Genomic DNA, 57,551 nt, shown 5'->3' with positions numbered 1-57,551 from the left:
GACGGCCATGCGGTCGGACGTGACCCCGCGGTCGGCGAGCATGCCGAAGGCGGCGTCGGAGTCGGCGAGCACCGACTCGCCCGAGACGACGGCCGCGGCACGGCCGACCACCTCGTCCTCGGCGGTCTGCTCGTCGATGTCCGGGTCGTCGCGGTGGTAGAGGTGTGGGGCGATCGCGAGCCAGCCCTCGCCCGCGAGGGCCTCGACGATGGCCTGCGTGCGCGAGGTGACCCCCCGCGACTCGTGGAGGACCACCACACCGCCGCGGACCGCGTTCTCCGGTTCGCCGATCGTCACCCGCAGCTGGGTCTCGTCGACCAGCGGGATGGTCTCGGTGTGCGTCCCCGTCATGGTCCTCAGCCTTCCACGTCGCCGGTCGGCCGTCCTGTGGGCCCGGGCGATCCCGGCCAGGGACCGGGCTGGGGTTTCGGTGCGTTTACCGTGGTGACCGTGCCCGTCCGACTGCGTGACGACCTCGCCGGCCTCCCCACCTACGTCGCCGGTCGCACGGTGCCGGGCGCGGTGAAGCTCGCGAGCAACGAGATGCCGCTGCCGCCCCTGCCCGCCGTCCTCACCGCGGTCGCGCGGGCCGCGGAGGTCGGCAACCGCTACCCCGACATCGCGGTCACCACCCTGACCGCCCGGCTCGCCGAGCACCACGGTGTGGCCACGGCGCGGATCGCGGTCGGGTGCGGCTCGGTGGCGCTGTGCGGGCAGCTCGTGCAGGCGGTGTGCGCCCCCGGCGACGAGGTCGTCTACGCCTGGCGCTCGTTCGAGGCCTACCCGATCGTCACGCTCACCGGCCACGCGACGGCCGTGCCCGTGCCGCTCACGCCCGAGCACGTCCACGACCTCGACGCCATGGCCGCGGCGATCACCCCGCGCACGAGGATGGTGATCGTCTGCAACCCGAACAACCCGACCGGGACGGCGGTCGGCGAGGACGCGCTGCGTGCGTTCATCGCCCGCGTCCCCGAGGACGTGCTCGTGGTGCTCGACGAGGCCTACCGCGAGTTCGTCACCGACCCCGACGTCCCGGACGGCCTCGGGCTCGCCGCCGAGTTCGACAACGTCTGCGTGCTGCGGACCTTCTCGAAGGCCCACCGGCTCGCGGGGCTGCGCGTGGGCTACGCCGTCGGTCCCGCGGAGCTGGCCGCCGCGCTGCGCGGGGTGTCGGTGCCGTTCTCGGTGTCGGCGCCGGCCCAGGCCGCGGCGCTGGCCGCGCTCGACCACCTCGACGAGCTGCTCGCCGACTGCGCGGGGGCGGTCACCGAGGTCGACCGGATGACCTCGGCGCTGCGCACGCTCGGGTACGAGGTGCCGCCGTCGCAGGCCAACTTCGTCTGGCTGCCGCTGGGCACGCGCGCGGTCGGGTTCGCCGAGCACGCACTGGAGAACAAGGTCGTCGTGCGGGCCTTCGACGGCTCCGGGGTGCGGGTGAGCGCCGGCACGCCCGAGGAGGTCGACCTGTTCCTCGCGGCGGCGGGCTCCTTCGCGCGCTGAGGGGGCTGGGCGGGCTGCGCGGGCTGCGCGGGCTGGGGCGGTGTCGTCGTCCGCTGCGACGGCCGCCGGACCAGCCAGCGGTGCGCGGGGCGCTCGACGACCACCGTCAGTACCCAGCCGAGCAGCACCGCCACCGCCGTGACGAGCGCGAGGCGCCACCAGGGGTGGTGGCCGACGGTCGCCTCGAACGCCCAGGCGACGAAGTAGCCGATCTGCTGGTTCATCAGGTAGATGCCGTAGGAGATCCCGGCGAGCCAGCTGATCACCCGCGGGAGCGGGCCGACGCGCAGCACGCCCCAGTCCTGGCCGGCCGCGGCCGCGGCGATCCCGACGACGGCCACGGCGAGCACCAGCACCGACGGCAGGTCCGGGGTGTGGAGGTCCTCGGCGACCAGCCCGGCCAGCACCAGCGCGAGCAGGTGCACGGCGTGGAGGCGCCCGCGCGACCACAGCCAGACGGCGAGCCCGATGCCGAAGCACTGCCACCGGAACATGACCAGGCCGTAGAAGACCTCGCCCAGCGGGCCGTCCGGCGCGCCCACCTCCATCATCAGGACGGGCACGACGATCACGCCCCAGGCCATGAGCGGCAGCGTCCAGCGCCGCCGCCAGAACCCGCGTCCCACCGCGGCGGCGGCCACGGCGGCGAGGGTGAACATGCCCAGCTGGGCGGGCAGCGTCCAGTAGGAGTGGTCGAGGTAGACCACCGCCGGATCCCAGGTCTGCAGCAGCAGGAGGTTGCCGATGAGGTCGCGCCCGGACGGCGTCCAGTAGCCGAACTGCGCGGCGCCGAGCGTGGCCAGGTAGGTGACGGCCACGGCGACGACGTACGCCGGGAGCAAGCGGGCCAGGCGATCGACCCACCATCGTCCCGGTGGACGGGTCGACAGCGTGCGGCACACGAAGTACGCCGACATCACCATCAGGGTGTTGGCCCCGGCCTCGATGAACCACTGGAACGGCATGTGCGGGAGGAAGGGCATCACGCCGATGACCGAGTAGGTGGCGTGCTGGACGACCACGCTGGCGACCGCGACGACGCGTACGACGTCCCAGCTCAACTGCCGGGTTCCGCTCACAGCGCGCGGACGCTAGGAACGCTTCCTGAGAGGACGCTGAGATGACACCACGGCGGACCTAAGCGCTTCGGCCGTCCAGCTCACACGCCGGTACTCGCCGCGTGATCTCGCGCACCGCGCCCTCCCGGCGCGCTCCGAGGAGCCGGACCACACCGAGACAACACTGGATCCACAGTCCCGCCTGGATCTCGCGCCCGACGCCGAGGCGACGGTAGACGATCTCCGCGGCGCGGTCACCCGCACGGGACCACACCTCGATCGTGAAGTCCACGGTCCCGGGCCCGGCGTCGGCCGCGCGGAACTCGATCACGCCGGCCTCGAGGTGGCCGTCGAGCGTGCCGAAACGGAACGACGTGTCGGTGCGGGCGAGCGCCCGCACCGGCCCGTCCCACGGCGCCGGCATGGACACCCGGTACTCGTCGCCGACGAGCATCCGCCCCGGCTCGCCGCGCTGGCGCGCGAACGTCACGACGTATGGCGGGGCGGCGCGGTCGAGGTCGCGGGCGAGCACCGCGACCACGTCGCGGGCGAGGCCCGCGGCGCCGACCGCCCGGACGCTGAAGCGCCGGTGGAACAACGGCCCGAAGCCGTCCGCGACCGTCTTGGTCCGCCCGTCGAGGAGGGCGACCGGCCACGGGGCCGGCAGGTCGGTGCCGTCGCCCGGCTCGTGGCGCCGCTCGGTGGCCGGCAGCGTCCGCAAGTGCCGGCCGAGCATGATCAGCGCACCCCACCCGCGGCGGAGGCGTCCGAGCGGCGGGCGGAACGAGATCAGGCGGCGCGGTGACACGGTGCAGCGGGTAGCCGCCCGGCGGTGACACCATGCGCCGGTCCGTCCGGCGCTCGACGACTCCCAGGGGGAAGCACCGCGTGAGGATCACGGCCCACCCCGATCCCGCGGGCGCCCTCCGCGAGATCGCCGGCTACCGGCTCAACTACGACCCCGCCGACACCGAGGGCCGGGGCTGGCACCACGACCGGGTGCGCCACCTGCTCGGCGACGAGGAGCCCGGCGAGCCCGCGCCGGGCGGGCCCTTCGAGATCGCCCGTGGTCTCGTGCACGACTACGAGTTCGCCGAGCCCGCGATCATGCGGGCCTACTTCCACCGCGACGCCCCGCTGGTCGGGCGGGACATGCTCCTCGAGGGCCGCTTCGCGGTCCTGCGCTTCCCGATGGGCGTGCGCGTCGACGCCGAGGTCGACGAGGTGCGCGACCGCGCCGACGGGACCCGCGAGCGGTCGTGGGGCTGGAGCTATCGCACCCTCGAGCACCACCTCGAGCGCGGTCGGCTCCTCTACGAGGTGGTCAAGAACCTGGACACCGGCCGCGTCGAGTTCGTCATCACCGGCGTCTCGAGCCGGGCGGCGATCCCCAACCCGGTCATCGCGCTGGGCTTCGGGGTGTTCGGACGCTGGACCCAGACCCGGTTCTACCGCGCGGCGGGCCGCCGGCTCGCCCGCGTCGTCGCCGACGTCGCCGCGGGCGCCGACCGTCCCGTCCCCCGCGGGATCGGCCCGGACGATCTCGTGGTCGCGCCCACGGACTGACCGGATTGCCCCGCCCTGGGGCGTCGGCCAGGCTGACCCCCGCCGATCTCGACGAGTCTGGGGGAGCCATGAGCGAGACGAGCTCGCCGGTCGCGCGCCGGCCGTGGCACCGGCTGATGGGCGCCCGGGACCCGGAGCAGCAGCACCGCGCCGCGACCCCGCTCGAGCTGCTGTTCGACCTGGCCTTCGTCGTCGCCATCGCGCGCGCCGCGGCCGAGATGCACCACACGATCGCCGAGAACCACGCGGCGCAGGGCATCCTGACCTACCTCGTGGTCTTCTTCGCCATCTGGTGGGCGTGGATGAACTTCACGTGGTTCGCCTCGGCGTACGACTGCGACGACGTGCTCTACCGGGTGCTGACCATCCTGCAGATGGCGGGCGTACTGGTGCTCGCCGTCGGCATCCCGGCGGTCTTCCGGAGCTTCGACATCACGATCGTCGTCGCCGGCTATGTGATCATGCGAGTGCCGCTGATCATCCAGTGGCTCCGCGCGGCGCGGGAGGACCCCGAGCGGGCGTCCACCTGCCGCACCTACGCGCTGGGCCTCACGGTCGTCCAGGTGCTCTGGATCGCCCTCGTGTTCGTGCCGATGCCGTGGGCGGCCATCGGGCTGGTCGTGCTGATCGCCGCCGAGCTCGCCATCCCTGCGTACGCGGAGGCCCGCGGCGGACGCCCGACGACGTGGCACCGCGAGCACATCGCCGAGCGCTACGGCCTGCTGACGCTGATCGTGCTCGGCGAGGTGATCCTCGGCGTGACGAACGCGATCGCCGGCGCGTTCGAGGAGGGCTTCTCGCTGTCCCTGCTCGCGCTCGCGATCGGCGGGCTGCTGCTGGTCTTCGGCCTCTGGTGGACGTACTTCCTCGGCGGCGACGACGCCGGCCTCGGCAACCTGCGCGTGGCGCTGACCTGGGGCTACGGCCACTACTTCGTCTTCGGAGCGATCGCGGCGCTCGGGGCCGGCCTCGAGGTCGCCGTGGACGCCGAGGAGCACATCGCGCACATCGGCGCGGCCGGCGCGGCGTTCTCGGTGGCGATCCCGGTCGCGATCGTGCTCGTCACGCTCGCCTCGCTGCGGGCGCTGGTGTGGGCGCGCGAGACGCGCAACCCGGTGCTCATCGGCCTGCTCGTGGTCCTGCTGCTCGCGTGCGCGGCGCTGGCGGGGGTCGTCGGGGTGGGGCTGGCGGTCCTGCTCATGGGCCTCGTCCTCGGCGCGGGCGTCACGACGTTCCTCGCGATCGCGGCCCGGCGGACCGAACGGACCGGCGCCGGATAACGGTGGTACGCAACCCGCCGCAGCGGGCACCCTCGTCCCACCCGCGAGAGCGCCGAGGTGACGCAATGGCTGCTGACGAGGACGAGACGAGCGAACCGGAGCCGGACCCCCAGCTGGCGGGAGCCGTGGACGACGCGATGAAGCGGGAGGTGTGGCGCGCCCTGGCGCCGCAGTTCCAGCACCTGGCCTTCGAGAGCCGGCGGGTCCAGCCGCCGCGCGACCGCACCGAGATCGACGAGATCCTCGACAAGATCCGGGACGAGACTCCGGACGACGAGCGTCCCGACTGACACACTGCCGGCATGCGGGACCTCGCCCCCGACATCACGCGGCGGCGCCTGCTCGTCGAGGGCTTCTACACGACGCCGGTCGACGCCGACGACGTGCGCCGCTTCCTGCTCGACCTGCCCGCGGCGCTCGACCTGCGCAGCTACGGCGAGGTGACGGTGCACGCCCCGGGCGGGCAGGGCAGGGACGACAACGAGGGCTTCGACGCCTTCGTCCCGCTCATCGACTCGGGCATCTCGCTCTACGTCTGGACCGTGCGCCGCTTCCTGGCGCTCGTGGTGTTCACCTGCAAGAGTTTCGACGCCGACGCCGCGGTGTCCTTCACGCGCGACCGGTGGGGCATGACCGACGTCGAGCACCGGGCGTTCTAGGGCGAGCGGCGGTCAGTGGATGTCGTCGAGCAGCTCGGCGGGGTCCCGCCCGCTCATCATCGAACCGGCCCAGGTGCTAGGCAAAGTCCGATAAGGCTTCTGAGCTGCGGAAGTTCTCCTGCGGAGACCTCCGCAGACGTCATCGGTGACAGCGTCGCTGCTGTCGCCCGTCGCTGTCAGATCAACTCACGACCAGCCGCGGGCGACAGCCCACAAGCTGTGTCCGCGGCCCTCGCGACGGAAGGCGAGCCACGTCCTGATCGTCCGCATGCGCCGGAACGTTGCCCGGCGCGCGCCCGACTGTCTATCGAACGCGTGTGCGAGGGTAGCGCCAAGGTACTTCAACAGGATCTTGGGCGATCCCTAACAGCGACGAACGCCTGGCTGAGCTTGAGCGATGTGTCGCCCGTAGCCCTATGCCTTCACCTCGGCCTTCCGGGCGAGAGTCCACCGTCCAGCGTTGACCTTGTGGGTCCCGTCGTAGCCCACCCACATTCCCGTGGCCTTTTCTCCAGCCGCAGACAGACTGAACTGGACGACGCCGTGGTAGCTGCGGCCGTCCGCCGTCTGCTCCGCCCAAGTCCCCGAGATCGTCCCTCGGCTGTCAAGCAGACATTTCAACCGAAGACCCCCAGGCTTGGCTTTCTTGTTCTCCATTATTCCTGTAACCCAAACTCGCCTTCCCATCTTTCTGATGCGAACAGTATCGCGTGCCCAGAGAGTCTCGTCGCCAGTGGAGGGGTATTCGTACTCACTAATCCAAATCCCTTTCAAGGTTTGCGCCGTGTCGCCTGCCCGAAAGAGAGCGAGCACCACCCTGTCGATTCTATCGCCAAACAGAGCAGAAACGGCCTGTTGGATAATGCCTCCCGCGACAGCACCCGAGAGCCAGAGCAATGCGCTTGTAGCGGTCAATCTCAGTTCCCCCAGAGTCATCCCGGCCGAGCATCCGAGTTTCGACTGTCAATCCTGGCGGTTGTAGCTTCGCTCCTGCTAGATGCAGACGGGCCCAGCTTCGGGGTCTCTCCCTCGGCGGCGCGGGCTCTGCCCTGCCGGGCCGCTCGTGCCGGTGCAAGCGCCCCGATTCGCGTGAGGCTGCGGCGGACTGGTTGGTGGGCGCTTGCGGCTGTGCGGGCGGTCTGGCAGCCCTCGGGCGCGTCGTCGTGGGTGAGGCCTCGCCCCGACCACCACCAGGCCCCTGCCGCCGGCTCGGTTGCTGGTGGGGGCTCTCCTGAGGTCGGTGTCCTGGTCCAGGGCGGAGCGCCTGGCCGCCGGAGGCCCAGACCGCTCCCGCTCCCGGTGGCCGCCGTGGTCCTGGTCGTCGCTGTCGTCGTCGTGGTGGGCGGCCCGGGGGCCGGCCGCGCGGCACGGGACGAAGTCAGGAGTGAGAGCGTGGCCGGCCCGGAAGGGCCGGCCACCGCCGGCGCGCCAGCGCCGGCTCTGGCCGCTGGTGGTGCCGGGTGAGCGGGCGAGTTCTCGGTAAAGGGGTAACAGGTCTTCGACCTGGACGGCGCCGCCGTGAGGATCACGTTCCGAACCGACGCGGCCCGGGGCGTGCTGGTGGTGCGGGCAAGGGTGGCGAGTCCGTCGAGACGAAGCGCCAGGAGCGTGCCCAGTCCCGTCGCCGGGACCGCTGGGCCCGTCGCCGCCAGCTACGGCCGATCTCGTCGTTGAAGCGGGTGCAGCAGTGCGGCCACAAGATCGGCGGCCCGGACGCCGGCCCGACCCTCGGGGTGATCACCAACAAGGACGGCACCCGCTCGGCGGCCTACGGGGGGCTCAAGCACTGCGGGTCGGTGTGGACCTGCCCGGTGTGCGCGGTCAAGGTCGCCACGAGGAGGGCCGACGACCTCGCCGCGGTGATGCGCGCGGTCCACGAGCGAGGCGGGAGCGCGTTCATGCTCACCCTGACAATGCGGCACGCCCGCGGTGACCGCCTCGGCCTGTCGACCATCGAGCGCCGCCGCCGGGACTTGCTCGAGGAGCGCCGCGCCGACCGGGAGGTGGCCGAGGCCAACGGGTGGGACGTCGACGAGCGCGCCGCCGAGGCCGAGGAGATCGAACTCGGTGGGATCAAGGCCCGCGAGGGCTGCTGGGACGTGCTCGGCTACGCCTGGGCCGCGGTCACCTCCGGCTCGACCTGGGTCAAGGACTCCACCCTGTTCGGCGGCCTGCTCGGCTGGGCGCGGGTCGTGGAGGTCACCGACGGCGCCAACGGCTGGCATGTCCACGTCCACGCGCTGCTGTGCTTCGCCGACGACGTCGCCGCCGAGCTCGTCGCTGCGGGCGTTGGGGCGCGCATGTTCGGTCGTTGGCGCCGGGCGCTGGAGCGCAGGGGTTTTGACGCCTCCGATGAGCACGGTTGGGACCTCCGCAAAGCGCAACTCGGCGAGGGCGACCTGGCCGACTACTTCACGAAGGTGGCCCACGAAGTCACTGGCGCCACCGGTAAGCAAGGGCGCTCTCGTGGCGGCCGCACACCGATGCAACTCCTCGCCGATGCCGTCGACACCCACCGCGCCGAGGACATCGCCCGCTGGTGGGAGTGGGAGGAAGCCTCTGACGGTCGACGCCAACTTACCTGGTCGGGCAGCTCTCGTGATCTCAGGACATTGAGCGGGCTCGGTCACGAGGCCACTGACGAGGAGATCGCCGATGAGGACCAGGAAGCAGATGTGCGGCTTAGCCTGACGTCTGATACCTGGGGCTGGCTCGGCGCAGCAGACCGAGAGGTAGAGCTCTTAGAAGTCGCGGAGAGATGCGGGCTTGCTGGTGCCAGTCAGTGGCTCGAAGAGCGCGGTCTCCGGCACGCCACGGCGCAAGCCGGGCGGATACCCGCACCCAGCTAACGGCATGTGAGGACTTTCTTCACGACTGACAACGTCTTCAAGCCGGCCCTGACGGGCGGGACCGAGGCGGCGCCGCTGCCGGCACGCCTCTACCTTCGGCCGACGGCCGGCGCGGGCACGCCCGGCCATTCCAGTAGGCCAGCAGTAGACGAGCGCGAGACGAGCGAGACGAGCGAGACGAGCGAGACGAGCCTCCCCGAGGCGAGGGAGCTCAAGGCCGCGCGGCCAGGATCAAGATCGGCGGAGCCGCGTGCGGCGGAATGGTCTGTCGGCCACGGAGCGTCACACAGGCGCCCTCACGATCAAGGGTGCTACGCATCGCTACGCGACGGCCGGACCACCGCACATCAGCGCACGATCAACATGTGTGTGCACGGGGCGGTGGCCCGTACGCTCTTGATCGTGAGTCTCCGCGCCTGCGCTCAGGCGCTCCTAGCGTGGCGGGGCAGCACCCCGACCGGGCCGGCAGCCCTTGACACCCTAGAGGCCACCGTGCTGCGGGAGCGGTTCACCACTTGCAAGTAGTGCAACCTCCGATACCTCCGGGTCGTGGGAGGTCGGCCGGGAGTAGGGGGAGATACGCGCGGCCCAACGCAGTGCACTTCGCTCTGCGTGTAACACTTCGTACGGTGGCGCGATGTCCTAAAGACAATCACCACGACCTGAACCTGCGAGACCTCATATGGCCAGACGTTCATGCTTTGTTATATCGCCGATCCGGAAACCCGGTACACCAGAATTCGACCACTACCGAGCGCTCTACGAAACCGTCTTACGGCCCACGCTGGCCGAGAAGGGCTTTGAAGTTCAACGCGCTGACGACATCACCAAGAGTGGGGCGATCACTTCAGATATCGTAACACTCTTGGCCAGTTCGGACCTTGTCGTGGCAGATATCTCGGAGTTGAATCCTAACGTCTTTTACGAGCTCGGTGTTCGTCATTCGCTCCGCGGATCAGGCACGATCATGATCGTCGACAGCACCAAGACTGAGGTGCCATTTGATTTAAAGCCCTATCGGATGATCGAATTCTCGTCGGACCTTCGAGGAATCGAGAAACTTCGTGAGGGGTTGGTTCGCTTTATAAGCACATCGACCAATTCCGATGCTGCGGGAGATCGCGATAATCCGGTCCACGACACTCTGTCGTCGCTGCCAGACAATATTTATGCGCATGCTGAGGGGTCGGCCGAGGGCGAACTGCGCGAAGAAGTTGCTCAGCTGAAGCGGCGACTGCAACGATATACGGAAGTTTACGGGATCGAAGATGGAGAGTCGATTAAGACGAGCGCGATCGAAGTTGTGTCGACCGTGCTCTTGCAGGCTCAACGTGGCGAGCTGCCAATCAATCTCTTCTATGCTGCACGAAGTGCCGCTCGCGAAAGTAAGCACGAGGAATTCCTGACAAGCGTTCGGCAAATCCTAGAATCGAAGAGTAGCTCTCTTTCTAGCTCGCAGCTGAGTGCGCTTGCACGCGATGCGTCAACCCTCGAGCTACCAGAAGAAATCCAGCTGGTGCTGATCGAGAAGGCGATCCAGCAGAATCCAAACGATCCCCTCCTGAAGAACTCCTACTTCGGCGTTCTTGCTCGTTCCGAGGATCCGAAGAGTCGCGAGCGTGCTCGTCGAGAACTACGGGATGCAACAGGAATCACGATAGGGGAAGATGGGTCCGTAACGGTAGATGGCGTCCTTGAGGAGAACATCGGAACCATAGGTGTTATGCTCGACGCGTACCACCAGGACCAATTGCACAGCGCGGCACTCCAATTGACGAACGCTCTCGTCGAGAAGTTCCCAAATAATTCCAGCGCGCTTCGGAATCATGCGCGCACCCAATCGTCGCTTGGGGAGAAGTCGGCAGCTATCGCAACGTACGAGCTTGCAATGGCGGCGCCGGACGTTGCGGACATAACTGCAAACTGGTACGGCGGCGAGCTTTGCAGGCAGGGCGATGGTGCCGCTGCACTTAGCCCGTTCCTGCGTGCTTGCGAGCTAGATCCTGACGATGCCGTCAACTATGTACGCATCGCTGAAGCTCAATCTGCCATAGTTCGCGGTATATATCGCGAGAATTCGCGTCCGACAGACCATCTCGACGTAGATTCCGTCAAAGTTGCGCTGACTTGTGCGTTCTCTTGTTCAGCTATGCCATCGGGCGCGTTTAACCGAGCGAAGGCCGTCGTTGAAGACTTGTCGCTCGGCAACTCTTATCTGCACTCGCTCGTAGCATTACGGAATAGCCGCAACCCATCGGAGCAGACTGAACTGATGACGCGTAAGGATCGAGTCAACGCGGTGAGAGACTCCATACTGAACACGTAGACGCACAAGAGAGCGGGATGCTGACTGTTCTGCAGCGATGAGGGAGTGAGTCCTGCGCTACGTCGCCACCTCTGTGTTCGAATGCCGGACGAGCGCAAGATCGTCTTACTCGTATCCCCCCACGGACTGATGGAGGGCAGAGCACGCTGTGCCGGTAACGCTCGGGACTGGTGACCCCACCTACGCCCAGCTCAGGAGAATGAGTCGCAGGGAAAACGACAGGAACAGTGAACGAAGACTTCTTGATCAGGGAATCGTCGGCTAGAGCCGCGCGGGCCGAGCTGCCTCTTCATGACGTCAAGGCGGGCGCTCGGCTGTCGAACTGCCCTCAAGTCTCAAGTGAGCCATGACCTCCCCACTATGGCGCCACAGCCGACGGCCGTGCTGTTCCCGGCCCTGAGCGCACCCCGTGGGACGCCCCGTGCCGAGCAAGTAGAGCACGTTAGTATCTCTAGTCATGACAGACGAGGTAGCGAAACTCGCTTACCCCGGCTCCTACGACGCTGCGGGCGAAGCTTCACTCCGAGGACAGAAGCGCTACATGGGGCTTGTCGGAGTTCGCTCGGTCGCGCTGGTCATCGCAGCTCTTGGCGGTGCCGTCAGCTGGTCGCTCGGCGGTATTGATGTCTTTGCCTGGGCAGCTCTCATTGCGTTCCTCTTGGCGCTAGCCGTCGAGGTCCTAACTTACGCTCTCGCTCCGGAACAGGTTTGGTATGAGGGTCGCGCCGCGGCTGAGTCTGTCAAGACTCTGACGTGGCGGTACTGCGTAGGCGGAGACCCTTTCCCAAGTCATCTCTCCGAGCAGGATGCTTCCGCCCTCTTCCTTGCACAGTTGTCTGAGCTTACTACCGACTTGAATTATATCCCGCCGCCCATCGTCGACCCGACTCGCGAAGTTACCGATTCAATGAAGCGTGCACGCGCCTCTTCATTTGATACCCGAAAGTCCCTTTACCTTGCTGGGCGAATCCTCGATCAGGTCTCTTGGTATAGCAAGAACGCCCAGGCGAATGATCGATGGAGGCAGGTATTCCTGCTTCTCACCATCTTGATAGAGTTCGCGGGAGTCCTAGCTGCGACTTTCAGGACTGCAGGGGCTATCAACTTCGATATGTTAGGGATACTTGCCGCCATGGCGGCCGGCCTCGCCACCTGGGCGCAGACTAGGCAATACGGGCTGCTCGCTCGATCCTATTCGATCGCCGCTCATGAATTGAATGTTATCCGCTCTGAAGTCGAAAGCAAGAACGGCAAGTCGTGGGCACGGTTTGTGGACGAAGCGGAGGAGGCGGTGTCTCGTGAGCACACGTTGTGGAGGGCGTCCCGTGGAGTGCTCACTCGCCCGGGGAGGTCGCCCTGGGTGAAATAGGCCAGGACGTCGTCGCGCATCGGTGCAGCATCCACCCAAGCGTGGCGAGTTCCTTCGAGTCCTGCGGGCGGCCCAGCCCCGGAGTCGGTCGATCCCGCGCAGTTAGTGACGCCCGGCCGCGTTCATTAGGTTCGTCGGCGTAGGCCGCGATAATCCGTTGATAGGCTCACCACAGTCACCTCGACTGCGATGTACTCAGTGGCGACCACCGCCTCAAGGTCGGGAAACTCCCCAACTCGCGCCGGACACCCGAAGCGCCTCCTTCATGGTGGAACTTCGCAATGGCAATGGGTGACCATAGCTGTGCGGCGCTTGATGCTTGAACCCGTGGCGAGGACCTGCCCTATTCGGTTGCCGCTACGGACGGCTGGGAGTTCTGGTCTGCGCGCGACGCGGTCGTCGGCGACACGGTCAAACTCAAGGAGATACGTCGGCCGGGCGGCGCTCGGCGACTAGGTAAGGTCGGGACGACGAGCACCACAACGCGCTGGTGATGGAGTTTTCAGGGATCGTTCGTCCACGTAGGCAGCTGGCGCTGCGGACAATAGTGGCAGCATCCGGGTCGTCGGCCACGGGCAGTGTGAACACGTCACTGCTCAAACGGAACAAGCGGTCGGCTCGGTGTAGGACGTTGGAAGAGGGAGCCTGACGGGCGCCATGGTGCGTCGACAGTGCGGACGTGGGACCAGCCGTGTGCCTTGTAGTAGCGGTGCAGTCCCGTATTGGAGCGGTAGCAGTCGAGGCGCACGTAGTCGTAGCCGAGTGCGCCAGCAAACTGCTCGATCCACCGTGTGAGTTCCTCGCCAATGCCTTCGCCGGCGTGGTCGCGGGACACGATCATGCGGTGGATGTAGAGGGCGCTACCCGGGACGTCCTCGGGGCACCAGAAGTCGGGGTCAGCGAAGGTGTCAACAGTGACGGTAGCGATGACCCGACCGGTGTCGTCCTCACCGACGAAGACGTTGCCGTGCTCAATGTCGCCCCGGACCTGCTCGACGCGCGGCTCCCACTGCCACTGATCCACACCCTTGCTAGCGAGCCACGCAGTCGCTTCACGGAAGAGGTCGAGGACGGCGTCGAGGTCGTCGGGGCCGGCGCTGCAGACGATCACTGCTCGCTGTCCTTTTCTGCCTTGGCGGGGCGGGTGCGCTCGAAGGCAATGAGATGGCGATCGCCTGGGAGCACGTTGCGCACGACCCGGACGGGTCGACCGTCGTCGGTGTAGCCGGTGACCCGGTGCAGGGCCACCGGCACGCCCAGCCCGATCTCGAGGCGGCTGGCTTCGTCCGGGGTGGGCATGCGGACTTCGATCTCGTCCACAGCGTGGGTCTGCTCGGCGCCGAGTTCGGCGAGCACGACGTTGGCGCCGCGGCCGATGTCGGCGGGGTGCATGATCTCGCTGCCCTGCACCAGCTCGAGCGGGAAGTACGAGTCGTTGGTGTTGAACGGGGTGCCGTCGAGGTAGCGCACCCGCTTCCGAATGACCACGGTGTCGGTCTCCGTGAGTCCGAGGCGGGCGGCGACGTCGGCCGGTGGGGTGGCCAGCTCGACGGCGATGGTCTGTGAGGGCTTGCGACCCAGCTCGACCTGCTCGTCCATGAACTGGTCCAGCTCGCGGTGCAGGGGCCGTTCGCGCCACTCCTTCTGCGGGCGGTAGGTCAGGCGCTCGATCTGTCGCACGAAGTGCCCGCGCGGGCGCTCGGAGACCACCAGGCCCTCGTTGACCAGCACCTGCATGGCCTGGCGCACGGTGGCGCGGGTGACGCCGTAGTCCGTCGTCAGGGACTGCTCGGTGGGCAGCTTGGCGCCGGCGCCCAGCTCGCCGCTTTGGATGCGGGCGCGCAGGTCGTCGGCGATCCGCTGGTAGATCGGGCCGGCGCCTCTGCTGGTCATGCCAACAGCTTGGCCCTGTTATCGAACATTGTCTAGGCAATCTGCTCCGTCTACTTGACGTGAAGCGGAGTGGCGCACCAGGCTCCCTAACGTCTACATTGTCTAGTCAATGAGGCCGACATGGAGCCCTGGACCGACCGAGCGGCGTGCCGAGACGCCGACCCGGACCTGTTCTTCCCGGTCACCGAGGACCGGACCCGCCGCGCCATCGCCGCCCAGGTGGCCCGCGCCAAGACCGTCTGCGCCCGGTGCCCGGTCTGGAGCACCTGCCTGTCCTACGCGGTCGAGACCCGCCAGGACCACGGCATCTGGGGCGGCCTGACCGCCACCGAACGCCGCCGCCTCGCCCGCGGCGGCACCGAGACCCGCACCCGCCAACAGCCGCCCGACGCGGCCTGACCACCCGAAGGAGCACCACCGATGTACGAACTGAACGCCCCCATCCACGCCACCCGGATGAAGGCCGTCGCCACCGGCTACTGCCAGCAGCTCGAGCGCTGGGAGGACGGCCCCACCGGCCGGCGCAACACCGGCCTCCCGCTGCTCGACGACGCCACCAACGCGCCGATCACCATCCACGACGTCATGCTCCCGACCGGCCGCGACGGCCGCCTCGAGCTCCACGGCGTCCGCGTCATCGGCCACGAGGTCCCCGACCTCGAGCCCTACACCGAAGTCGAACTCGAAGACCTCAACGCCCGGGTCCGCCCGGCGCGCAACGGCGCCAAGGGCATCGAGGTGTCGTTCTCCGCCACCGCCATCCGCCCCGCCGTCACTGGCGGTGTCCGCCCGGCCCGCAAGACCGGCGGCGACGAGACGGCGGCCGCGTGATGGCCGCCCCCGCCCGACCTGCTCGCTCGCGGGTGCAGGTCCGGACCGCGGCGCTGCTCGACGAGCTCGTCCTGACCTGCCGCGGCGCGGCCTGCGTCGAGCAGTGGACCCCCGCCCCGATCGGCGACGACTCCGGCGACGGGGTCGTGCAGCTCTCCCAGGAGCGCTGCCCCGCCTGCGGCTCCTCGGTCTGGGAGGTCACCCAGGTCCAGGTCGCCGCGTCCCCCTCCCGCGCCCGCCGCCGACGGGCCCGCACCCACCGGAGCAGCCGGTCATGACCCCCAGGACGTTGGACCGCACCCGCCCACCCGCCGCCGGGCACCGCCGCCCGCCCGGATTCGTCGCACGCTGGCGCGCCCGCCGCGCCGAACGCGACGCGTGGGCCGCGCACCATCTGTTCGCCCAGGGCATCACCGCCGAGTTCCGCGAAGCCTGCACCGCGCTGCGCCTGTGCCAGTACGTCTCCGTCGCCGCCGGGCTCACCGTGCGCACCCCACGCGTGAGCGCGGTCCACGGCGGCCCGCCCATCACGCTCACCGTCGAGCTGATGGCCGGCCAGGAGCCCGGCGACTTCACCAGCCGCCAGAACGGCCCTCGGCTCGCGCACTCCCTCGGCGGGCACGGCCTGCGGGTCGAACCTCTCGCCGGGCGGTGGGTCCGACTGATCGTGCTCAACCACGACCCGCTGCGCGAGGGCTTCGGCCTCCCCTCGCTTGCCGTCGCGTCCGGATCGGAGCCGGTGATCCTCGGGCGCACCGAGGACGGCATCACTCTCGGGCACGCCTTCACCGACGCCGGGCACCTTGGAGCGCAGGGTCAGAACGGATCGGGCAAGTCGGCGCTGTTCTACGGCCTGCTCTCCCAGGTCGCCGCCGCCCCGGACGTGCTCGTGGCCGGCTCGGACATCACCGGCCTGCTGCTCGGCCGAGCCTGGGACGGCACGATCCACCGCGCCCACCAGGTCACCGGCACCGGTGACATCGCCGCGCATGCGCTGCTACTCGAGGACCTGGTGGCCGAGATGGACCGCCGGCTCGCCACCATCCCGCCGCGCCGCGACAAGATCGAGCCGTCGGCGCAGACGCCCACGGTGCTGGTGGTGCTCGAGGAGTTCCCCGGGCTGCTGCGCGCGGCGGACGCGCGGCCGAAGCCCAAGCGCGGCGAGGGCGTCCCGGCCGGCGACCGCATCCGCTCCGCGGTGCTGCGCCTGCTCTCCGAAGGGCGGAAGGCCGCCTTCCGGGTCCTGATGCTGGCCCAGCGGTTCGAGGCCACCGCCGTCGGCGGCGGCTACGCCCGCGACCAGTTCGCCCTGAGGCTGAGCTTCAGGGTTCCGGCCGACTCGCTCGAGATGCTCCACGGCACCGACGCCCGCCCCCTGGGCGCTGATCACGCCAACGCCGCGCCTGGCATCGCCTACCTGTCAGGACTTGGCAGGGACTGCGAACGCATCCGCGTCCCGTACCTCGGTGACTACGGCGAGTACGTCGACCGCGTCCAACGCTTCGGACGGCGGGCCGCCGCATGAACCTCATCGCCATCGTGATCATCGCCGGCCTCGTCACCGCCCTACTGGTCAAGAGCCACAAGGCCGCGCCCGCGCTGGTGTCCGGCGTCGTGACCCTCGTGCTGCTCTTCGCGGCCTTCCCGACCCTCGGCCCGGCCGTGTCGAGCAGCGCCGGCGAGTTCGCCCACCAGCTCGGCGCCGCCACTGACCGCGCCGCCGACATCCCACAGAACGGAGAGCGGCCGTGACTGACCTCGCCCGCCACCTCGACGGCGCGTCGACCAGCGTGGCGCTGGCCAACCACGCCACCCACGGGGCGCCGCTCGCCGTCACCGACGCCTACGACGTCGTCGGCGCCCTCGACGAGCTGCTGCGCCGGCTCCCGCAGCTCGTCGGGTTCCTGGTCCGCAGCACCAAGCGCGCCGACCCCACCGACTACTTCGACGACCTCGGCCGCCACCCCGCCGGCGCCATCGCCGACGCCGGCCACGCCCTGGCGCTCGTCGTCGCCGATCTCGACGCCGCCGGCGCCCACGCCACCACTGCCCACAACCACCTCGGCCACCTCGGCCGGCTGACGACGGAGGACTGATCCATGGAACGGGTGTTCCTCACCCCCGAGGAGGTCGCCGAGGCCCTGCACGTCGGTCGGGCCAAGGTCTACGACCTCATCCGCGACGGCGAGCTCATCTCGGTCAAGATCGGTCGGCTGCGCCGCGTCCACGCCGAGGCCGTGCGGGAGTACGCCCGCCGGCTGATCGAGGAGGCCGCAGCGTGACCCGCAACAGCAACGGCGACGGGAGCGCCTGGCAGCGCAAGGACGGCCGCTGGTCGGGCGCCGCCTACGTCCGCACCCACACCGGCAAGATCGAGCGCCGCTACGTCTACGGCAAGGACGAGAAGGACGTCGTGCGGAAGATCGGCAAGCTGCAGGAGGCCAATGACCAGGGCGTTCCCGCCGGCCCGACCCGGCTGACCGTCGCGACGTTCCTCGGCGAGTGGCTCGAGCACGCCCGGCACCACATCCGGCCGCACACGTGGGCGAGCTACGAAGCCAACGTCCGGCTCCACCTCGTGCCGCTGATCGGCTCGAAGCAGCTCACGGCGTTGTCGGTGCGCGATGTCCGGCTGATGGTCGAGAAGCTCCGGAGGGCCGGCGTCACCCCGCGCACCGTGCAGTGGATTCACTCGACGCTGCGCGCGGCACTCCAGCACGCGTTCCGCGAGGAGCTGGTGACCCGCAACGTCGCTCGCGGCGTGAAGATCGCGACACCGGGCACGGGAACGACACCGCCGCCGTTCAGCCCGGACGAGGCGCGCCGCTTCCTGTCCGCGGTCGCCGATCACCGGCTCTACTCCCTGTGGGTCGTGCTGATCGTGCTGGGGCTGCGCCGGTCGGAGGCGATCGGGCTGCACTGGTCGGACATCGACCTCGACGCGGGCACCCTCAAGATCACGCGTGGACTGCAGCGCGTGGAGGGCGAGTTGCGGGAGCTACCGACCAAGACACGTCGCTCGACGCGCACCGTGCCGCTGCCGCCGATCTGCGTCCACGTGCTGCGCACCCACGGCGACCGGCAGGCCAAGGAGCGGGCGAACGCGGGCCGGCTGCGCTGGCAGGACACGGAGTACGTGTTCACGACCGGGGTCGGGACGCCGCTGGAGCCGTCGTACGTCTCCCGGCTGTTCGTGGAGCTGTGCGCCAAGCACGGCTTCCGTCGGGTCCGTCTCCACGACATGCGCCACACCTGCGTGACGCTGCTGCTCTCGCTCGGGGTGAATCCCCGGATCGTCATGGAGATCGTCGGCCACTCGGCCATCGAGATGACCATGAACGTCTACGGCCACGTCAGCCTCGACAGCCAGCGCGAGGCCCTCGGCCTGCTCGACGACCAGCTCGGCAAGCCCACCGACGACCAGCCCGAGGAGTGACCCGTTGCTGTCATCAACCGCTGTCACCGGATCATGGAGCGACCGTGAAGATCGTCCGCACCGTCTCTCACCTGCGGAAGCGGGGGGATTCGAACCCCCGGCACCTTTCGGTGCGTCCGCTTTCAAGGCGGATGCAATCGGCCGCTCTGCCACGCTTCCGCGGGCCAGGGTAGGGCCGGTCAGGAGTCGGCGCGCAGCTTGGTCGCCACGCGCTCGAACACGTCGCCGATGACCTTGCGCTCGTGGTCGTCGAGGAGGTCGACGAAGTGGGCGCGGACGCCCTCGAGGTGGTCGGGCGCCGCGCGCTGGAGCACGTCGAAGCCGTGGGCGGTGAGCACGGCGAACACGCCGCGACCGTCGGAGGGGCAGAGTTCGCGGCGCACGAGGTCGTCGTTCTCGAGGCGCGACACCTGGTGCGACAGGCGCGACTTCGAGGCCACGACCTCCTCGGCGAGCAGGCTCATCCGCATCCGGTGGTCCGGCTGCTCGGAGAGCCGCACGAGGATCTCGTAGTCGGCCAGCGAGAGGCCGTGCCGGTCGGACAGCTCCCGGTTGAGGCGCCCGGCCAGCAGCGCCTGGCCCGCGATGTAGTTGCGCCACGCGTGCCACTCGCCGGAGTCGAGCCAGCGCGGCTCCTGCTCCCCCATCCCCCCACCGTACTGCCATCCCGTACCGGGGGTACGGGACGCGGCGGCGCGCCGTGTTCGCCGATAGCGTCACGGCCCGTGTACGCCATTCACATCCGCGAGTCCGGCGGCCCCGAGGTCCTGCAGTGGGTCGAGCACCCCGATCCCGAGCCGGGGCCCGGCGAGGTCGTCGTCGACGTCGTCGCGACGGCGGTGAACCGCGCCGACGTGATGCAGCGCCAGGGCAACTACCCGCCGCCCCCCGGCGCCCCGGAGATCCCCGGCCTCGAGTGCTCGGGGCGGATCGCGGCGCTCGGGTCCGGTGTCAGCGGCTGGAGCGTCGGCGACACGGTGTGCGCGCTGCTGGCCGGCGGCGGCTACGCGGAGAAGGTCGCCGTGCCCGCGGCCCAGCTCCTGCCGATCCCGCCGGGCCTGTCGATGACCGACGCGGGCGGGTTCCCCGAGGTCGCCTGCACGGTCTGGTCGAACCTCGCCATGACGGGGCACCTGGGCTCCGGCGAGACGCTGCTCGTGCACGGCGGCTCGGGCGGGATCGGGACCCACGCGATCCAGGTCGGTAAGGCGCTGGGCGCCCGCGTCCTCGCCACCGCCGGGTCGCCGGAGCGCCTCCAGACCTGCCTCGACCTGGGCGCGGACGTTGCGATCGACTACCACGACGACCTGCCCACCGAGGTCAGGAGCGCCACCGACGACCGCGGCGTCGACGTCATCCTCGACAACATGGGCGCCTCGATGCTCAAGGCGAACATCGCCAGCCTCGCCGTCGGCGGGCGCCTGGTGATCATCGGGCTGATGGGCGGTGCCAAGGCCGAGATCAACCTCGCCTCCCTGCTCCCCCGGCGGCTCTCGGTGGGGGCGACGACGCTGCGGGCCCGCGAGGTCGAGGGCCCCGACGGCAAGGGCGCCATCGTCAGCGCGGTCCGCGAGGGCCTCTGGCCGCTGGTCGGCGAGGGCCTCGTGAAGCCGATCGTGCACGACTACCTGCCCGTCGCCGAGGCCTCGCGCGCCCACGAGCTGCTCGACGCCGGCGGCGTCGTCGGCAAGCTCGTGCTCGTCGTGCGGGACGAGGACGGGGTGCTCGGCGGGTCGTAGATCAGGAGCGCGGCATCCACATTCGGAGGCCGACCGAGGTGGACATCGCGCTCCTGATCTCCGGCGCGGTCCGGGCGTCGCGCGCCCCCGGCGTGTCGCGACGGCGAGCGTGTGGCGATCCTGGCGTCAGACGCCAGGAAAGCCGCATTGCTCGAACACACGCCGACCCCGGGCCCCCGGGCCCCCGGGCCCAGCGCTGCACCCGGCGCTCCAGCGGCGGCGGCGCTACAGGCGGGCGAGGGCGCTGACGAGCGTGTCGATCTCGTTGCGTGTCGAGTAGTGCGCCAGGCCCACGCGCACGACGCCGCCGACCTCGGCGCCGCCGAGGACCTCGAGCGCGCCCGAGTCGCCGGTGTCGGTGACCACGCAGACCCCGTGCTCGGCGACGCGTTCGGCGACCTCGCGGGCCGTGCGCCCCGCGACCGTGAACGCGACGACCGGGATCCGCCGGGGCGGTTCGCCGATCACCATCACCCCGGGCAGGAAGCGGAGCTCGGAGACGAGGTAGTCGGTGAGCTCGTCCTGGTGGCTGCGCACCGAGCTCATGGAGGTGAGCACGCGGTCGCGGCGCGGGCCGTCGGCGGTGTCGTCGAGGTCGGCGAGGTAGTCGACCGACGCGACGAGCCCGGCGAGCAGGGCCCACGGCGCGTCCCCGACCTCGAGGCGCTCGGGACCGCGCGCCGAGGGGTCCAGCGAGGCGGCGGGGAGGCGGTCGAGGAGGTCCGGGGTGCGGAAGACGAGCGCGCCGACCGGCGGCCCGCCCCACGCCGACGCCGAGAGCACCAGGACGTCGGCGCCCATCGTGTCGAGGTCGAGCGGCAGGTAGGGCGCGGCGGCGGTGGCGTCGACGACGAGCAGCGGGTCGATCGCGGACGGGCGCGAGGGCAGGGCGTGGACCTTGCGGGCGATGGCCGCGACCTCGGTGCGCACACCGATGGCGGGGCAGGCGGCGGTGACGGCGACGGCGCGCGTGCGGTCACCGAGCAGCTCGTCGAACTGCCAGCTCGGCAGCTCGCAGGTCTCGACGTCGATCTCGGCGGTGCGCAGCCGTCCGCCGGCGCGCTGCGCGGCCCGCTCCCAGGGAGCGACGTTGGCGGCGTCGTCGAGCCGGGAGACGACGACCTCGTCGCCGAGGTCCCAGTCGGCGCCGAGGGCGTCGGCGAGGCGCTCGAGCAGCGCGGCGGGGCCGGGACCGAGGACGACACCCTTGGGGTCGGCGCCCACGAGGTCGGCGACCGCGCGGCGCGCGGCCTCGACGATGGCACCGCCGCGCTGGGAGGCCGGGAAGACCCCGCCGGGCCGGGAGACCGGCGCCCGCAGGGCCGACGACACCGCCGTGGCCACCTGCTCGGGGATCTGCATCCCCGTCGGACCGTCGAGGTGCGCCCACCCGTCACCCAGGGCCGGCACCAGGCCGCGGACCCGAGCGACGTCGAACGTCATGCCTTCGGAGGGTACGGAGCGCCCCACGCAGCAGCGACGCCGGTCAGCCCAGCAGACACCGACGGGCGCCGGGCGGGCCCCACGTGCCGCCGGGTGGAGGATGGACGGCATGAGTGAGGAATCGCCGAACACGTCCTCGTCGCCCGGCCCCGGCGACCAGGTCATGGTGGTCGGGCCCGACGGCCAGCCGGTCGGCACCGTTCGCGTGCCGGGCGGGGAGGACTCCTCCGGCGAGGGCGCCGAGGACCGCGGCGAGGACCTCTCCGGGGCCGTCGAGGAGCCCGCGAAGGTCATGCGGATCGGCATGATGATCAAGCAGCTGCTCGAGGAGGTGCGGGGCACCGATCTCGACGACGCCAGCCGCGGGCGCCTGCGGGAGATCCACGCCTCCTCCCTGCGCGAGCTCGAGACGGCGCTCGCCCCGGAGCTGCGCGACGAGCTGAACCGGCTCATCGAGCCGTTCACCGCCGACGAGCCCCCGTCCACGGGCGAGCTGCGGATCGCGCAGGCGCAGCTCGTCGGCTGGCTGGAGGGCCTCTTCCACGGCATCCAGACCGCGCTCGTCGCCCAGCAGATGGCCGCACGCGTCCAGCTCGAACAGATGCGCCGGGGCCTGCCCTCGGGCTCGTCCGGGCAGTCGAGCGGTGTCGGGGCGACGGGTCAGTACCTCTGAGGACCCCGGCGGGGACCGGCGAGCCGGGGCACGGGGACCCACCCCCCGCGCAGGTACGCTCACCGGTCGTGGCTGTCCCCGCACTCGCGCGCCAGGACGCCGATGATTCGGCGCCCGACGAGTTCGCGCCCTCCCCGCGCAGCTGGGGACGCGCGTTCGGCGACATCCGCGCCGCGCTGGCCCAGCGCGAGCTCTGGGGCCACCTCGGCTGGCAGGACATCAAGCAGCGCTACCGCCGCTCGGTGATCGGCCCGCTGTGGATCACGATCAGCATGGCCGTGACCGCGGCGGCCCTCGGTGGCCTCTACTCGCAGCTGTTCGGTCAGCCCATCGGCACGTTCATGCCGTACGTGACCGTCGGCTTCATGATCTGGTACTTCATCAGCGCCTGCGTGCTGGAGGGCACCGAGACCTTCATCGCCAACGAGGGCCTCATCCGGTTCCTGCCGGCCCCGCTGATGATCTACGTCTTCCGCACGGTCTGGCGCCAGGTCCTCTTCTTCGCGCACAACGTCGTGGTCTACGTCGTCGTTCTGGCGATCTTCTTCCAGCAGCTCGAGGGCCCCTACACGATGGTCAACAAGGCCACGAACCCGGACGCGATCGTGCACCCCGGCCTGAGCTGGTGGGCGCTGCTGGCGATCCCGGCGTTCGTGCTGATCGTGGTCAACGGCCTCTGGGTGACGCTGCTGTTCGGGATCATCTCGGCGCGGTTCCGCGACATCCCGCCGGTGGTCGGCAGCTTCATGCAGCTGTTCTTCACGATGACGCCGATCATCTGGACCACCGACCTGCTCACCGGCGGCGCGCCCGGCAGCCCGAAGGCGATCATCTCGTTCCTCGCGAAGCTGAACCCCTTCTACCACTTCATCGAGATCTTCCGGGCGCCGCTCGTGGGCCAGGTCCAGAGCTGGACGCACTGGGCGGTCTGCGGTGCCATCACCGTCATCGGCTGGTCGCTCGCGCTCCTGGCGCTGCGCAACTACCGCTCCCGCGTCGCCTACTGGGTGTGAACGACATGGTCAGCATCGACGTCCGCGGGGCCTGCGTCGAGTTCCCGATCTTCGACGCCAAGAACAGGTCGCTCAAGAAGTCGGTCCTCGGACGGGCCGGCGGGCGGATCAGCGAGCAGAAGGTCCCCGTCGTCGAGGCGCTGCGCGACGTCGACCTCTCGCTGCACCAGGGCGACCGGGTCGGGCTCGTCGGGCACAACGGCGCGGGCAAGTCGACGCTGCTGCGCCTGCTCGCCGGCATCTACGAGCCGACGCGCGGCCGGGCGAGCATCCGGGGCCGGGTGGCCCCCGTCTTCGACCTCGCCGTCGGCATGGACCCCGAGATCTCGGGCTACGAGAACATCCTCATCCGCGGCCTGTTCCTCGGCATGAGCCGCCGCGAGATGGAGCGCCGGGTCGACGAGATCGCCGACTTCACCGAGCTCGGCGACTACCTCAACATGCCGCTGCGCACCTACTCCACCGGCATGCGCGTGCGCCTCGCGCTGGGCGTCGTCACCTCGATCGACCCCGAGATCCTCATCCTCGACGAAGGGATCGGGGCCGTCGACGCCGCCTTCCTCGAGAAGGCCCGCGACCGCCTGCGCGACCTCGTCGGCCGCTCCGGGATGCTCGTGTTCGCCTCGCACTCCGACGAGTTCCTCGTCGAGCTGTGCGACACCGCGATCTGGATGGACGGCGGCATCATCCGCGAGCAGGGCCCGCTGCGCGACGTCGTGAGCCACTACAAGGGCCGCGACGTGTTCGAGAACCTCAGCCAGGAGACGCTCGAGCGCCTCGAGCGGGCGAACGCGGGATGACCGACACCGGCCCCGACACCGAGTCCGTCACCGCCGTCGTCGTCACCCGGCAGCGGGCCGACCTGCTGGTCGACGGGCTCGCGGTGATCGCCAAGCAGACCCGCAGGCCGGACCACCTCGTCGTCGTCGACAACGGCCCCGACGACGCGACGCGGGAGGTCGTCGAGAACTGCGGGCTGCCCGTGACCTACCTGCCGTCGCACCACAACCTCGGCGGCGCCGGGGGCTACGCGCTGGGCATGCTCACCGCCCTCTCCCGCGGGACCGACTGGCTCTGGCTCGCCGACGACGACGGGCGGCCGGTCGACGAGCACGTCCTCGCGACCCTGCTCGACGTCGCCCGCCGGCGCGGCCTCGCCGAGGTCTCCCCCGTCATCGCCGACATCGACGATCCGGACCGGCTGGCGTTCCCGCTGCGCCAGGGCCTGCACTGGATGCGGCGGCGCAGCGAGCTGGACGCCTACGGGGACGGTGACGACGGGGACCTGATGCCCGGGATCGCGCACCTGTTCAACGGGGCGCTCTTCCGCGCGTCGACCCTCGACGTCATCGGTGTCCCCGACCTGCGGCTCTTCGTCCGCGGCGACGAGGTCGAGCTGCACCGCAGGCTCGCCCGCTCCGGGCTGCCCTACGGCATCTGCCTGACCACCGCGTACCTGCACCCCGACGGGTCCGCCGAGTTCAAGCCGATGCTCGGCGGCCGACTCCACGCCCAGGACCCGGGCGACGCCACCAAGCGCTACTACACCTACCGCAACCGGGGCTACCTGCTCGCCCAGCCGGGGCTGCGCAAGTTCGGCGCCATCGAGCACCTGCGCTTCGCCTGGTACTTCCTCGTCTCGCGCCGCGACCCCGCGGGTCTGCGCGAGTGGCTGTCCCTGGTCCGCCTCGGCCGCCGCGAGCGTTTCCTGCGCCGCTGAGGCCCTCCCGTCATGACGAGATCCCCGAGCCACCTCACGGCGCCCTCCGGCGCCCGGACTAGCCTCGCCGCGTGCTGACGTCGGAACAGACGGTGGGCCCGGCGGACCCGGGTCACGACGTCTCCGAGACCCCCGACGGGGGTCGACCGACGCGCGCACCGCGATGGTTGCGCCTGCTCGCGGTGGGTCTCGGGCTGCTCGGCACGGCGCTGGCGCTGCTGTTCCCGTTCCTGCCGGTCGTCCAGGACACCGCGACGATCAGGTGGCCGAGCGCGACCACCGGCACCCGTCCGGTGGACGCCCCACTGGTGGCCTACCGGCCCGAGACGATGTCGGTGACGGTGCCGTGCCGCGCGATCCAGGATCTCGACGCGCGCACCGGACCGGCTGCGACGGTCTTCTCCAGCTACCCGCCGCTGTCGCCCGACGGCCCGCAGGTCGGGATGCGCCTGACGGTGCAGAACGGCCAGCTGGTGCTCAACGACCGCGGCCAGCAGTTCGCCAACGCGACCGTGCCGCCGGGCGACTGCACGGTGCGGATCGTCTCCGACGCCGGCTCGACGCTCATCGACCTCGGGATCGGCCAGGAGATCCGAGTCCCGTTCGACGCCCGCCCGCAGGTCGTGGGCATCTACTCCGACCTCGACCAGGGGCGCGACGACGTCAGTGGCGTCTCCGTGTCCATCACCCCGGACACGCGGTTCCAGACGACGCCGACCACGTTGAAGGTCCTCGCCGGGATCCTCGCGGTGCTCGCGGTGATCGGCGGGGTGTGGGCCCTGCACGCCCTCGACGTGCGCGCCGGACGCCGCGCGCCACGGCTGGCGCCGAAGGGCTGGTGGTGGCCGACGGGCCGGGACGCCGTCGTCACGGCGGTGCTCGCCGTGTGGGCGGTGATCGGCAGCCAGACCTCCGACGACGGCTACATCCTCGGCATCGCGCGGGCCCGCGAGTCGCTGGGCTACATCGGCAACTACTACCGGTGGTTCAGCGTCCCCGAGGCGCCGTTCGGCTGGTTCTACGAGCTCTACGCCCAATGGATCCGCATCGACGACTCGGTGCTCTGGCTGCGCGTGCCCTCGGTCGCCATGGGTGTCGTGTCGTGGCTGCTCATCAGCCGCGAGCTGCTGCCGCGCCTCGGCCAGCAGGTCCGGCGGTCGAAGGCGGCCGCGTGGGCCGCGGCCATGGTGTTCCTCGCGTTCTGGCTGCCCTACAACAACGGCCTGCGCCCCGAGCCCGTCGTCGTGATCTCGGCGCTCCTGGCGTTCTGCGCCGTGGAGCGCGGGGTCGCCACGCGGCGGCTGGCCCCGGTGGCGCTCGGCCTGCTCACCGCGGCGTTCGCGGTCGCGGCCACCCCGACCGGCTTCATCGCCGTCGCGCCGTTCCTCGCCGCCGCCCGACCGCTGTGGCGCCTGGTGGTCGAGCGGGTCCGCTTCAGCGGGTGGCTCGCCGTGCTCGCACCCGTCACCGCGGCCGGCCTGCTCGTGCTCGTCGCGATCTACGCCGACCAGACATGGGCCGCCATCTGGGAGGCGACCCGCCTGCGCACGCTGCTCGGCCCGAACTGGAGCTGGTTCCAGGAGGTCGTGCGCTACCAGTCGCTGTTCGGCACCGCGGCCGACGGCTCGCTGGAACGCCGGTTCCCGGTCCTGCTGCTGATGCTGGGCATCGCGGTGTGCATCGTCGTGCTCCTGCGCCGCGACAAGATCGCCGGCGCCGCCCTCGGACCGGCGCAGCGGCTCATCGGGTCCTCGGTCCTCGCGTTCGTGGTGCTCGCGCTGACCCCGACCAAGTGGACCCACCACTTCGGTGCCTTCGCCGCGCTCGGCGCCGGGATGGCCGCACTGACGGCCCTCGCGACGTCCTCGGACGTCCTGCGCTCGCGCCGCAACCGGCTGCTCTTCCTCGCCGCGCTGTTCGGCGTCCTCGCGCTGGCGTTCACGGGCCCGAACACCTGGTGGTACACGAACAACTGGGGCGTGCCGTTCAACAGCAGCCCGCCGTTCTGGGACGGCTGGCCGTTCGTCGGGCTGCTCTCCGAACCGCTGCCGGTGTACTCGCTGAGCCTCGGCGTCTCGGTGATCCTGCTGATCCTCGCCGGGATCGAGCACGTCCGCGGCGTGCCCCGCGGCCCGCAGCCCGAGAAGCCGGCGAAGCCCTCGGCCGCCTCGGCTGCGGTCGGGGCCGTGCTCGCCCCGCCGAAGGAGGCGATCGGCAAGCTCCGGCGCACCCGCGGCGGGTCGAGCGTGGAACGCCGCGCCCGGGCGCTGCGGGTCGGCTCGGCCCCGATCGCGCTGGTGTGCGCCGCGCTCCTGGTCTTCGAGATGGTCTCGATGACCGACGGCATCGAGGCCCAGGCCGGCAGCTTCTCCCTCGGCGGCGACGTCCTCGAGCACCCCTTCGGCGGCTCCTGCGGCCTGGCCGACGCGGTCCGGGTGGAGGGCTCCACCCAGGCCGGCGTCCTGCCGGTCGCCCCCGCCGCGAGCGGGCAGGCCCCCTCGGCACCCGGCGTGCTGCCCACCGTCGCCTCGGCCACACCGACGACCACCCCGGCGACGGGCACCGGCGCCGCCGGCGGGTCGGGCACCACCGGCTCCGACGGTGGCGGGACGACGACCACCACCCCGCCGACCACCACCTCCGGCGCACCCGGGGCGACGACGTCACCGAGCCCCGCCCCGCTGCCCCCGAACACGATCCCGGCCTCGGCGCCGGACGCCCAGCTCGTCGACCTGACGCCGGGCAACACCGGCTTCTCCCTGGCCGGCGCCAGCCCGCCGGTCGGCGGCGGCACCGGGGTGTCGGGCTTCGAGTACTCACTGCGCAACGGCCTCGCCGACCAGGCGCTCGGGTCCTACGACCCCTCCGGCACCAACACCGGCGTCCTGCGCACCGACTGGTACTCGCTCAACGACGACCTGCGCCGCGGCACCACGCCGCTCGTGCTCTCCGTCGCCGGGCGCCTCAACGGCGGCAACTTCCTGCAGATCCAGTACGCCGACCGCCTCCCCGACGGCCGCCTGCGGGTCCTCGGCCAGCAGCCCGTCGACGACGGCCGCGCCGGCGAGCCGGGCTGGCGCGAGATCCGGCTCAACCTCGCCGGGGGCGTCGGAGCCCAGGCCGACGAGGTGCGGCTCATCGCGCAGGACCGGGCGCCCGTCCCCGACGGCTGGCTCGCGGTCGCTCCCATGCGCGGGCCCCAGCTCGTGCCGCTGACGCAGATCCTCGGACCGGAGAACCCGGGCTACCTCGAGTGGCCCGTGCAGTTCGCGAGCCCGTGCCTGCGCCCCTTCGACGCCCGCGACGGCATCGCCGAGGTCGCTCGCTACCGCCTCATCGCCGACGCGAGCCAGCTGCGTCCCGGCGGCGTGAACTGGTCGTCGGCCAACGCGGGCGGGCCGCTCGGGTGGATCGAGACCCTGGAACGGCGCACCGAACTGCCCACCTACCTCGCGGGCCAGCCCTGGCGGGACTGGGGCATCGTCGAGCGCCTCGACCCCTACACCCCCGACGCCGCCGCCCCGACCGTGCAGCACGGGCAGCGGACGGTGTGGGGGAACTACACGCCGGGCCCCATCGGCGACCCGCCCCCGGGCACGCCGTCGCCCTCGCGGTAGCTGAGGTTCGGGGGTTTGTTGCAGCGAACGCGCTATCGGTGTGCTCAGCTGGATGTTCGCTGCTTCTAGGCGCGCGAAGTCCCCGTTGATCAAGGGGCGCGGAGCGGGGGCGGGGCGGGGCGCGCACCGGGTCGGTGGCGGCTGCGCGAGTCGGCGCGGGTCGGCGCAACGTTGATCAGGAGCACCTCATCGCCCGTGCGGGGCGGCGCGAGTCGGCGCGCCGTTGATCAGGAGCACCTCATCACCCACGGCGGGCGGCGCGAGGTGCACAGCGCTCTCGTGATCTCCGCAGACCCGGGCGCGGCAGGAGCCGCGAGTGGAGCGAAGGCGTCCTTCGCTGCGTCCGACGCAGCGAGGGCGTCCCTCGCTCCCCTCGCCCGAGCGCCCCTCGCCCGAGCGCCCGCTCGCCCGAGCGCCCGAGCGCCGGGCCGCGCCCGGCGAGCGGGGAGCTCAGTCGCGGAAGATCACGGTGCGCATGACGACGAAGTTGATCGTCGTGGCGCAGGCCTGCGCGATGAACCAGGACAGGAAGCCCGCGAGGACACCCGGGTTGATCGTCGGCGCGTCCATGACGTGCAGCACCAGGGCCGCGACACCGACGTTGACCGCGAACGTCGAGCCGTAGAGCACGACGAAGCCCAGGAACTTCCCGGCGCCGCCCGTCGAGGACGCGAAGGTGAAGCGGCGGTTGAGCAGGTAGGCCGTCGTGGTGCCGAGGATGAACGCGATCCCCTTGGCCGCCGGCGCCCAGAGGCTCAGGGCCAGCAGGCCCGAGTACACACCGAGGTCGACACAGGCGGCGACCGCCCCGATCGCCACGAAACGCACGATCTGGGCCTTGAGGCCCAGCGGCGCGGGGCGCTCGTCGGTGTCGGACCCGGTGACGGTCATGGGACGAGGGTACGAGTCCGCGGAGGTCGACCTCGTCGGGGTGCGCCACGGGCGCGTCGATATCGTCGACACCCATGGCCGTGGTGGCAGCGCAGGAGGGCCGGGCCGACCCGGCTCCCGACGCGGAGCCCCGCGACGAGACGGTCGGCCCGCAGCGGGGTGGTTCGCGCGCCGCCGGGTGGTGGCTCGCGGCGCTCGGCGCGGTCACGGTGCTGCTGGGCCTCGCGATCCCGCTGGCGCCGGTGACCGCCGACGACCCCGTCGTCACCTGGCCGAAGGCCGGTGCACCGGCCGCGTCGACGTCGTTGCCGCTGACGCCCTACCGCCCCCTGTCGCTGCAGGCCGACGTCCCGTGCGCCGCGCTGCGCGGGGGTGGGGACGCGCTGCGCACCGAGCCCGAGTCCGCCGGGGCGCCGGGCCGCGGGCTCACGGCGACCACCAGCGGCGGCCGCGTCGTCGTCACCAGCTCGGGCGCCACCGTGCTGGACGAGCTGCTCCCGCTGGGCGACTGCACCTACCGGATCACCGCCGACCAGGCGGGCACGCGGGTGTCCCGGGACGGGCAGGTCCTCACCGACCAGCCGGGGGCGCTGGTCCCGCAGGTCGCCGAGCTCGCGACGGATGCGCCCGGCACGCCGGGCCTGTCGGCGACCGTGCACACCGACGACCGGTACTCCTCGGTGCCGAGCGGGCTGAAGACCACGCTGCTCGTGCTCCACGCCCTCGCGCTCGTCGCCACGATCTGGATGGCCACCCGGCGATGGCGCGGCCGGGGCCCCGGCCTGCAGCGGCCGCGCTTCCACCCGGCCGACGTGGTCGTCCTGCTCGTCTCGGCGGCGTGGGTCGTGCTCGGACCGCTGCAGAACGACGACTCGTGGTACCTGCTGATGGCCCGCAACGCGACGCCGACCGGCTACATCGGCAACCAGATCTACATGTTCAACACGACGGAGAACCCGTTCGTGCTGTCGCAGTACCTCATGGCGCTCTGGGGCCATCTCGGCGAGGCGATCGGCCTACCGGGCTGGGGCCTGCTCTGGATGCGCCTGCTCCCCCTGGTGCTCGGGCTGGTCACGTGGTGGCTGCTGCGGATCCTGCTGACGTCGCTGCTGGGACGGGCCGGCCGCCTGCGCGGCGTCGCGTGGGCGCTGCTGGTCGCGCACCTCGTGTGGTGGCTGAACTACGGCATGGCGCTGCGGCCCGAGATCGTCATCGTGCCGCTCTCGGCCGCGGTGCTGGTGCTCGCCGAGCTCGCCCGCCGCCGGGAGGCGATCGGCCCGCTGATCCCGGCGACGGCGCTCGCGGCGCTCGCGGTCACCGTGTCGCCGTCGGGTCTGGTCGCCGCCGCGCCCGTGGTCGTCGCGCTGCCGTGGCTGTGGCGCTGGCTCGCCGCCCGCGGCTGGCGGTCGCGGCTCGGCGCGGCCGGCGCCGTCCTCGCCGCCGGCACCGTCGCGATCCCGATCGGCTTCGGCGACGCCACCCTCGGCGACGTCCTCGAGGCCACCGACGTTCACAGCTGGTACTACCTGACCTTCCCCTGGTACGAGGAGTGGGCCCACTACCGGACGCTCATCGAGACCGGGACCTGGGGACGGCGGCTGCCGGTGCTCCTGACCGTCGTGCTGCTCGTCGTCGTCTCGATCGGCAGCGGGCGCGGCGGTCGCAGCGGCCCGGCCGGCGGGCGGCTGCGCGACGCGACGCTCGCCGCGGCCGTCACCACCGCCGTCGGGCTGGGCCTGCTCGCTCTCGGGCCGACGAAGTGGGTCAACCACTTCGGCGCGATCGCCGCGCCCGCCACCGTGCTGCTGGCCCTCACGCTGCTGCACTCGCCGCTGCCGCGCCGGCCCGGCGCGCTGGTGACCGGCGCGTCGGTCGCGCTCATCACCGGCGCGACCGTGCTCGGCTTCGCGGGGCCCAACACCTGGAAGCCCTACAGCGACCGCGGGCAGCCGTTCGGGGACCACCTCGACACCGACATCTCGATGCTCGACCTCGAGAGCTTCGCGCCGCACTGGCACGACTTCTACCTGCGCGACGTGTGGTGGTGGCTGCTGGTCGCCCTCGGTGCGGCGCTGTGGGTGTGGTGGCGCCGACGTCACCGGCGTCGCACGTTCGGCGTGACCCCGGATCGCGCGGTGCTGATCACCGCCTCGGTGGCGCTGGTCGGGCTCATGGTCGTCGTGATGATCGTGGCCCCGCTGACCCAGGGCCGCGGCTGGACCGTCGCCGGCAGCCAGGTGCAGGCCCTCGCCGGACGGGGCTGCGGGCTCGGCGAGGCCGCGACGGTGATGGGACGGACCGCGCAGGACGTCGGCGCGCCGACCACCCCGGACACCCGCACCGGGGACTTCGCGCTCGCGGCGGACGATCCGTCCCCGGTGCCGGCGCCCGGACCGGGCCCTGTCTGGCACGACGAGGTCGAGCTGCCGCCCGGCGCGGACCCGACGACCGCGCCCGCCGGCGTCACGGGGCTCGGCACGGTGACCACCGGCTGGTACCCCCTGCCGGCGGTCGACCCCACCGCCCCGCAGGCCCCCACCCACGTCGTCGTGCCGATCGCGGGCAACGAGCCCGACCGCCAGCGCGTCGTCGTCCAGTTCGCCTCGGGGGACCCGCGGGCACCGGTCGAGGCCGAGTCGGTGGCCGCGACGCCGGCGGGCGGGTTCACCGCGCGGCAGTGGCAGGAGATCCCCGTCCAGCTGCCGGGGAGCCGCCCGACCGCGGTGCGGCTCGTCGTCGAGGACCGGGTCGCGGGCCCGGACAGCTCCGTCGCCGTCGGGCAGCCCCACCTGGCGCGGATGCAGCCCGTCATGCCCCAGGCGACGGCGGCGGACCGGCCGTCGGAGACCATCGCCGGCGGCGCGTTCGCCGACCAGCTCTCGGCGGTGCTCTGGCCGTGCGTCGACCAGGTCGCCGTCAAGCACGGCATCGCCCCGACCCCGACCCTGCGCTTGATCGCCGCCGAGAACACCCCGGAGTTCATCCTGACGAACCCGACCTACGAGTCGTGGGGCGGCACGATGGTCCAGTCGGAACGGACGTGGGCCCCGGTCCGCCAGTTCTCGGCCGTGCCCGACGGCGGTGTCCCCGCGCTGCCGTGGGGCAACGTCGACCGGATCGTCTACGACCACCCCACCGACGGCTACGACCTGCGCGTCGACCAGGTGACCCGCGGCGGGCTCACCCGCTTCGCGACCCTGGCCTCCGAGGCCTACTCCGGCCGTGAGTACCTCGGCTGAGGCGCGGACGGACGCGCGGGACGACCCTGCCCCGGCTCCCCCGCGCCCGTCCCGCCGCCCCTCGCTGCTGCTGGCGTCGGCCGTCGTCACACTGCTGTGCGCGCTCGCCTTCCCGCTCGCCCCGGTCCACCAGCCGGCGGTGACGTTCAGCTGGCCCCAGGCGCCGGACCAGACCGCCGTCGCGCTGCCGCTGATGCCCTACCAGCCGGTGACCCTCGACGCCGCGGTGAGCTGCGACGCGCTGGCCGCGACCCCACCGGGCGCGGCGACCCTGGCCACCACCCCGCCGGGCACCCCGCCCGCCCCGGTCGGCGGGCTCGCGATCCGGCCGGTCGCGGGCGGGGCGGTCGTGAGCAGCAACGGCGAGACCCTCGCCGCCGTCGGCCTGCCGCGCGGGCCGTGCACCCTCGCGGTCGCGTCGACGCCGTCGAGCACGGTGGTGACGGTGGACGGGCGCGCGGTCGCCTCCCGCGAGGGCGACGTGCGCCCGGCCGTCGCGGCCGTCGTCACCGCGGCGCCGGGCACCGACGGGCTGTCGCTGACACTGCGCACCGACACCCGGTTCCAGACGACGCCGACCGTGCTGAAGATGCTGCTCGGCTTCGGCGTCCTGCTGGGGCTGGCCGGGATGGTCGTGGCGGCCTGGCGCCGGGACGGGCGTCGCTTCGGGGGTTTCCGGCGACTCCGGCCGCGGCCCGTCGACGCCGTCGTCGCGCTCGGTCTCGCGGGCTGGGCGGTGGTTGGCCCGGCGACGGTGGACGACGGCTACATCGCCGGCATCCTGCGCAGCCGCGGCACGAGCGGGTTCACCGGCAACGTCTACCGCTGGCTGAACGCGCCCGAGGCACCGTTCAGCTGGTTCTACGAGGTGACCCGCGCCTGGGCCGCGCTCGCGCCCGGTCCAGCGGCCTCGGTGCTGTGGCTGCGGGTGCCCGCGACCGTCCTCGGCCTGCTGCTGTGGATCCTGCTGCGCCGCCACGCCCTCCCGCGGCTCGGCCCGGCGCTACGGCGACCCGGTGCGCTGTGGGTGGCCGCCGCCGCCTTCTTCGCGTGGTGGGGGCCCTTCGGGCTCTCGCTGCGTCCCGAGCCGTGGCTCGCGCTCGGGGTGCTGGCGGTGTGGGTGTGCACGGAGCGGGCGGTCGCGACGCGCGCGCTCGTCCCGCTGCTCGCCGCCGCCGTCCTCGCCGGGTTCACCGTGGCGCTGACCCCCGGGGCGCTCCTGGGCCTCGCGCCGCTGCTCGTCGCGCTGCCGGCGCTGGCCCGCGCGGGGCTCGGGGCCCGCGAGGGGTGGACGCGGACGCTGGTCGTCGTCGCCGGCCTCGCCGTCGCCGTGCTGCCCATGGCGGCCGACCAGTCCCTGGCCGGGCTGCTCGAGGCCACACGGGTCCGGCAGCTGATCGGCGGTGGCCAGCCGTGGTGGCAGGAGCTGTCGCGGTACACCGAGCTGATCACGCCCGGCTCGGTGCAGGGCGGGATCGCCGCGCGCCTCGCCGTGCTGCTGACGCTGCTCGGGCTCGCGGCGACGGCGTGGGCGCTGTTCGTCGCCCGGGTACGCGCCGGTGTCGCGGTCGGCCCGACGCGCCGGCTGCTGGCGGTCGTGGCCCTGGCCCCGGTGCTACTGATCGTCAGCCCGACGAAGTGGACGCTGCACTTCGGCGAGCTCGTGGGCCTCGGGACGCTCGTGCTGACCCTGCTCGTGCTGCTGTGGTCGCCGCGGCTGGTGACCTCGCTCGTGCGGTTGCGGGGACCGGCGCTCGTCGTCGTCCTGGCCGGGTTCGGGCTGGTCACGACCCTCGTGCTCATCGGGGACAACCAGTGGGCGTACGCCTCGGCGTGGGGCGTGTTCTGGAACGACATCCCGCCCCAGATCGCGCGCGTGGCGCTCGGCGACGTCGCGCTGCCGGTGACGATCGTGGGTGCGCTGGTGCTCGCCGTGGTCGTCGCGGTGCGGGGCACGGTGCCCCGGCGCGTGGCGCGGGTGCTGGCACCCGGGGCGCTGGCACTCGTGCTCGTCGTCTGCGTGGTCGCCCTCGTCGGCGGGTCGTTCCTCAAGGTCACCGCCGACCGGCGCGGCACGTACAGCTACGGCTCGGACTCGCTGCACGCGCTCGCCGGGAACCCCTGCGGCCTCGCGCCCGACCTCGCCGTCGAGACCGACCCGGGCTCCGGCCTCCTGCCGGCGGGCCCCCGTTCGGCCGATCCCGGGGTTGTCAGCGAAGCGCCGTCACGGACACTGAGCGTCAGTGACGGCACTTCGCTGGCACCGCAGTTCGGCCGGACGGAGCAGACGCCGGCCGTGGTGCCGCTGCGGGTCGGGGGGCAGGAGCTGCCGGGATGGGCCGCGGCGCCGACACGCGCCGGGCAGCCCCCGGCCGAGCTGCGCTCGGACTGGTTCGTGCTCCCCGACGAGGCCCGCGAGCGGCGGGCGCCGGTGGTCGTCACGGCCAGCGGGTCGCTGGAGCGCGGGAGCGTGTCGCTCGAGTTCGCCGCGTCACCCACCGACGAGCCGGTCACCGAGGGCCCCGCGGGGTCCCGGTCGGGCACCGCGCCGCGCGACCTGCGGGCCCTCGCGCCCGAGGGGACGACGCTGGTGCGGGTCCGGGCCACGAGCGGAGCGCGGGACGCCGCGGCGGCGCAGGTCGCGAGCCCCGCCGGCCAGGAGCCGGAGCTGCCGCTCGCCGTGAGCGCGCCGCGGGTGCCGCACACCGTCCCGTTCGACGACGTCGTCCCGCCGGGCAGCACGGCGCTCGTCGACTGGCCGGTCGCGTTCGTCTTCCCGTGCCTGCGCCCGCCGCCGCTGACCGGCGGCACCGCGGGTATCCCGCCGTGGCGCGTGACCCCGCCCGACATCGCGGACACCGGCGAGATCGCCGTCGCCCCGACCACCGGCGGGCCGTTCCTCACCCCGCGCCTGCTCGTGGAGGAGGTCCGGCTGCCGGTGTACCTCGACGGCGACCCGACCCGCGACGCGGTCGGTCTCGCACAGTGGGTCCCGCGGGCACCCTGGGGGAGGTTGTCACCGCAGGTCACCGACGAGACGGTGGCCGGGTGGGCCCGGCAGGGACGCGCGAGCGTCCCCGTCCTGGACACCCCCTAGACTCGCCCGGGATGTCCCGCTCCCAGAAGACGCTCGCCGGGTGGGCCCGCACGGCCCCCAGCCGGGCCACCGTGGTCTCCGGCGACGAGGTCGCCTCCACCGAGGCGCTGGCCACGGCGATCGCCGGGGCCGGGGACCGGGGCGTCGTCGCCCGGGGGCTCGGGCGGTCCTACGGCGACACCGCCCAGAACGCCGGCGGGCTCGTCCTCGACATGACGGCCCGCGACCGGGTCCACGCCGTGGACGCCGAGACCGCGCTGGTCGACCTCGACGCCGGCGTCTCGCTCGACCGCCTCATGCGGGTCGCCCTGCCCTTCGGGCTGTGGGTGCCGGTGCTGCCGGGCACGCGCCAGGTCACCATCGGCGGGGCCATCGCCAACGACATCCACGGCAAGAACCACCACTCCGCGGGCAGCTTCGGCGACCACGTGGTGTCGATGGACCTGCTGCTCGCCTCCGGCGAGGTCCGCCGCCTCGAGCCCGACGGGCCCGAGGCCGAGCTGTTCTGGGCGACGGTCGGCGGCGTCGGGCTCACCGGGGTGATCCTGCGGGCGACGATCCGGATGACGAAGACCGAGACCGCGTACTTCGTCGCCGACACCGAGCGCACCGCCGACCTCGACGAGACCATCGAGCGCTTCTCCGACGGGTCCGACGAGGCCTACGACTACTCGTCGGCGTGGTTCGACTCGATCTCCACCGGGTCGAAGCTCGGCCGGGCCGCGCTCGGCCGTGGCTCGCTGGCCCGCCTCGACGAGCTGCCCGCGAAGCTCCGTCAGGACCCGCTGAAGTTCGACGCACCGACCCTGGCGAACCTGCCCGACGTCTTCCCGAACGGCCTGGCCAACAAGCTGACGTTCACGGCGATCGGCGAGCTGTACTACCGCAAGACCAAGAACAAGCGGGGTCAGATCCAGAACCTGACCGCCTTCTACCACCCGCTCGACCTGTTCGGAGACTGGAACCGGGCCTACGGCTCGAAGGGCTTCCTGCAGTACCAGTTCATCGTCCCGCTCGACGCCGAGGCCGAGTTCCGGGCGATCATCCGGGACATCGCCGAGTCCGGGCACGTCTCGTTCCTCAACGTCTTCAAGAAGTTCGGCGAGGGCAACCGCGCGCCGCTGTCCTTCCCGATGCCGGGCTGGAACATCTGCGTCGACTTCCCGATCGTCGACGGGCTCGGGGCGTTCTGCCGCTCGCTCGACGAGCGCGTGCTGGCCATGGGCGGGCGTCTCTACACCGCCAAGGACTCGCGCACCGACCCCGACACGTTCGCCGCCATGTACCCGCGGCTGGACGAGTGGCGCAAGGTCCGCGACGCCGCCGACCCCGGCGGTGTGTTCGCCTCGGACATGTCGCGCCGCCTCCGGCTCACCCCCTGAGGAGTTCCATGATCGACGCCGTCGGCCACCCGTCGTCCCTGCTGCTGCTGGGCGGCACCTCGGAGATCGGTCTCGCGACCGCCGAGAAGTACCTGGAAGGCGGCCCGGTGCGGGTCGTCCTGGCCGGGCGCCAGTCGCCGCGTCTGGCCGACGCCGCGGCCCGGCTCACCCGCGCCGGCGCCGCCGTCGAGACCGTCGATTTCGACGCCCGCGACGCCGCCGTGCACACCGAGGCCGTCCGCAAGGCGTTCGCCGGCGGCGACATCGACGTCGCCGTCGTCGCCTTCGGCCTGCTCGGCGACCAGGAGAAGGCCTGGCAGGACATCGACGTCGCCGTCGAGCTCGCCGAGGTCAACTACGTCGCCGCCGTCTCGGTCGGCGTCGCGCTGTCCGCCGAGTTCCGCCGGCAGGGCCACGGGCACCTCGTCGCGCTGTCGTCGGTGGCCGGGGAGCGCGCCCGTCGCTCCAACTTCGTGTACGGGTCGACCAAGGCCGGCCTCGACGCCTTCTACACCGGCCTCACCGAGGCGCTGCGCGCCGAGGGCATCCGCGTCACCGTCGTCCGCCCCGGGTTCGTGCACACGAAGATGACCGAGGGCATGTCCCCGGCGCCGCTGTCGACGACGCCCGAGGCGGTCGCCGACGTCATCGTGTCCGCGGTCTCGAGCGGCAAGGAGCAGGTCTGGGCCCCGGCGCCGCTGCGGGCGGTCATGTCGGTCCTGCGCCACATCCCGCGCCCGATCTTCCGTCGCCTGCCGGTCTGACGAGCTCGGTGCTCCCGCGGAGCTGAGCGCGGAGTACTGGGCGCGAGCCGCGGGTCGTGTCGGCCTGACGGACGCGCGAGGAGCACGTTCGGCAGGCGGCAGAGCCTCTCGATCATGCGCAACGCACCTCTCGCCGCGACACCCGTCACCGAAGCGGCGCCCTCCGACGCGACCGGCACGTTCGGCAGGCCACGAGACCTCCCGATCATGCGTAGCGCGCCTCTCGCGGCGACCGAAGCTCCGTGTCCCGTGGTCTCGGCGTGTCGCGCCGACGAGCGTGTGGCGATCCTGACGCTCGATGTCAGCGGTGGCCCACCGCTGACAGGGGGTCAGATGGCGAACCGCGGACGCACGGTCAGGCGGCGACCGCTGCCGGTCGGGCGGCGTGGCTGCCCCCACGCCGCCCGACCGCCCGGCGACCGGAGGGCGGGGTGACCTCCGGACGGCGGGTCTCCGCGGTGTCCCGGCGCGCACTGCCCCGGCGCCGCGACGGGTCCCGGTCCCGCATCCAGGCCTGGCCAGGCACCTCGACGTAGCGGTATGCGAGGTGCGCGAGCACCAGCGCGGCCACCGCGAGGTGCGGCACCAGCAGCGCGGCCGCCGCCGTGTCCGGCGCGAGCGCGGGGATGCGGGTCATGGCGACGAGCGCCATCTCGATCAGCGGGAAGTGCACGAGGTAGAGCGCGTAGGAGATGCGGCCGCCGTGGCGCAGGCGAGAGGTCCCGAGGGCCCGCGCCACCGGCCCGTCGGTGAGCGCCAGGGCGCCCACCACCAGCGGGAGCAGCGGCACCGCGAGGTAGGTGCGGGCGTCGGCGGTGATCGTGGCGGTCGTCGGCGCGGTCGCGGCCCAGTAGACGACCACGCCGACCTCGGCGAGGACGACCAGCAGCACCCGGTGCGCCCAGCGCGAGACCGTGCGGGTAGCCGGTACGCGGCGCACGACCAGCCAGGTCAGCACGCCGGCGGTGAAGCCCGCGGCGAGGCGCACGGCCCAGAAGCCGCCCCAGTCGCCGTCGAGCGCGTTGAGCACCGCCGCCGCCGCGGTGGGCGTCGCGACGAGCACCGCGAGGGCGGCGAGCACCGGGCGCGGTCGGCCGCGCAGCAGCCACGCGCCGCCCGCCAGCAGCGGGAAGGCGAGGTACGCCGCCCACTCGGCGCTGACCGACCACGCCGGCAGGACGAACGAGACGCCGTCGATGCCCGGCGAGTCCCACATCTGCGTGAGGGTGAGCTGTCGCAGCCAGCTCAGGGGGTCCAGGCCGGGCTGGGCGCCCTGCCACGTGATCACGCCGTCGCTCCCCAGGACGGCGCGCACCGTGCACCACAGCCCGGCCAGGACCACCACGGCCGCGTAGAGCGGCCAGATTCGGGCGACACGCGCCCACACGAACCCGAAGGCCTCCCGCGGCCGTGGCGTGCCCTGCCAGCGGTCGAGGTAGGAACGGGCGAGGAGGAAACCGGAGAGGACGAAGAAGAGGTCCACCCCCAGACCACCGGCGGCCAGCAGCGGCGCGACGGGCGCGAACCACTCGGCGTAGCCGGTGACGGGCAGGAAGCTCAGGTGGTGCGCGAGCACCCACACCGCCGCGACCGCCCGCAGGCCGGTCAGGGCGGGGATCTCGACGGTCGCCGACCGCGTCGACGCGGACGCGGGTCGCGCCTCGCCGCGACCGGTGCCGCCCCTGCCCGGGCCGACACCGGCGCGCGGCGCCGGGATGCGCCGGACGCCCGGGACGCCGTCACCGACGTTCCGCACACCCGGGACGCCCTGCGTGCCGTGGTCCTGCCCCACCACCGTCCGCACTGCGCCTCCCCCGACGACCGGATCGGATTGGAGTGTTCCAACCCTCGATCTGGGCAACGGCGCCGAGTGGCCGTGTCCTGATACTCCGATCGGTGGATTGGGGAGTACGACCATTCGACCAGGGAGTGACGAGCCCGCTGGCGATCGCACTCCGTCACGGAGCCACGAACGGCCTAGTCACGAGCGGGTGGCGGTGACACCGGGTCGAGGGTGTGTCGGCGAGAAGACCTCCTCGGCCCGCGTCACGCGGTCGTGGCGGCCACGCGCCGTGGTTCGGAGCTCGTGCGGCGAGGCGCGCGCAACGGCGTGTCGCGCGACCGAGCGTGTGGCGATCCTGGCGTCTGATGCCAGCAAAGCCGCATCGCTCGCACGGGGACGTGCCGACGCCGGGCGCGGGGGTCGAGGCACACCACGGTGGTGGGGCGCCGACACGCCCGAGGGGCGCGTCGGTGGGGGCGCCGTCGAGGGCGCGGGGTGGAGGGAGGAGTCAGCGGTCCTGCTGGGGGATGCGCCCGCCGGCGCCGCCCGCGGTGCCCCGGCCGTCGTCACCGCGGGAGCCGTCGGCGGTGGTGCGGACGGCCTGCTCGCGCAGCAGGTCGCGGATCTCGGTCAGGAGCTCGACGTCGGTCGGGTCGGCGGGACCCTCTTCCTCGCCGCTGCGACGCCGCTGCTCCACGTACTTCAGAGGCATGACGACGAGGAAATAGATGACCGCGGCCGTGATGATGAACGTGATGATCGCATTGATGAAACTGGCGTAGTCGAAGACGACGCCGTCCACGACGAACGATCCGGCGAACTCGCCGCCGCCCGAGAACAGCTGGATCAGCGGCTTCAGGAAAGCGCTCGTGAACGCTGTGACGAGAGCGGTGAACGCCGCGCCGATGACGACCGCCACCGCGAGGTCGACGACGTTCCCGCGGAGCAGGAAGTCCTTGAAACCCTTGAGCACGCCGAATCCCCCGGCTCGAGAACCCTTGTGCCCGCAGGATAGGACACCGCCGTTGCGGCCGCGCACGTGCGGACGACGGCGGGCGGTCGGCTCGGAGAGCCCGGTGCGAGACCATCCCCCGACGGGTGGCCTCGCACCGGGTTCTCCTCGAGCCCTCCCTGAGCGACCGGCGCGGCGCGCTCACAGAGGAGCAGACGGGCGACGTCGATTCGGGGTCGACCCGCCCGTCCGCGGCTAGTTGTCGGCCCCGACGCCGTTCGTGCAGCTCTTGTCGATGCCGGCGTCCTGCTTGCTGTCACCCTTGGCGGGGCTGAGGATCGGGACGGTGCCCACCACGTCCTGCACCGGGACCTGGACCCCGAGCACGTTGACCGGCACGTCGTTGCCGCAGGCGTTGACCGGCACGATGGTCTGGACATCGCTGACGTTGACCACACCGTGCTGCTCGGTGCTGTCACCGCCGTGCGACTCGTGGGCGAAGGCCGCACCGGTCGTGCACGCCAGGCCCGTACCGATCAGGGCAGTCGCAGTCAGGGAGCGACGCAGAAAAGTCACAGCAGGTTCTCCTTGGGAGATCATCGATCCCGCTCGGCGGGATCCTGGGGAGCGGACCGGCCGGCCGCGAGCGATCAGGACCTGACCCACCCGACGTGCCGCACCGACGGGAGCACTCAGCCGTTCTCGGCGCCGACCTCGTTCCCGCACTTCTTGGAGACACCGGCAGCCTGCTCGCTGCCGTGCTCGGCCGGGCTCAGCACCGGGATCGTGCCGGCCACGTCCTGAACCGGCACCTGGACCCCGAGCACATTCACCGGGACATTGTTGTTGCACGCGTTCGCCGGAGTGATCGTCTGGACGTCGTCGACATTTCCCATCCCGGACTGGGTGTCGCCGTCCTGCGCGAAGGCAGAACCGGTCGTAGCGGCCAGACCGGCACCGATGAGCGTGGTCGCCAGCACGGACTTGCGCAGAATTCCCACAGTGCTTCCTTTCACGTGGTCCACCCCGCCCCGGATCGGTGACGGGGAGCCTTCACCGGCGGCGATGACGCCGCGGGGCGGACAGTAGCCAGCGAGCTGAGAACCTTCAGACCCCGGAGGATCTTTGCGACGCCGGTCGTCGTCACTCCACGGTGATCATGCAATGTCGCGCGCCCGGATGATCAACGAGACGTATGCTCCGGATCTTCGAACTGACTGTGCACGCGCTCCGGCAGGCGCCACGGTCGGAGGATCCTTGAGGACACGTGCCGTCACCTGAGTGGAGATACTGGGCCGAACGGGCGAACGCCGAGTGGTTCGATGCCCGCGCTCAGCGGCACGGACGACGTCAGCGGTCACCCGCCGAGCAGCCATGCATCCTTCGGACGAGCCGCGCAGGCCGGCCGCTCCGGCTACCGTGCCCGCGTGTCGTCCTCGACCACGCCGCCGGAATCCACGGTCCGCATCGGACGCCCGCTCGCGGCCTGGGCCGCGTGGGACTGGGGCTCCGCGGCCTTCAACCACATCGTCACGACGTTCGTCTTCACCGTGTACCTCACCGGCTCGGTCGCGGCCGACGAGGCGTCCGGGTCGTCGGCGCTGGCCACGGCGATCAGCGTCTCCGGGGTCCTGGTCGCGCTCGTCGCGCCCGTCTACGGGCAGCGCAGCGACGCGGCGGGCGCCGAGACCGGCCGCCAGCGGCGGCTGGGCGTCCTCACCGCCGTGATCATCGCCTGCACGGCGCTCATGGCGTTCATCGCGCCGGAGCCGTCCTACCTGTGGTGGGGCCTGCTCCTGCTGGGCGTCGGCACGTTCGCCTACGAGCTCGCGCAAGTCGAGTACAACGCGATGATCTACCGCCTCGCGCCGCCCGGGCGGACCGGGCGGGTGTCGGGCATCGGGTGGGCCGCCGGCTACGTCGGCGGCATCGTCCTGCTGCTCATCAGCTTCGTCCTCTTCCTCGCCGACTCACCGGTCATCCGGTTCGAGGGCGAGGGCACGGCCGTGCGGGTGGTCGTGATCGTCGCGGCGGTGTGGTTCGCCGTGTCGACGATCCCGGTGCTGCGGATGCGCTTCCCGTTCCCGCCGCCGCCCGGCGACACCGAAGCGGCCGTCGGGTGGGCCGCGTCCTACAAGCTCCTCGTCCGCCGGCTCGTCCGCCTCTACCACGACGACCGCCACCTGCTCGGCTTCCTGGTCTCGAGCGCGATCTACCGGGACGGGCTCACCGCGGTCTTCACCTTCGGCGGCGTCCTGGCCGCGGGGACCTTCGGGCTGAGCCCCGGCGACGTCATCATCTTCGCGATCGTCGCGAACGTCGTCTCCGCCCTCGGCGCCGTGCTCGGCGGCTGGCTCGACGACAGGATCGGCCCGAAGATCGTCATCCTCGTCTGCCTGGCGGCCCTGGTCGTCACCGCCGCCGTCATGCTGTTCTCGTCGGGCCCGACCGCGTTCTGGATCGGCGGGACGTTCCTGTCGCTGTTCGTCGGGCCCGCCCAGGCCTGCTCACGCAGCTACCTCGCCCGCATCGTGCCGCCGGGCCGCGAGGGCGAGCTCTTCGGCCTCTACGCCACGACGGGCCGGGCGGTCAGCTTCCTGGCGCCGGCGATGTTCGCGCTGTTCATCGCCGTGTTCGGCGCCCAGCGCTGGGGCATCCTCGGCATCGGGCTCGTGCTCCTGCTCGGGCTGGCCACGCTGATCCCCGTCCGTGCGGTGCCGGGTGGGGCGGCGGCGGGCCAGGCGGCGGTGGCCGTGTGAGCGACCGCGTCAGGCCAGGCGGGCGCCGAGCCAGCGGATGAGCCGCGAGCCGAACTCGCCGACGAGCAGCCAGAACACAGCAGCGAGCCCGTAGTTCACCACGACGGCGAACGTCGGGTCGGCGAGCAGGAACAGGTCGCGGAAGGCGAGGACGGCGGCGTTCGCGACCCCGCCGATCACCTGCGCGACGGCGTTCAGGGGGTTCACCCCGACGATCGTCAGGACGATGAACGCCACCAGCACGACCGCCAGGACGAGGCCGACCACGCGCACGACCGAGGCGAGGATGCGGGCGCCCTTCCACACCAGCTCGCCGACGTTCACCGGCGTCCGGTCCGCCCGGCCCTGCGGCGCCGACTCCGACGACGGCCGCTGCTCGGGGCGCTCGATCGTCTGCGTCGCCTGGGTGCTCTGAGAGTGGGTGCTCTGAGACTGCGAGCTCTCGCTGCTGCTCTGAGAGCTCTCGGCGTTCTGGGTCTGTTGGGTCTGGCCCGAGTCGTCCGACGACTCGGACGACTCGGACTGCGTCGACGACGTGGCCGACCCGTTCGCGCCCGCCGATTCCGCCGATTCCGCCGACCCCGACGACCCCGACGACCCCGACGACCCCGACGACTCAGTCGCGGTCTCCTGGCCCGAGGCCTCACCGGCCTGCTGGCCCGTGGCCTCGTCCTTCTGGTCGCTGCCGCTCTCGGTGCGCTGCCCACCGGCCTGCTCCGTCACGCTCGGCATCTTGGCACTCACGTGCCGGAGCAGGCCCGGCGGGCGCCCCTACATCGAGGTGGCGCCGTCGATGTGCTCGCGCAGCATGTCGGCGTGGCCGGCGTGCTGGGTGGTCTCGGCGATGATGTGGAGCATCACGCGGCGCACCGACCAGGACGTGCCGGGCTCGTGCCACGGGGCCTTCGGCAGCTCGTGGCGGGCGTTGAGGTCGGGGAGCGACGCGAGCGTCGCCTCGGTGCGGGCGGCGGTCTCGTGGTATTTGGCGATAACGCCGGCGAGCGTCTCGCCCGGCAGGAGCTTGAACTCGTTCTCGCGCTCGACCAGCCAGTCGGGCTTCTCGTCGAGGCTCGCGATGTATCCCTCGAAGTCGTCGAGGGTCATGCCCTCTGGGAGCTCGAAGCCCTCCTCGCCGTTGTCGCCCTCGACCGCGAAGCGCATCCAGCCCTCCTCGACCTTGGTGACGTGCTTGATCAGCCCTCCGAGGGTCAGCTGCGACGCGGTGGGACGGGAGGCGGCCTGCTCGTCGGTGAGGTCGCGGGTGGGGAAGACCAGCCAGTGCCGGGCCTGGCCGAGCTCGGCGAGGAGGTCGTCGCGCTCATCGGTGTCGATGCTGGTCATGGCGGTCTCCTGGGCGGCGGTCGTCGTCATCGGGGGCCCACTTTCCTCGTCGTCCCTGATGACTTCGAAGCTACGAAGGGAGGCGGACAGGTCCGGTCCGCCTTCGGCGAGTCGCTCCGCCGAGAATGTGGTGATCCTGGCGTCACACGCCAGCAAAGCCGCATTGCTCGCACACCCCGTGTGCGAGGGGGACCGCCGGGTCAGCGGAAGCGGTCGAAGACCTGCTCGCGCCAGGCGGTGCGGCTGACCAGCTCGCCCATGGACTCCTGGTACCGGTGGCGCAGGGACGGCCAGGCCTTGGCGATCTCGGTGTGCAGGCGCACCGACTCGCGCAGCATCGCCCAGAACATCTCGCGGTCACGCTTGCGGAAGGTGACGCCGGAGCCGTCCGAGGTCGTGACCGCGGCGCCGTCGAGCCGCGAGAGCAGGAACCACTGCCCGTGCTCGGCGGGCACGTCGCGCTGCGGACGCTCGTGGGCGTGCGGGTCCACGGGACGCAGCTGGTGCGCGAGCCCGCGGGCGAGCGACGCGATCTGGGTGATCTTGTTCGTCGGCGGCTTCGGCCAGAGCTGGGCCTCGCGGGCACCGATGTCCGGGTGCGGGAGATCGGCCGCGTCGCGGTGGACGGTGCCATCGGGGAACTCGGCGCGGGTGGCCCGCACGGCCCCGAGCGCGGTGGGCAGCGCCCCGAACAGCGCCTTCGGCCCGGACAGGAAGTCGCGCATCGCCATGTGGTGCAGCGCGATCGTCGAGTACTCGAGCAGGAACAGGTGGCGCAGCGTGCGCTTGAGGGAGTCGGCGAGCATCGCCCGCGGGTTGTCCGGGCCGTGCAGGGCACCGACGACGAGCCGGTTGCGGACGTGGAAATAGGCCTGCCAGTCCGAGCTGTCGTCCTTCTCGACGAACGACATGTGCCAGATCCCCACGCCGGGCACCGTGGCCGTCGGGACGCCGTGGCTGCCCGCGCGCAGGCCGTACTCGCAGTCGTCCCACTTGATGAACAGCGGCAGCGGCAGCCCGATCCGCTCGGCGACCGAGCGGGGGATCATGCACATCCACCAGGCGTTGTAGTCGACGTCGACGCGCCGGTGCATCCACAGCGTCTCGCGCAAGGAGTCGACGCCGAAGTCGTGGTCGTCGGCGGTGTGCGGGGCGATCTGCCAGAAGAACGTGCCGCGGTCGACGACCTCGCCCATCGCGTGCAGGTGCGAGCGCGCCTGCAGCGAGAGCATCTGGCCGCCCACGAGCATCTCGTCGCGCGAGAACCGCGAGAACGCGAGCGCGCGCAGCAGCGAGTCCGGCTCGAGGACGATGTCGTCGTCCATGAACAGGATCTGCTCGCAGTCGGTGGTCTCGAGCGCCTCGTACATGATCCGCGCGTAGCCGCCCGAACCACCGAGGTTCGGCTGGTCGATGATCCGCAGACGGTCGCCGAGCGCGGCGGCGGCGGCGTCGAAGCCGGGCTGCTCGCGCACCTTCGACGAACCCTGGTCGGGGATGATCACCGCGGTGAGGGCGTCGCGGACCAGCGGGTCCTCGCCCAGGGCCCGCAGCGTGGCCACGCAGTCGGACGGGCGGTTGAACGTCGGCATGCCCACGGCGACCGCCGCCCGCCCGGGCGCCTCCTGGTCGGCGTACCAGCCGCCGGAGAGTAGCTCGAGCGGCGCGTTGTCGCTGGAGAGGTCGAACCACACCCAGCCGCCGTCGCCGAAGGGCGTCAGCGACACCGGGACGGTGACCTCGCGCTCGGCACCGTCGTCGGGCGCGGAGGAGCCGGCGGTGTCGGCGGCGTCGGTGGGGCCCACGACCTCGCCCGCGAGGTGCACGGCGACGCCCTTCGCCGTCGAGCGGTAGACGTCGACGCGGCCGTGACCGCGCACCCGCAGGCGCAGGGTGATCCCGTGGAGCACCGACCAGCGCCGCCAGTACGCGGCGGGGAAGGCGTTGAAGTAGGCGGCGAACGACACGTCGCTGCGCTCGGGCAGCCGCACCCCGGTGCGCGAGACCACCTCGGCCACGCGGTGGCCGCTGCGGCGCACGTGCATGACGTACTCGTCGGCGGTCTCGTCGTAGGTGCCGGGACGGTGGGCCGTCGGCGCCGTGGTCTTCACCGACGTCGCCGTGCCCTCGTCCAGGTACAGCGCGCGCACCGACGTGGGGTCGGCCGGCCGCGGCAGGATGACGCGCTGCAACAGCGCGGCACCCACAGGCCCCGCGGGCCTCGCCGTCATCGCCACCGTCCCGCTCCTGCCGACCGTGCTCGTCACACGGACGACGGTAACGGCGAGGCGGCCGCGCGCCCGGGACCCCCCGTCGGCGCCGTGCGCGATTCCATCCGTCGGGGCCGCACGGGCCTACCGTCCGGGGGTGCGCGCCTCCCACGTCGACGTCTACGTCGACCCGGTCTGTCCGTTCGCGTGGCTGGCGCTGCGGTGGTTGCGCGAGGTCGGGTGGCAGCGGCCGATCGACCTGCAGGTGCGCCGCATGAGCCTCGCGGTGCTGAACGGCGAGGACCCGGTGGCGCCCGAGCGCGGGGAGGACAGCGCGTGGCGACCCGCGCGGGTCGGCGCCCGGCTCGTCGCGGCGCGGGGTGCTGGCGCGTGGGCCGGGTTCGTCGAGGCGTTCGGCACCCGCTTCCACGACGGGGGGCTGCGGGGACGCGATCGCGTGCTGCGCGAGGTGTGCGAGGAGCTCGCCGGCCCCGATCTCGACGCGCGGACGCTCTACGCCGCCGCGGACGTGACCGACCGCGACGACGACGTCCGCGCCCGCCACGAGGAGGGCATGGCGCCCGTCGGCCTCGACGTCGGCACGCCGACCCTGCACGTGCGCACCGACGCCGGGACCGTCGCTTTCTTCGGTCCGATCCTCGAACGCGTCCCCCGCGGTCAGGACGCCCTCGACGCCTTCGACGGCGCCCTCCTGCTGGCCCGGACACCGGGCTTCACCGAGCTCAAGCGCACCCGCTCCGGAGAGATCGACTTCTCCTGATCGGGCTCCGGCTGTTCAGGGGGTCGACGGCGAGCAGACCAGGCCGGTCGGGCAGTTCGCCGGGTTGTACTCCGAGGGCCGCGACGTCGGCGCCGTGGTGTGGTGCTCGCTCGTCGGGTGACCGCCGCCGTGCTCGGACGGGTGGGCGCCGCCGTGCTCGGCGGTCCCGCCACCGGAGCCCCCGCCTGACTCCGAGGACGTGTCACAGGCCGAGAGCGTCAGGACGGCCGCGCGGGAGAGCAGCGCCAGGAGGCCGGCGACGGAGCGTCGCCGGGGGACGGGGGGCGGACACGACAGGACCTCCGAGGCGACGACGCACGCGAATGCGGTGACGCTACGGAATCGTCGAGCCGGACGGAGCGTCCGTCAGGGTGACGGGCGTCAGACCTCGGCGAGGTCCGCGCCGTCGAACGACGCGCCCTCGGTGAACCACGGGGCGATCCGGTTGTCGAACAGCGTGAGCGCCGACCCGATCGCCATGTGCATGTCCAGGTACTTGTACGTGCCCAGACGCCCGCCGAAGAGCACCCGCCGGTTGGTCGCCTCCTTGCGGGCCAGCTCGCGGTAGCGCTCGAGCTTGGCGCGGTCCTCGGCGGTGTTGATCGGGTAGTACGGCTCGTCCCCGTGCTGGGCGAAGCGCGAGTACTCCCGCACGATCACCGTCTTGTCCTTCGGGTACGACGTCCGCTCCGGGTGGAAGTGCCGGAACTCGTGGATGCGCGTGAACGGGACGTCGCGGTCGGCGTAGTTCATCACCGGCGTGCCCTGGAAGTCGCCCGTCGTGGTGAGGACCTCGGACTCGAAGTCGAGCGTGCGCCAGCCGAGCTCGCCCTCGCTGTAGTCGAAGTAGCGGTCGAGCGGGCCGGTGTAGACGGTCGGCACGTCCTGCGGCAGGTCGTCGCGCATGTCGAACCAGTCGGTGTCGCAGCGCACCTCGATGTTCGGGTGGTCGGCCATGCGCTCGAGCCAGGCCGTGTAGCCGTCGACCGGCAGGCCCTCGTAGGTGTCGGAGAAGTACCGGTTGTCGAAGGTGTAGCGCACGGGCAGGCGCGAGACGATCGACGCCGGGAGCTCCTTCGGGTCGGTCTGCCACTGCTTGGCGGTGTAGCCGGCGAAGAAAGCCTCGTACAGCGGGCGGCCGACGAGCGAGACGCCCTTCTCCTCGAAGTTCGACGCGTCCGCGACGTCGATCTCGGCGGCGTGCTCGGCGACCCAGGCGCGCGCCTCGTCGGGCGACATCGCGCGGCCCGCGTACTCGCAGATCGTCGCGAGGTTCACCGGCATCGGGTAGACGCGGCCCTCGAAGATCGTGAAGACGCGGTGCTGGTAGCCCGTGAAGTCGGTGAAGCGGTTGACGTAGTCCCACACGCGCTTGTTCGAGGTGTGGAACAGGTGCGCGCCGTAGCGGTGCACCTCGATGCCGGTCTCCGGGTCGGGTTCGGAGTAGGCGTTGCCGCCCAGGTGGGAGCGGCGCTCCACCACCAGGACGCGCTTGTCGAGCTCCGTGGCGGCCCGCTCGGCCACGGTCAGCCCGAAGAAGCCCGAGCCGACGACGACGAGGTCCGGATCCGTGGTCACGGCCCCTGACGGTAGCCCGCGGGGTGGCCGCCGCCGGGGACGGGTACGCCCCCGGCATGCCGTCCGTCGAGCGCACCGCCCACTCCCCCGCCCCCGTGGGCACCGTCCAGGCCTACCTCCGCGACTTCGCGAACGCCGAGGAGTGGGACGCCGGGACCATCTCCTGCACGCCCGTCGACGACACCCCGGTCGGCGTCGGCAAGCAGTGGCGCAACGTCTCGGAGTTCCGCGGCCGCGAGACGACGCTGACCTACACGCTGGAGGCCGACGAGCCGGGCCACCTGCGCATCGTCGGCCGGAACAAGACCGTGACGAGCGAGGACGACATGACGCTCACCGCCGACGGCCCGGGCACCACGGTGACCTACCGCGCGACGTTCACGTTCCACGGCGCGGCGAAGCTCGCGACGCCGCTGCTCGTGCCGGCCCTGGGGAAGCTCGCCGACGACGCGCAGCGGACGCTGCAGCAGGCCATCGAGGGGCTCCCCGTGACCTAGCCGGTCGGCGGGCGGTGGCCGGCCCACGGCATCGCCCGCTCCAGGTCGGCGGCGAGCGCCAGCAGCGTGGACTCGTCGCCGTAGGGCGCCATCACCTGGACGCCGACCGGCCAGCCCTCCGCGGTCCGCCCCAGCGGCAGCGAGATCGCCGGGTTGCCGGTGGAGTTGGACAGCGCGGTGAAGCCCGCCGTGGCGAAGATGTGGTCGTACCAGCCCCGCGCGTCCCGGGACGGGTCGTTCTGGTCGAGGTGTCCGAGCGCGGTGTTCGGGACGTTCATGGTCGGCGTGAGGACGACGTCGTATCGCTGGTGGAAGCCCGCGACGGCGCGGCGGGTCGCGTTGAAGACGCGGTCGGCGGCGAACAGGTCGCCCGCCGTGAGGGTCCGGCCATACTCGGCGCACGCGAGTGTCGCCGCCTCGAGGACGTCCAGGCCGGGCTCGACGCCGAGCGCGCCCGCGAGGACGTCCACGCCGTCGGCGAGGAAGCTCGTCCAGGCCACCAGGTTGGCGGCGTCGAACGCGGCCGCGTCCAGGTCCGGCGCCGCGACCTCCACCCCGTGTCCCATGCCCTCGAGCGTCCCCGCCACCGCCTCCGTCGCCGCGGTGCAGCGGGGATCGACCGCGCCGCCGCCGGTGAACGGCGTGGTGCACAGTGCCACCCGCAACGGCCGGCTCCCCCGGCCGACCTCCTCGGCGTAGGGCCGCGGCGGGTCCGGTAGCAGATAGCGGTCGCCCGGCTCGTAGCCGTGGACCTCATCGAGCAGCCCCGCGGCGTCGCGGACGGTCCGGGTGACCACGAACTCCACGCCCATGCCGAGCAGGGGGTCGGCGTAGTCCGGCCCGGGAGACGTCCGGCCCTGGGAGGGCTTGAGCCCGACCAGGCCGCAGGCGGCGGCCGGGATGCGGATCGAGCCGCCGCCGTCGTTGGCGTGCGCGACGGGCAGCGCCCGCGCGGCGACCAGGGCCGCCGAGCCGCCGGACGATCCGCCGGGGCTGCGGGTCGTGTCCCAGGGGTTGTGGACCGGACCGGTCGCGACGGGTTCGGTGGTGGCGTTGAACCCGAGCTCGGGAGTCGCGGTGCGGGCGAGCGTCGCGAGCCCGGCGCGACGGAAACGGGCCATGAGGTGCGTATCGGCCGGCATCGGCACGCCCTCGCCGAGCAGGCGGCTGCCCGCGGCCTGCGGGACCCCGGCGGCGTGGACGATCAGGTCCTTGATCGCGAAGGGGACGCCGGCGAACGGCCCGTCCGGGTCGTGGTCGAGCGGCGACGCGAAGCGCTCTCCGATGATCGCGTTCAGGCGGGGCCCGACGACGTCCAGTGCGGTGGTCGCGGCGGCGCGCACCTCCTCGGCGCTGACCTCGCCCTTGCTCATCAGCGCGGCCAGGCCGGTCGCGTCGAGCTCGGCGTACTCGTTGGGTGTCATCGGGCCTCCAGGTTCGTCGGGCCGCCGATGCTGGCCCGATCGGCCCGCGCCGGCATCGGTCGATCGACCGATGCGCAGGTCAGGAGGGGTCCGGTTCCTGGTCTCGGCGGGTGCCGCCGCGTAGCGTCCCGGGCATGTCCGCGGTCGCGGCCGCCCGCGAGCTGCGGTCGTTCCTCCGGCGCCACGGGAGCCGCTCCCCCGGCGCGGCCCGGGCCGTGCTCGCGTCGCTGAGCGACGTCATCCCCGCCGACTGCCTCGCGCTCTCGGTCGCGGCGCCAGCGACGGGCGGGCACCGGACGCTCGCGTCGTCCTACCCCGCCGGGATCACGGACCTCATCGACACCCGGATGCACACCGATCGCCTGTTCGCGGTAGTCCGGGACGGCCGGCACGCCGTGCGCGTGCGCGACCTCGAGCCCCGCCGTCGCCGCGGTGAGATCTTCGAGCGGATCATCCACCCGCTCGGCTTCCGCGACGGCGTCACGCTGTGCCTGTTCGCGGCGGACGACCGCTACGTCGGCATGCTCAACGCCAGCACCCTCGACGCCCGGCACCCCGACGACGACACGATCGCGCTGCTCGAGCTCCTCGGCCCCGATCTCGCCACCGCGATCGACCCGGTGCCCGTGCCCGCGCCGCGGACAGGTGCCCTCGGCGGGGACGGCGGGGACGGTCTGCTCGTCGAGCGCTCCGGGCGCGTCGTCGCCCTCTCGGCGGGGGCGCGGCCGGAGCTGGTGCGACCGCCCTCGCCGATCGCGGCCCTCGTCGCGCGCCCGCCGCGCGGTCCGCTCCTCGTCGTCACGGCCGGCGAGGTCGTCGGGGTGGAGCTGCACCCCACGCCCCGCGGCGTGCTCGTCCTGCACCGCGAGATCGACCCGCCCGCCGGGCTGACGGTGCGGGAGCTGGAGGTGCTCGACGGCGTCGCCCACGGCATGAGCAATCCCGAGATCGCCCGACGACTGGGGATCCGGCCGCGCACGGTCGCCACGCACGTCGAGCACGTCCTCGCGAAGACCGGCGCACGGAACCGCGCCGCCGCGGCGCGGTGCGCGACGCAGTGGGGTCTCGTGACGGGCTCAGCGGCCGGCTCAGGGCACTGACGACGGGCAGGTCCGCGCGGGCGGCCCCGCCCCGATCCGCCCGGCCATCCACGGCAGCGAGTCGGCGAAGGCCTGCGAGAAGACCGCGAACGTGTGCCCGCCGCCCGGGATCACGACCGAGCACGTCGCGATGCCCGCCTGCCGCGCCACCGGGACCAGGGCACCCGCCGCCGCGGCGGGTTCGGGGTCGGCGTCGCCCACCTCGAACCAGCCCCCGAGCTGGGGGAACCGGTGGGCGGCGAGCAGCGACGCCGGTTCGTGGGCGGCGAACGCGGCCGCGGACCCGCCGAACAGCGTCGCCACCGCCGAGTCGGTGTCGGCGTTGGTGTCGCCGGCGCGCGGGCCCGCGAGGCCTGCGTAGTCGCCGAACGTCGCGAACAGGTCCGGGTGGCGCAGGGCGAGCATCAGCGAGCAGGACCCGCCCTCGGACAGGCCGGCGACCGCCCACGGACGCCCGGGGGCGGCGGTGTGGAAGACGTCGCGGACGAAGCCGGGGACGTCGACGGTCAGGTAGGTCTCCGCCCGGCCCGCGAGGCTGTCGACGCACTCGGTGTCGCCGTCGACGGTGCCGTTGACGTCCGGCATGACGAGGATCGGCGCGCGGCCGCCGTGCGCGGCCGCGTAGGCGTCGGCGGTCGCCGCCGCCTGGCCGCCGTCGAGCCAGTCCTGCGGCGTCCCGGGCGTGCCGTGCAGCAGCATCACCACCGGCAACGACGGGCGCGGGCGCGCGAACCACGCGGGCGGCACGTAGACGGTCGCCGGCCGCCCGGAGAACGCCGACTCCGGTCCCGGGATGGTGATCGTCGTGACGACGCCGCGGTCGGGGCGGTCCTTGCGGGCCAGCAGCGCGGCCAGCTCGACCTCGTCGGACGGCGGGAGCCCCAGGACGTCGCCGAGTGTGCGGAAGTAGTCGAAGTGCGCGTTCACCCCGGCGCCGGAGCCGACGAGCAGCAGCAGCGTGGTCACCGAGACCAGCGCGACCTTCCCGGCCCGCGTGATCCGGCCCAGCCTGGTGCGCATCACGACGGCCAGCACGACCACCACGAGCAGCGCGAGGATCGCGCCCAGACCGAGGAACGAGTCGGTCGTGATGTCGATCTCGCCGATGCTGTCGACCGTCACGGTCGGCTCATGCAGCGGCCGGAGGCGCGGTGCTCGACGGCGACGGCGCGCCGCCGACGGCCGCGGGCACGAACATCGGTCCGAGACCCGGCACCGCGAGGAAGCCCTCGGCGCCGGCGTAGAGCAGCCCGACCCGCGGCAGGTCGGCGGGGCTGCGGTAGGCGAGGACCCGCGGCAGCCACTGCGGACCGAACTTCGCGTTGAAGTCGTGCAGCGAGCGGACCTGGAAGAACGGGTTGAGCACACCGACGGCGCGCCGCGCGAGCTTCTGTGTGGCGGTGAACGGCACGTCGTCGGCGAACAGCCGCCCCCACATCGCGAAGTTCATCGACAGCCGCGTGACACCCCGCTCGCCCAGCGCCGTCGCGCTCCGCGCGATGAGGAACTCGGTCATCCCGTTCGGCGCGCCCGGGTCGTGGCGCATGAGGTCGAGCGTGTAGCCGAAGGTCGTGCCGGTGGCCGGGCCGCCGTAGGCCGGGACCAGGCGCAGGAAGCCGCCGGGCACGCCGCCGGCGTCGAGGGCGACGCAGAGCAGGAAGTCGCGGTTGGCCTGCGAGCCGGTGATGTCCTGGGAGAGCGACATCGTGAAGCCGCGCTCGGGGTCCTTGCCCCGCCACTTCTCCGAGATCGCGTTCAGCGCATCGACGAGCTTCGGCGACGCCGCCGACTCGGCGATCATCTGGAACCGGTGGGTGCGCTCGACGCGCCGCACGGCCGCCCGCACGCTCTTGCGGTCCCGGCCCTCGAGCGTGAACGACGGGCAGTCGATGATCGCCTCGTCGCCCAGGTAGAACGACCGGAAGCCTCGCGACGCGAGCAGCCCGCCCTCGCGGGTGTCCTCCTCGCGGGCCGCGAGGAAGGCGGGCGTCCAGGCCCGCTGCGCGCACATGGCGAGGAACTCGTCGACCACGGCCGGCAGCGAGGCCTCGTCGCCGATCGGGTCGCCCGCGGCGAGGGCGTAGCCGCCGAGGTAGGTGTAGGCGATCATCGCGCGGCCGTCGGCACCGAAGAAGAAGCTCTTGTCGTCGCGCAGCGCGAAGGCGGCGAGGGTGTCCCACCCGTAGGTGTGCACGAGCGTCTCCGCCCGCGTCCAGTCGTCGCGGGTGTGCGGGTCGCGGGCGGTGAGCGGCCGGAACAGCAGGACGAGGAAGACGACCAGCCCGACCACGCCCAGGGTGAGCAGCGCGGCGGGGAAGGTGTCGGCGAACAGCCGCCGGGAGAACGTGTAGGGCCCGTCGAGCCCGACCAGTCCCCCGAAGATCGTCTCGAGGCCGCCGCCGAAGGTCAGCGGCGGCGTCATCCGGCCGCTCTGCAGGCCGAGCGAGACGAAGCCGAACGCCAGCACGGCGGCCAGGTAGATCGGGACGAACCGCACCAGCCGCAGCAGCGACGGCGGGTCGGCGGGTGCCCGGAAGTAGCCGCGGGCGACCACGAGCAGCGCCAGCAGCGCCACGCTGATGGCGAGCCCCACCTGGTGCGGGCCCTTGAGCACGTGCGCGAGCACAGCGAGCGCGGAGAGCGCGACGGCCACGCGCCACGCCGCCCGCTTGCGCTTGGCGAGCTGGTCGGCCAGCAGCAGCAGGAGCAGCCCGATCGCGGCGGAGAGGACGTGCCCGGTGACCGCGAACCACGGCGGCACCAGGTCGAGGCCCACCCGGTCGCCGAGGCGCTCGTGGACGATCGGGAGGTGCACCAGCAGGTGCAGCAGCCCGGCCAGCGCCGTCAGCCCGGCGACGACCGACACCACCCACGGCCGGCGCTCGGTCTCCTCCGGCGGTGGTGGGGCCGGCGCGGCCGCGAGGGCCGCCCCGCCGACGCCGGCGCCGACCGGCACGGGCGGGGTCGCCGCGGCCAGCGCGGCCGCGGGCATCGGCGTCGGCGGCAGGACCGGCCGGTGGGCCCCGCCCGGGCCGCCGCCGGGCGGCGGGGCGAACTCGGGGCGCAGGGTCGGGAAGAGGATGACCTCACGGATCGAGTCGACGCTCGCGAGCAGCATGACGAGGCGGTCGATGCCGATGCCGAGCCCGCCGGTGGGCGGCAGGCCGTACTCGAGCGCGCGGACGTAGTCGAGGTCGATGTCGCCGGCCTCGGGGTCGCCGTCTCGCTTGGCCTGCGCCTCCTCCTCGAACGCCGTCATCTGCTCGCCCGGGTCGTTCTGCTCCGAGTACGCGTTGCACAGCTCGAACCCGGCGACGATCAGCTCGAAGCGCTCGCTGTAGGCCGGGTCGTCGCGGTGGGCGCGGGCGAGCGGGGACACCTCGCGCGGGTAGGCGATGCAGAACACCGGGCCGACGACGTCGTGCTGGACGCGCTCGTCGTAGACCTCCTTCATCAGCCGGCCGGCGCCCCAGCCCTGCTCCCACGCGAGCCCGAGGCGGTCGAGGGCGGCCCGGGCGTCCGCGATCGGCATCTCCGGGTGCATCACCTCGCCGGTCTTCTCCGCGATCATGTCGGCGAAGCGACGGCGCGGCCACGGCGGGCGCAGGTCGATCTCCTGGCCCTGGTAGCGGACCGTCAGCTCGTCGCCGAGCGCGGCGCGCGCCGCCGCGGTGACCATGCCCTCGGTCAGGTCCATCATGTCGTGGTAGTCGGCGAAGGCCTGGTAGGCCTCGAGCATCGTGAACTCGGGGTTGTGCCGGGTGTCGACGCCCTCGTTGCGGAACACCCGCCCGATCTCGAAGACCCGCTCCATGCCGCCGACGATCAGGCGCTTGAGGTGCAGCTCGAGGGCGATCCGCAGGTACATGTCGAGGTCGAGCGCGTTGTGGTGGGTGACGAACGGCCGCGCGGACGCCCCGCCCTGGATGCTCTGCAGCACCGGCCCCTCGACCTCGGTGAAGCCCTGGTCGGCGAGGTGGCCGCGGATGGCGTGCACGGCGGCGTGGCGGATGCGGAAGATCTCGCGGGTGCGCTCGTTGACCTGCAGGTCGGCGTAGCGCTGCCGGTAGCGGGTCTCGACGTCGGTGAGGCCGTGGTGGCCTCCTGCGGGTGGGCGCAGCGCCTTGGCCAGCAGCGCGGCCTGCTCGACGCGGATCGAGAGCTCGCCGCGCCGGGTGGTCATGACGACACCGGCGACGCCGACCCAGTCGCCGCGGTCGAGGTCGTCGATCGCCGCGTGGACGTCCTGCCCGACCACCGCGGTGTCGACGAAGAGCTGGATGGTGACGGTGCGGTCGCGCAGTGTCCCGAAGCTCAGCCCGCCCTGGCGGCGGAGACCGGTCAGGCGGCCCGCGATCCGGACGCGGACGTCGGTGACGGTGTCCGGGGCCAGGTCGGTGTGCTCCTCGCGGATCGCCGCGATCGCGTGGTCCACCGGCCACCGGTAGGGCTCGGTCTCACCGGCCGCCCGGCGTGCCGCGAGCTTGGCCGCGCGAAGCTCCTGCTGTCCGAGGTGCGTGAGGTGGGCGTCCGTCGGGGCGTCCATGTCAGCGCGCTCCCTCCTGCTCCTTCGGCGCCTCCTCCGGCGCCGGGCTCGGGGTGGCGGGCGTGGCCGGGGTGGTCGGGGCGGTCGGGGCGGTCGGGTCGGGGTCGTCGGGCGCGCCGGCGATCGCCTCCACGACGGCGTCCCAGCGCCGGCGGTCGCGCTCGGGGAAGCGGCGTCGCGCCCGCGCCGCCTTCCGCGAGCCCTCCGGGTAGCGCCAGCGCGCCCACGGCGA

At 72.3% G+C, this 57,551-nt stretch carries 50 protein-coding genes, 1 tRNA gene and 1 pseudogene (2 of these 52 only partly in view); 30 read left to right on the top strand and 22 right to left on the bottom strand.

Going from position 1 to position 57,551, the window contains the following annotated elements; all coding sequences use genetic code 11:
- Positions 1–351, bottom strand: partial view of a dienelactone hydrolase family protein gene (locus QSK03_RS14065; RefSeq protein WP_285652985.1) — the 5' portion only. It extends 402 nt beyond the left edge of the window; 351 of the gene's 753 nt are visible here — the first part of the coding sequence; the start codon lies at positions 349–351; its stop codon lies beyond the left edge, outside the window.
- Between the two features lie 99 nt (positions 352–450).
- Between QSK03_RS14065 and hisC the strand changes: the two genes are divergently transcribed.
- A complete protein-coding gene (gene hisC / locus QSK03_RS14060) occupies positions 451–1,503 on the top strand; it encodes a histidinol-phosphate transaminase (protein ID WP_285652983.1) in 1,053 nt (350 codons plus the stop codon).
- 116 nt (positions 1,504–1,619) lie between these two features.
- Here the strand turns inward: hisC and QSK03_RS14055 are convergent.
- Positions 1,620–2,582: pseudogene (locus tag QSK03_RS14055) on the bottom strand (acyltransferase family protein); the annotation flags it as partial.
- A 58-nt stretch (positions 2,583–2,640) separates the two neighbouring features.
- On the bottom strand, positions 2,641–3,369 hold the full coding sequence (locus QSK03_RS14050; RefSeq protein WP_285652982.1) for a DUF1990 family protein: 729 nt from the start codon (positions 3,367–3,369) through the stop codon (positions 2,641–2,643).
- An 80-nt stretch (positions 3,370–3,449) separates the two neighbouring features.
- On the opposite strand from QSK03_RS14050, the gene QSK03_RS14045 reads away from it, so the two are divergent.
- From QSK03_RS14045 to QSK03_RS14030, 4 genes are all read left to right on the top strand, one after another.
- Positions 3,450–4,127: a DUF1990 family protein gene (locus QSK03_RS14045; protein ID WP_285652980.1), complete on the top strand. Its 678-nt coding sequence runs from the start codon at positions 3,450–3,452 to the stop codon at positions 4,125–4,127.
- A 68-nt stretch (positions 4,128–4,195) separates the two neighbouring features.
- A complete protein-coding gene (locus tag QSK03_RS14040) occupies positions 4,196–5,407 on the top strand; it encodes a low temperature requirement protein A (RefSeq protein ID WP_285652977.1) in 1,212 nt (403 codons plus the stop codon).
- A 65-nt stretch (positions 5,408–5,472) separates the two neighbouring features.
- Entirely contained in the window at positions 5,473–5,697 is a 225-nt protein-coding gene (locus QSK03_RS14035) for a hypothetical protein (protein WP_285652974.1), read from the top strand.
- 12 nt (positions 5,698–5,709) lie between these two features.
- Positions 5,710–6,066: an S-adenosylmethionine decarboxylase gene (locus QSK03_RS14030; RefSeq protein WP_285652971.1), complete on the top strand. Its 357-nt coding sequence runs from the start codon at positions 5,710–5,712 to the stop codon at positions 6,064–6,066.
- A 414-nt stretch (positions 6,067–6,480) separates the two neighbouring features.
- On the opposite strand, the gene QSK03_RS14025 is transcribed toward QSK03_RS14030, so the two are convergent.
- Positions 6,481–6,882, bottom strand: a complete 402-nt coding sequence (locus QSK03_RS14025) for a hypothetical protein (RefSeq protein ID WP_285652968.1) — start codon at positions 6,880–6,882, stop codon at positions 6,481–6,483.
- An 854-nt stretch (positions 6,883–7,736) separates the two neighbouring features.
- Here QSK03_RS14025 and QSK03_RS14020 point away from each other — a divergent pair.
- The 3 genes from QSK03_RS14020 to QSK03_RS14010 all read left to right on the top strand — a co-directional run bounded on the left by QSK03_RS14020 (position 7,737) and on the right by QSK03_RS14010 (position 12,610).
- Positions 7,737–8,915 (top strand): hypothetical protein, encoded by a 1,179-nt coding sequence (locus QSK03_RS14020; RefSeq protein WP_285652965.1) that lies wholly within the window; start codon positions 7,737–7,739, stop codon positions 8,913–8,915.
- Between the two features lie 682 nt (positions 8,916–9,597).
- Positions 9,598–11,241 carry a tetratricopeptide repeat protein gene (locus tag QSK03_RS14015; RefSeq protein WP_285652962.1) on the top strand — a complete coding sequence of 548 codons (1,644 nt, stop codon included), beginning with the start codon at positions 9,598–9,600 and terminating at the stop codon, positions 11,239–11,241.
- Between the two features lie 457 nt (positions 11,242–11,698).
- The gene (locus tag QSK03_RS14010) at positions 11,699–12,610 is read left to right on the top strand and encodes a DUF4231 domain-containing protein (RefSeq protein ID WP_285652960.1); all 912 of its coding nucleotides are present in this window, start codon (positions 11,699–11,701) and stop codon (positions 12,608–12,610) included.
- A gap of 589 nt (positions 12,611–13,199) precedes the next feature.
- On the opposite strand, the gene QSK03_RS14005 is transcribed toward QSK03_RS14010, so the two are convergent.
- Together QSK03_RS14005 and QSK03_RS14000 are read right to left on the bottom strand one after the other, a co-directional pair.
- Positions 13,200–13,721, bottom strand: coding sequence for a GNAT family N-acetyltransferase (locus QSK03_RS14005; protein ID WP_285652957.1), 522 nt, complete (start codon positions 13,719–13,721; stop codon positions 13,200–13,202).
- On the bottom strand, positions 13,718–14,503 hold the full coding sequence (locus tag QSK03_RS14000) for a GntR family transcriptional regulator (protein WP_285652954.1): 786 nt from the start codon (positions 14,501–14,503) through the stop codon (positions 13,718–13,720). Before QSK03_RS14000 ends, QSK03_RS14005 begins: the two co-directional genes overlap by 4 nt.
- 120 nt (positions 14,504–14,623) lie before the next feature.
- On the opposite strand from QSK03_RS14000, the gene QSK03_RS13995 reads away from it, so the two are divergent.
- The 8 genes from QSK03_RS13995 to QSK03_RS13960 are packed head-to-tail and all read left to right on the top strand — an operon-like array spanning position 14,624 to position 18,770.
- Positions 14,624–14,902 (top strand): WhiB family transcriptional regulator, encoded by a 279-nt coding sequence (locus QSK03_RS13995; RefSeq protein ID WP_285652951.1) that lies wholly within the window; start codon positions 14,624–14,626, stop codon positions 14,900–14,902.
- Between the two features lie 21 nt (positions 14,903–14,923).
- Positions 14,924–15,334 (top strand): hypothetical protein, encoded by a 411-nt coding sequence (locus QSK03_RS13990; protein ID WP_285652947.1) that lies wholly within the window; start codon positions 14,924–14,926, stop codon positions 15,332–15,334.
- The gene (locus QSK03_RS13985; RefSeq protein ID WP_285652944.1) at positions 15,334–15,612 is read left to right on the top strand and encodes a hypothetical protein; all 279 of its coding nucleotides are present in this window, start codon (positions 15,334–15,336) and stop codon (positions 15,610–15,612) included. Before QSK03_RS13990 ends, QSK03_RS13985 begins: the two co-directional genes overlap by 1 nt.
- On the top strand, positions 15,609–16,859 hold the full coding sequence (locus QSK03_RS13980) for a hypothetical protein (protein ID WP_285652941.1): 1,251 nt from the start codon (positions 15,609–15,611) through the stop codon (positions 16,857–16,859). The genes QSK03_RS13985 and QSK03_RS13980 overlap by 4 nt, the downstream gene beginning before the upstream one ends.
- Positions 16,856–17,086 (top strand): hypothetical protein, encoded by a 231-nt coding sequence (locus QSK03_RS13975; protein WP_285652940.1) that lies wholly within the window; start codon positions 16,856–16,858, stop codon positions 17,084–17,086. Before QSK03_RS13980 ends, QSK03_RS13975 begins: the two co-directional genes overlap by 4 nt.
- Entirely contained in the window at positions 17,083–17,430 is a 348-nt protein-coding gene (locus QSK03_RS13970; protein ID WP_285652938.1) for a hypothetical protein, read from the top strand. Before QSK03_RS13975 ends, QSK03_RS13970 begins: the two co-directional genes overlap by 4 nt.
- Before the next feature lie 3 nt (positions 17,431–17,433).
- Positions 17,434–17,616, top strand: coding sequence for a helix-turn-helix domain-containing protein (locus QSK03_RS13965; RefSeq protein WP_285652937.1), 183 nt, complete (start codon positions 17,434–17,436; stop codon positions 17,614–17,616).
- Positions 17,613–18,770: a site-specific integrase gene (locus QSK03_RS13960; protein ID WP_285652936.1), complete on the top strand. Its 1,158-nt coding sequence runs from the start codon at positions 17,613–17,615 to the stop codon at positions 18,768–18,770. Before QSK03_RS13965 ends, QSK03_RS13960 begins: the two co-directional genes overlap by 4 nt.
- Positions 18,771–18,844: 74 nt before the next feature.
- Here QSK03_RS13960 and QSK03_RS13955 read toward each other — a convergent pair.
- Positions 18,845–18,929 (bottom strand) — tRNA-Ser (locus QSK03_RS13955).
- A gap of 20 nt (positions 18,930–18,949) precedes the next feature.
- Positions 18,950–19,417: a MarR family winged helix-turn-helix transcriptional regulator gene (locus QSK03_RS13950; protein WP_285652934.1), complete on the bottom strand. Its 468-nt coding sequence runs from the start codon at positions 19,415–19,417 to the stop codon at positions 18,950–18,952.
- Positions 19,418–19,495: 78 nt separating this feature from the next.
- Here QSK03_RS13950 and QSK03_RS13945 point away from each other — a divergent pair, with 78 nt between their 5' ends.
- A complete protein-coding gene (locus QSK03_RS13945) occupies positions 19,496–20,509 on the top strand; it encodes an NAD(P)H-quinone oxidoreductase (RefSeq protein WP_285652932.1) in 1,014 nt (337 codons plus the stop codon).
- 225 nt (positions 20,510–20,734) lie between these two features.
- Here the strand turns inward: QSK03_RS13945 and QSK03_RS13940 are convergent, their stop codons facing one another.
- Positions 20,735–21,952, bottom strand: coding sequence for a cysteine desulfurase-like protein (locus QSK03_RS13940; protein ID WP_285652929.1), 1,218 nt, complete (start codon positions 21,950–21,952; stop codon positions 20,735–20,737).
- Positions 21,953–22,052: 100 nt separating this feature from the next.
- Here QSK03_RS13940 and QSK03_RS13935 point away from each other — a divergent pair, with 100 nt between their 5' ends.
- The 5 genes from QSK03_RS13935 (at position 22,053) to QSK03_RS13915 (ending at position 28,975) form a co-directional block, all read left to right on the top strand.
- The gene (locus tag QSK03_RS13935; RefSeq protein WP_502872169.1) at positions 22,053–22,625 is read left to right on the top strand and encodes a bacterial proteasome activator family protein; all 573 of its coding nucleotides are present in this window, start codon (positions 22,053–22,055) and stop codon (positions 22,623–22,625) included.
- Positions 22,626–22,693: 68 nt separating this feature from the next.
- Complete coding sequence (gene wzm / locus QSK03_RS13930; RefSeq protein WP_285652924.1) at positions 22,694–23,638, top strand: galactan export ABC transporter permease subunit Wzm/RfbD; 945 nt, start codon at positions 22,694–22,696, stop codon at positions 23,636–23,638.
- A 5-nt stretch (positions 23,639–23,643) separates the two neighbouring features.
- Complete coding sequence (gene wzt / locus QSK03_RS13925; protein ID WP_285652921.1) at positions 23,644–24,438, top strand: galactan export ABC transporter ATP-binding subunit Wzt/RfbE; 795 nt, start codon at positions 23,644–23,646, stop codon at positions 24,436–24,438.
- Positions 24,435–25,358 (top strand): galactofuranosyltransferase GlfT1, encoded by a 924-nt coding sequence (gene glfT1, locus QSK03_RS13920; RefSeq protein WP_285652918.1) that lies wholly within the window; start codon positions 24,435–24,437, stop codon positions 25,356–25,358. The genes wzt and glfT1 overlap by 4 nt, the downstream gene beginning before the upstream one ends.
- A 71-nt stretch (positions 25,359–25,429) precedes the next feature.
- Complete coding sequence (locus QSK03_RS13915; RefSeq protein WP_285652915.1) at positions 25,430–28,975, top strand: arabinosyltransferase domain-containing protein; 3,546 nt, start codon at positions 25,430–25,432, stop codon at positions 28,973–28,975.
- A 450-nt stretch (positions 28,976–29,425) separates the two neighbouring features.
- On the opposite strand, the gene QSK03_RS13910 is transcribed toward QSK03_RS13915, so the two are convergent.
- Positions 29,426–29,866 (bottom strand): GtrA family protein, encoded by a 441-nt coding sequence (locus tag QSK03_RS13910; protein WP_285652912.1) that lies wholly within the window; start codon positions 29,864–29,866, stop codon positions 29,426–29,428.
- Between the two features lie 74 nt (positions 29,867–29,940).
- Between QSK03_RS13910 and QSK03_RS13905 the strand changes: the two genes are divergently transcribed.
- The 4 genes from QSK03_RS13905 to dprE2 are packed head-to-tail and all read left to right on the top strand — an operon-like array spanning position 29,941 to position 38,348.
- The gene (locus QSK03_RS13905) at positions 29,941–33,105 is read left to right on the top strand and encodes an arabinosyltransferase domain-containing protein (RefSeq protein ID WP_285652909.1); all 3,165 of its coding nucleotides are present in this window, start codon (positions 29,941–29,943) and stop codon (positions 33,103–33,105) included.
- On the top strand, positions 33,089–36,202 hold the full coding sequence (locus QSK03_RS13900; RefSeq protein ID WP_285652906.1) for an arabinosyltransferase domain-containing protein: 3,114 nt from the start codon (positions 33,089–33,091) through the stop codon (positions 36,200–36,202). Before QSK03_RS13905 ends, QSK03_RS13900 begins: the two co-directional genes overlap by 17 nt.
- Before the next feature lie 11 nt (positions 36,203–36,213).
- Positions 36,214–37,584 carry a decaprenylphosphoryl-beta-D-ribose oxidase gene (gene dprE1 / locus QSK03_RS13895; protein ID WP_285652904.1) on the top strand — a complete coding sequence of 457 codons (1,371 nt, stop codon included), beginning with the start codon at positions 36,214–36,216 and terminating at the stop codon, positions 37,582–37,584.
- 8 nt (positions 37,585–37,592) lie between these two features.
- Complete coding sequence (gene dprE2 / locus QSK03_RS13890; protein WP_285652901.1) at positions 37,593–38,348, top strand: decaprenylphospho-beta-D-erythro-pentofuranosid-2-ulose 2-reductase; 756 nt, start codon at positions 37,593–37,595, stop codon at positions 38,346–38,348.
- Positions 38,349–38,703: 355 nt separating this feature from the next.
- Here dprE2 and QSK03_RS13885 read toward each other — a convergent pair whose 3' ends face one another.
- The 4 genes from QSK03_RS13885 to QSK03_RS13870 all read right to left on the bottom strand — a co-directional run bounded on the left by QSK03_RS13885 (position 38,704) and on the right by QSK03_RS13870 (position 42,084).
- Complete coding sequence (locus QSK03_RS13885; protein ID WP_285652898.1) at positions 38,704–40,152, bottom strand: acyltransferase family protein; 1,449 nt, start codon at positions 40,150–40,152, stop codon at positions 38,704–38,706.
- Between the two features lie 487 nt (positions 40,153–40,639).
- On the bottom strand, positions 40,640–41,104 hold the full coding sequence (gene mscL, locus QSK03_RS13880; RefSeq protein WP_285652896.1) for a large conductance mechanosensitive channel protein MscL: 465 nt from the start codon (positions 41,102–41,104) through the stop codon (positions 40,640–40,642).
- A gap of 234 nt (positions 41,105–41,338) precedes the next feature.
- Positions 41,339–41,659 carry a hypothetical protein gene (locus QSK03_RS13875; RefSeq protein ID WP_285652893.1) on the bottom strand — a complete coding sequence of 107 codons (321 nt, stop codon included), beginning with the start codon at positions 41,657–41,659 and terminating at the stop codon, positions 41,339–41,341.
- Positions 41,660–41,775: 116 nt separating this feature from the next.
- Positions 41,776–42,084: a hypothetical protein gene (locus QSK03_RS13870; protein WP_285652890.1), complete on the bottom strand. Its 309-nt coding sequence runs from the start codon at positions 42,082–42,084 to the stop codon at positions 41,776–41,778.
- 426 nt (positions 42,085–42,510) lie between these two features.
- Here QSK03_RS13870 and QSK03_RS13865 point away from each other — a divergent pair, with 426 nt between their 5' ends.
- The gene (locus tag QSK03_RS13865) at positions 42,511–43,842 is read left to right on the top strand and encodes an MFS transporter (RefSeq protein ID WP_285652887.1); all 1,332 of its coding nucleotides are present in this window, start codon (positions 42,511–42,513) and stop codon (positions 43,840–43,842) included.
- A 9-nt stretch (positions 43,843–43,851) separates the two neighbouring features.
- On the opposite strand, the gene QSK03_RS13860 is transcribed toward QSK03_RS13865, so the two are convergent.
- From QSK03_RS13860 to QSK03_RS13850, 3 genes are all read right to left on the bottom strand, one after another.
- On the bottom strand, positions 43,852–44,565 hold the full coding sequence (locus QSK03_RS13860; RefSeq protein ID WP_285652884.1) for a hypothetical protein: 714 nt from the start codon (positions 44,563–44,565) through the stop codon (positions 43,852–43,854).
- Positions 44,566–44,613: 48 nt separating this feature from the next.
- Entirely contained in the window at positions 44,614–45,213 is a 600-nt protein-coding gene (locus tag QSK03_RS13855; RefSeq protein ID WP_285652881.1) for a DinB family protein, read from the bottom strand.
- Positions 45,214–45,383: 170 nt separating this feature from the next.
- Positions 45,384–47,450 carry a glycosyltransferase gene (locus QSK03_RS13850; RefSeq protein ID WP_285652878.1) on the bottom strand — a complete coding sequence of 689 codons (2,067 nt, stop codon included), beginning with the start codon at positions 47,448–47,450 and terminating at the stop codon, positions 45,384–45,386.
- Positions 47,451–47,550: 100 nt separating this feature from the next.
- Between QSK03_RS13850 and QSK03_RS13845 the strand changes: the two genes are divergently transcribed.
- Positions 47,551–48,174, top strand: coding sequence for a mycothiol-dependent nitroreductase Rv2466c family protein (locus tag QSK03_RS13845; RefSeq protein WP_285652876.1), 624 nt, complete (start codon positions 47,551–47,553; stop codon positions 48,172–48,174).
- A 381-nt stretch (positions 48,175–48,555) separates the two neighbouring features.
- Here QSK03_RS13845 and glf read toward each other — a convergent pair whose 3' ends face one another.
- Positions 48,556–49,752, bottom strand: a complete 1,197-nt coding sequence (gene glf, locus QSK03_RS13840; protein WP_285652874.1) for a UDP-galactopyranose mutase — start codon at positions 49,750–49,752, stop codon at positions 48,556–48,558.
- Between the two features lie 23 nt (positions 49,753–49,775).
- Between glf and QSK03_RS13835 the strand changes: the two genes are divergently transcribed.
- Positions 49,776–50,249: an SRPBCC family protein gene (locus QSK03_RS13835; RefSeq protein WP_285652870.1), complete on the top strand. Its 474-nt coding sequence runs from the start codon at positions 49,776–49,778 to the stop codon at positions 50,247–50,249.
- On the opposite strand, the gene QSK03_RS13830 is transcribed toward QSK03_RS13835, so the two are convergent.
- The gene (locus tag QSK03_RS13830; RefSeq protein ID WP_285652868.1) at positions 50,246–51,673 is read right to left on the bottom strand and encodes an amidase; all 1,428 of its coding nucleotides are present in this window, start codon (positions 51,671–51,673) and stop codon (positions 50,246–50,248) included. The genes QSK03_RS13835 and QSK03_RS13830 overlap by 4 nt on opposite strands.
- A 134-nt stretch (positions 51,674–51,807) precedes the next feature.
- Between QSK03_RS13830 and QSK03_RS13825 the strand changes: the two genes are divergently transcribed.
- Positions 51,808–52,773 carry a response regulator transcription factor gene (locus tag QSK03_RS13825; protein WP_285652866.1) on the top strand — a complete coding sequence of 322 codons (966 nt, stop codon included), beginning with the start codon at positions 51,808–51,810 and terminating at the stop codon, positions 52,771–52,773.
- Here QSK03_RS13825 and QSK03_RS13820 read toward each other — a convergent pair.
- The 3 genes in view from QSK03_RS13820 to QSK03_RS13810 are tightly spaced (at most 7 nt apart) and all read right to left on the bottom strand, a layout consistent with a single transcriptional unit that may run on beyond the window.
- Positions 52,762–53,895 carry an alpha/beta hydrolase gene (locus QSK03_RS13820; protein WP_285652864.1) on the bottom strand — a complete coding sequence of 378 codons (1,134 nt, stop codon included), beginning with the start codon at positions 53,893–53,895 and terminating at the stop codon, positions 52,762–52,764. The genes QSK03_RS13825 and QSK03_RS13820 overlap by 12 nt on opposite strands.
- A gap of 7 nt (positions 53,896–53,902) precedes the next feature.
- Complete coding sequence (gene lysS / locus QSK03_RS13815; protein WP_285652861.1) at positions 53,903–57,319, bottom strand: lysine--tRNA ligase; 3,417 nt, start codon at positions 57,317–57,319, stop codon at positions 53,903–53,905.
- A 1-nt stretch (position 57,320) separates the two neighbouring features.
- A protein-coding gene (locus QSK03_RS13810) for a hypothetical protein (protein WP_285652858.1) crosses the window boundary here: on the bottom strand, positions 57,321–57,551 show its 3' portion. 570 nt of this gene lie beyond the right edge of the window; only the last 231 of its 801 coding nucleotides appear in the window; the start codon falls outside the window, past its right edge — the gene reads right to left on this strand; its stop codon occupies positions 57,321–57,323.

Source organism: Actinomycetospora sp. NBRC 106375 (assembly GCF_030269665.1).
Lineage (GTDB): Bacteria > Actinomycetota > Actinomycetes > Mycobacteriales > Pseudonocardiaceae > Actinomycetospora.
Note: the sequence above shows the minus strand (reverse complement) of the source record. Positions and strands in the feature narration are given on the sequence as shown.

Excerpts from the sequence above, each read along its gene's own strand:
- QSK03_RS13965 (WP_285652937.1), top strand. The coding sequence starts at position 17,434 with ATGGAACGGGTGTTCCTCACCCCCGAGGAGGTCGCCGAGGCCCTGCAC.
- QSK03_RS13950 (WP_285652934.1), bottom strand. The coding sequence starts at position 19,417 with ATGGGGGAGCAGGAGCCGCGCTGGCTCGACTCCGGCGAGTGGCACGCG.
- QSK03_RS14010 (WP_285652960.1), top strand. The coding sequence starts at position 11,699 with ATGACAGACGAGGTAGCGAAACTCGCTTACCCCGGCTCCTACGACGCT.
- QSK03_RS13825 (WP_285652866.1), top strand. The coding sequence starts at position 51,808 with ATGTCCGCGGTCGCGGCCGCCCGCGAGCTGCGGTCGTTCCTCCGGCGC.
- QSK03_RS14040 (WP_285652977.1), top strand. The coding sequence starts at position 4,196 with ATGAGCGAGACGAGCTCGCCGGTCGCGCGCCGGCCGTGGCACCGGCTG.
- lysS (WP_285652861.1), bottom strand. The coding sequence starts at position 57,319 with ATGGACGCCCCGACGGACGCCCACCTCACGCACCTCGGACAGCAGGAG.
- QSK03_RS13910 (WP_285652912.1), bottom strand. The coding sequence starts at position 29,866 with ATGACCGTCACCGGGTCCGACACCGACGAGCGCCCCGCGCCGCTGGGC.
- glfT1 (WP_285652918.1), top strand. The coding sequence starts at position 24,435 with ATGACCGACACCGGCCCCGACACCGAGTCCGTCACCGCCGTCGTCGTC.
- QSK03_RS14035 (WP_285652974.1), top strand. The coding sequence starts at position 5,473 with ATGGCTGCTGACGAGGACGAGACGAGCGAACCGGAGCCGGACCCCCAG.
- QSK03_RS13990 (WP_285652947.1), top strand. The coding sequence starts at position 14,924 with ATGTACGAACTGAACGCCCCCATCCACGCCACCCGGATGAAGGCCGTC.
- QSK03_RS13980 (WP_285652941.1), top strand. The coding sequence starts at position 15,609 with ATGACCCCCAGGACGTTGGACCGCACCCGCCCACCCGCCGCCGGGCAC.
- wzt (WP_285652921.1), top strand. The coding sequence starts at position 23,644 with ATGGTCAGCATCGACGTCCGCGGGGCCTGCGTCGAGTTCCCGATCTTC.
- QSK03_RS13995 (WP_285652951.1), top strand. The coding sequence starts at position 14,624 with ATGGAGCCCTGGACCGACCGAGCGGCGTGCCGAGACGCCGACCCGGAC.
- QSK03_RS14030 (WP_285652971.1), top strand. The coding sequence starts at position 5,710 with ATGCGGGACCTCGCCCCCGACATCACGCGGCGGCGCCTGCTCGTCGAG.
- dprE1 (WP_285652904.1), top strand. The coding sequence starts at position 36,214 with ATGTCCCGCTCCCAGAAGACGCTCGCCGGGTGGGCCCGCACGGCCCCC.
- QSK03_RS13905 (WP_285652909.1), top strand. The coding sequence starts at position 29,941 with ATGGCCGTGGTGGCAGCGCAGGAGGGCCGGGCCGACCCGGCTCCCGAC.
- dprE2 (WP_285652901.1), top strand. The coding sequence starts at position 37,593 with ATGATCGACGCCGTCGGCCACCCGTCGTCCCTGCTGCTGCTGGGCGGC.
- QSK03_RS14000 (WP_285652954.1), bottom strand. The coding sequence starts at position 14,503 with ATGACCAGCAGAGGCGCCGGCCCGATCTACCAGCGGATCGCCGACGAC.
- QSK03_RS13855 (WP_285652881.1), bottom strand. The coding sequence starts at position 45,213 with ATGACGACGACCGCCGCCCAGGAGACCGCCATGACCAGCATCGACACC.
- QSK03_RS13975 (WP_285652940.1), top strand. The coding sequence starts at position 16,856 with ATGAACCTCATCGCCATCGTGATCATCGCCGGCCTCGTCACCGCCCTA.
- QSK03_RS13985 (WP_285652944.1), top strand. The coding sequence starts at position 15,334 with ATGGCCGCCCCCGCCCGACCTGCTCGCTCGCGGGTGCAGGTCCGGACC.
- QSK03_RS13940 (WP_285652929.1), bottom strand. The coding sequence starts at position 21,952 with ATGACGTTCGACGTCGCTCGGGTCCGCGGCCTGGTGCCGGCCCTGGGT.
- QSK03_RS13935 (WP_502872169.1), top strand. The coding sequence starts at position 22,053 with ATGGACGGCATGAGTGAGGAATCGCCGAACACGTCCTCGTCGCCCGGC.
- QSK03_RS13830 (WP_285652868.1), bottom strand. The coding sequence starts at position 51,673 with ATGACACCCAACGAGTACGCCGAGCTCGACGCGACCGGCCTGGCCGCG.
- QSK03_RS14015 (WP_285652962.1), top strand. The coding sequence starts at position 9,598 with ATGGCCAGACGTTCATGCTTTGTTATATCGCCGATCCGGAAACCCGGT.